The organism is Litorisediminicola beolgyonensis, assembly GCF_042679605.1.
GTDB lineage: Bacteria > Pseudomonadota > Alphaproteobacteria > Rhodobacterales > Rhodobacteraceae > Litorisediminicola > Litorisediminicola beolgyonensis.
Genome location: NZ_JBHTMU010000004.1, coordinates 1 through 52,522 on the forward strand (window position 1 = coordinate 1; position 52,522 = coordinate 52,522).

At 66.1% G+C, this 52,522-nt stretch carries 64 protein-coding genes and 3 tRNA genes (1 of these 67 cut by a window edge); 15 read left to right on the forward strand and 52 right to left on the reverse strand.

Features of this window, described 5'->3' with window-relative positions; genetic code table 11:
* Positions 1–387: 387 nt before the first annotated feature.
* The 9 genes from ACFQ4E_RS03180 to ACFQ4E_RS03220 all read right to left on the reverse strand — a co-directional run bounded on the left by ACFQ4E_RS03180 (position 388) and on the right by ACFQ4E_RS03220 (position 6,598).
* Positions 388–462 (reverse strand) — tRNA-Glu (locus ACFQ4E_RS03180).
* 122 nt (positions 463–584) lie between these two features.
* Positions 585–659, reverse strand: a tRNA-Glu gene (locus ACFQ4E_RS03185).
* 51 nt (positions 660–710) lie between these two features.
* The gene (gene recJ / locus ACFQ4E_RS03190; protein ID WP_386801473.1) at positions 711–2,456 is read right to left on the reverse strand and encodes a single-stranded-DNA-specific exonuclease RecJ; all 1,746 of its coding nucleotides are present in this window, start codon (positions 2,454–2,456) and stop codon (positions 711–713) included.
* Positions 2,453–3,019, reverse strand: coding sequence for a cysteine hydrolase family protein (locus ACFQ4E_RS03195; protein ID WP_386801474.1), 567 nt, complete (start codon positions 3,017–3,019; stop codon positions 2,453–2,455). The genes recJ and ACFQ4E_RS03195 overlap by 4 nt, the downstream gene beginning before the upstream one ends.
* A 4-nt stretch (positions 3,020–3,023) precedes the next feature.
* Complete coding sequence (glpX, locus tag ACFQ4E_RS03200) at positions 3,024–3,986, reverse strand: class II fructose-bisphosphatase (protein ID WP_386801475.1); 963 nt, start codon at positions 3,984–3,986, stop codon at positions 3,024–3,026.
* Positions 3,987–4,099: 113 nt separating this feature from the next.
* Positions 4,100–4,504 carry an NUDIX domain-containing protein gene (locus tag ACFQ4E_RS03205; protein ID WP_386801476.1) on the reverse strand — a complete coding sequence of 135 codons (405 nt, stop codon included), beginning with the start codon at positions 4,502–4,504 and terminating at the stop codon, positions 4,100–4,102.
* Positions 4,497–5,783 carry a homoserine dehydrogenase gene (locus ACFQ4E_RS03210; RefSeq protein WP_386801477.1) on the reverse strand — a complete coding sequence of 429 codons (1,287 nt, stop codon included), beginning with the start codon at positions 5,781–5,783 and terminating at the stop codon, positions 4,497–4,499. Before ACFQ4E_RS03210 ends, ACFQ4E_RS03205 begins: the two co-directional genes overlap by 8 nt.
* 39 nt (positions 5,784–5,822) lie before the next feature.
* Positions 5,823–6,152, reverse strand: a complete 330-nt coding sequence (locus ACFQ4E_RS03215) for a hypothetical protein (RefSeq protein ID WP_386801478.1) — start codon at positions 6,150–6,152, stop codon at positions 5,823–5,825.
* Positions 6,152–6,598 (reverse strand): c-type cytochrome, encoded by a 447-nt coding sequence (locus ACFQ4E_RS03220; RefSeq protein WP_386801479.1) that lies wholly within the window; start codon positions 6,596–6,598, stop codon positions 6,152–6,154. Before ACFQ4E_RS03220 ends, ACFQ4E_RS03215 begins: the two co-directional genes overlap by 1 nt.
* 142 nt (positions 6,599–6,740) lie before the next feature.
* On the opposite strand from ACFQ4E_RS03220, the gene ACFQ4E_RS03225 reads away from it, so the two are divergent.
* Positions 6,741–7,178, forward strand: a complete 438-nt coding sequence (locus ACFQ4E_RS03225; protein ID WP_386801480.1) for a DMT family transporter — start codon at positions 6,741–6,743, stop codon at positions 7,176–7,178.
* A gap of 3 nt (positions 7,179–7,181) precedes the next feature.
* Here the strand turns inward: ACFQ4E_RS03225 and ACFQ4E_RS03230 are convergent, their stop codons facing one another.
* From ACFQ4E_RS03230 to ACFQ4E_RS03245, 4 genes are all read right to left on the reverse strand, one after another.
* Positions 7,182–7,829 carry a DUF3047 domain-containing protein gene (locus ACFQ4E_RS03230; protein WP_386801481.1) on the reverse strand — a complete coding sequence of 216 codons (648 nt, stop codon included), beginning with the start codon at positions 7,827–7,829 and terminating at the stop codon, positions 7,182–7,184.
* A gap of 104 nt (positions 7,830–7,933) precedes the next feature.
* Positions 7,934–8,635, reverse strand: coding sequence for a calcium-binding protein (locus ACFQ4E_RS03235; protein ID WP_386801482.1), 702 nt, complete (start codon positions 8,633–8,635; stop codon positions 7,934–7,936).
* Positions 8,636–8,722: 87 nt separating this feature from the next.
* Positions 8,723–9,403 (reverse strand): ABC transporter ATP-binding protein, encoded by a 681-nt coding sequence (locus ACFQ4E_RS03240; protein WP_386801483.1) that lies wholly within the window; start codon positions 9,401–9,403, stop codon positions 8,723–8,725.
* The gene (locus tag ACFQ4E_RS03245) at positions 9,396–10,682 is read right to left on the reverse strand and encodes a lipoprotein-releasing ABC transporter permease subunit (protein WP_386801484.1); all 1,287 of its coding nucleotides are present in this window, start codon (positions 10,680–10,682) and stop codon (positions 9,396–9,398) included. The genes ACFQ4E_RS03240 and ACFQ4E_RS03245 overlap by 8 nt, the downstream gene beginning before the upstream one ends.
* Before the next feature lie 141 nt (positions 10,683–10,823).
* Between ACFQ4E_RS03245 and ACFQ4E_RS03250 the strand changes: the two genes are divergently transcribed.
* The 4 genes from ACFQ4E_RS03250 (at position 10,824) to ACFQ4E_RS03265 (ending at position 13,294) form a co-directional block, all read left to right on the forward strand.
* Positions 10,824–11,465, forward strand: coding sequence for an NAD(P)-dependent oxidoreductase (locus ACFQ4E_RS03250; protein ID WP_386801485.1), 642 nt, complete (start codon positions 10,824–10,826; stop codon positions 11,463–11,465).
* A 71-nt stretch (positions 11,466–11,536) separates the two neighbouring features.
* Complete coding sequence (locus ACFQ4E_RS03255; protein ID WP_386801486.1) at positions 11,537–11,866, forward strand: DnaJ family domain-containing protein; 330 nt, start codon at positions 11,537–11,539, stop codon at positions 11,864–11,866.
* Between the two features lie 54 nt (positions 11,867–11,920).
* Positions 11,921–13,039, forward strand: a complete 1,119-nt coding sequence (locus tag ACFQ4E_RS03260) for a pyridoxal phosphate-dependent aminotransferase (protein WP_386801487.1) — start codon at positions 11,921–11,923, stop codon at positions 13,037–13,039.
* A gap of 75 nt (positions 13,040–13,114) precedes the next feature.
* Positions 13,115–13,294: a hypothetical protein gene (locus ACFQ4E_RS03265; RefSeq protein WP_386801488.1), complete on the forward strand. Its 180-nt coding sequence runs from the start codon at positions 13,115–13,117 to the stop codon at positions 13,292–13,294.
* A gap of 5 nt (positions 13,295–13,299) precedes the next feature.
* Here ACFQ4E_RS03265 and ACFQ4E_RS03270 read toward each other — a convergent pair whose 3' ends face one another.
* Positions 13,300–14,496: a pyridoxal-phosphate-dependent aminotransferase family protein gene (locus ACFQ4E_RS03270; RefSeq protein WP_386801489.1), complete on the reverse strand. Its 1,197-nt coding sequence runs from the start codon at positions 14,494–14,496 to the stop codon at positions 13,300–13,302.
* A gap of 158 nt (positions 14,497–14,654) precedes the next feature.
* Here ACFQ4E_RS03270 and ACFQ4E_RS03275 point away from each other — a divergent pair, with 158 nt between their 5' ends.
* The 4 genes from ACFQ4E_RS03275 to ACFQ4E_RS03290 are packed head-to-tail and all read left to right on the forward strand — an operon-like array spanning position 14,655 to position 18,781.
* Positions 14,655–15,389 (forward strand): phosphatase domain-containing protein, encoded by a 735-nt coding sequence (locus ACFQ4E_RS03275; RefSeq protein WP_386801490.1) that lies wholly within the window; start codon positions 14,655–14,657, stop codon positions 15,387–15,389.
* Entirely contained in the window at positions 15,386–17,170 is a 1,785-nt protein-coding gene (locus ACFQ4E_RS03280) for an ABC transporter ATP-binding protein (protein WP_386801491.1), read from the forward strand. The genes ACFQ4E_RS03275 and ACFQ4E_RS03280 overlap by 4 nt, the downstream gene beginning before the upstream one ends.
* Positions 17,171–17,189: 19 nt before the next feature.
* Positions 17,190–17,981, forward strand: a complete 792-nt coding sequence (gene ygfZ, locus ACFQ4E_RS03285) for a CAF17-like 4Fe-4S cluster assembly/insertion protein YgfZ (RefSeq protein WP_386801492.1) — start codon at positions 17,190–17,192, stop codon at positions 17,979–17,981.
* Positions 17,978–18,781, forward strand: a complete 804-nt coding sequence (locus ACFQ4E_RS03290; protein WP_386801493.1) for a fructosamine kinase family protein — start codon at positions 17,978–17,980, stop codon at positions 18,779–18,781. Before ygfZ ends, ACFQ4E_RS03290 begins: the two co-directional genes overlap by 4 nt.
* A 57-nt stretch (positions 18,782–18,838) precedes the next feature.
* Here ACFQ4E_RS03290 and efp read toward each other — a convergent pair whose 3' ends face one another.
* Complete coding sequence (efp, locus tag ACFQ4E_RS03295) at positions 18,839–19,402, reverse strand: elongation factor P (protein ID WP_386801494.1); 564 nt, start codon at positions 19,400–19,402, stop codon at positions 18,839–18,841.
* A gap of 217 nt (positions 19,403–19,619) precedes the next feature.
* On the opposite strand from efp, the gene ACFQ4E_RS03300 reads away from it, so the two are divergent.
* Positions 19,620–19,943, forward strand: a complete 324-nt coding sequence (locus tag ACFQ4E_RS03300) for a DUF6280 family protein (RefSeq protein ID WP_386801495.1) — start codon at positions 19,620–19,622, stop codon at positions 19,941–19,943.
* Between the two features lie 98 nt (positions 19,944–20,041).
* On the opposite strand, the gene ACFQ4E_RS03305 is transcribed toward ACFQ4E_RS03300, so the two are convergent.
* The 6 genes from ACFQ4E_RS03305 to ACFQ4E_RS03330 form a co-directional block, all read right to left on the reverse strand.
* Positions 20,042–21,481: a hypothetical protein gene (locus tag ACFQ4E_RS03305; RefSeq protein WP_386801496.1), complete on the reverse strand. Its 1,440-nt coding sequence runs from the start codon at positions 21,479–21,481 to the stop codon at positions 20,042–20,044.
* 69 nt (positions 21,482–21,550) lie between these two features.
* Positions 21,551–22,960, reverse strand: coding sequence for a TolC family outer membrane protein (locus ACFQ4E_RS03310; protein WP_386801497.1), 1,410 nt, complete (start codon positions 22,958–22,960; stop codon positions 21,551–21,553).
* A 78-nt stretch (positions 22,961–23,038) separates the two neighbouring features.
* On the reverse strand, positions 23,039–23,692 hold the full coding sequence (locus ACFQ4E_RS03315) for a protein-L-isoaspartate O-methyltransferase family protein (protein ID WP_386801498.1): 654 nt from the start codon (positions 23,690–23,692) through the stop codon (positions 23,039–23,041).
* Positions 23,693–23,811: 119 nt separating this feature from the next.
* Positions 23,812–24,885 carry an AI-2E family transporter gene (locus ACFQ4E_RS03320; RefSeq protein WP_386801499.1) on the reverse strand — a complete coding sequence of 358 codons (1,074 nt, stop codon included), beginning with the start codon at positions 24,883–24,885 and terminating at the stop codon, positions 23,812–23,814.
* A gap of 72 nt (positions 24,886–24,957) precedes the next feature.
* On the reverse strand, positions 24,958–25,329 hold the full coding sequence (locus tag ACFQ4E_RS03325) for a hypothetical protein (protein ID WP_386801500.1): 372 nt from the start codon (positions 25,327–25,329) through the stop codon (positions 24,958–24,960).
* A gap of 2 nt (positions 25,330–25,331) precedes the next feature.
* Positions 25,332–25,679, reverse strand: a complete 348-nt coding sequence (locus tag ACFQ4E_RS03330) for a hypothetical protein (protein ID WP_386801501.1) — start codon at positions 25,677–25,679, stop codon at positions 25,332–25,334.
* Between the two features lie 141 nt (positions 25,680–25,820).
* Here ACFQ4E_RS03330 and ACFQ4E_RS03335 point away from each other — a divergent pair.
* A tRNA-Cys gene (locus ACFQ4E_RS03335) sits at positions 25,821–25,894 on the forward strand.
* A 68-nt stretch (positions 25,895–25,962) separates the two neighbouring features.
* Here the strand turns inward: ACFQ4E_RS03335 and ACFQ4E_RS03340 are convergent.
* The 31 genes from ACFQ4E_RS03340 to ACFQ4E_RS03490 form a co-directional block, all read right to left on the reverse strand.
* The gene (locus ACFQ4E_RS03340) at positions 25,963–26,991 is read right to left on the reverse strand and encodes a site-specific integrase (protein ID WP_386801502.1); all 1,029 of its coding nucleotides are present in this window, start codon (positions 26,989–26,991) and stop codon (positions 25,963–25,965) included.
* 9 nt (positions 26,992–27,000) lie between these two features.
* On the reverse strand, positions 27,001–27,186 hold the full coding sequence (locus ACFQ4E_RS03345) for a hypothetical protein (protein ID WP_386801503.1): 186 nt from the start codon (positions 27,184–27,186) through the stop codon (positions 27,001–27,003).
* Positions 27,179–27,934 (reverse strand): hypothetical protein, encoded by a 756-nt coding sequence (locus ACFQ4E_RS03350; protein WP_386801504.1) that lies wholly within the window; start codon positions 27,932–27,934, stop codon positions 27,179–27,181. The genes ACFQ4E_RS03345 and ACFQ4E_RS03350 overlap by 8 nt, the downstream gene beginning before the upstream one ends.
* On the reverse strand, positions 27,931–28,395 hold the full coding sequence (locus tag ACFQ4E_RS03355; RefSeq protein ID WP_386801505.1) for a hypothetical protein: 465 nt from the start codon (positions 28,393–28,395) through the stop codon (positions 27,931–27,933). Before ACFQ4E_RS03355 ends, ACFQ4E_RS03350 begins: the two co-directional genes overlap by 4 nt.
* Before the next feature lie 281 nt (positions 28,396–28,676).
* Positions 28,677–28,877, reverse strand: a complete 201-nt coding sequence (locus ACFQ4E_RS03360; RefSeq protein ID WP_386801506.1) for a helix-turn-helix domain-containing protein — start codon at positions 28,875–28,877, stop codon at positions 28,677–28,679.
* Positions 28,878–28,910: 33 nt separating this feature from the next.
* A complete protein-coding gene (locus ACFQ4E_RS03365) occupies positions 28,911–29,162 on the reverse strand; it encodes a hypothetical protein (RefSeq protein ID WP_386801507.1) in 252 nt (83 codons plus the stop codon).
* A 153-nt stretch (positions 29,163–29,315) separates the two neighbouring features.
* On the reverse strand, positions 29,316–29,621 hold the full coding sequence (locus ACFQ4E_RS03370) for a phage tail assembly chaperone (protein ID WP_386801508.1): 306 nt from the start codon (positions 29,619–29,621) through the stop codon (positions 29,316–29,318).
* Between the two features lie 69 nt (positions 29,622–29,690).
* Positions 29,691–32,006, reverse strand: coding sequence for a hypothetical protein (locus ACFQ4E_RS03375; RefSeq protein WP_386801509.1), 2,316 nt, complete (start codon positions 32,004–32,006; stop codon positions 29,691–29,693).
* A 168-nt stretch (positions 32,007–32,174) separates the two neighbouring features.
* Positions 32,175–33,782, reverse strand: coding sequence for a terminase large subunit (locus ACFQ4E_RS03380; protein WP_386801510.1), 1,608 nt, complete (start codon positions 33,780–33,782; stop codon positions 32,175–32,177).
* On the reverse strand, positions 33,751–34,155 hold the full coding sequence (locus ACFQ4E_RS03385; protein ID WP_386801511.1) for a phage terminase small subunit P27 family: 405 nt from the start codon (positions 34,153–34,155) through the stop codon (positions 33,751–33,753). The genes ACFQ4E_RS03380 and ACFQ4E_RS03385 overlap by 32 nt, the downstream gene beginning before the upstream one ends.
* The gene (locus tag ACFQ4E_RS03390; protein ID WP_386801512.1) at positions 34,152–34,469 is read right to left on the reverse strand and encodes a phage head closure protein; all 318 of its coding nucleotides are present in this window, start codon (positions 34,467–34,469) and stop codon (positions 34,152–34,154) included. The genes ACFQ4E_RS03385 and ACFQ4E_RS03390 overlap by 4 nt, the downstream gene beginning before the upstream one ends.
* Entirely contained in the window at positions 34,466–34,879 is a 414-nt protein-coding gene (locus ACFQ4E_RS03395) for a DUF3168 domain-containing protein (protein WP_386801513.1), read from the reverse strand. Before ACFQ4E_RS03395 ends, ACFQ4E_RS03390 begins: the two co-directional genes overlap by 4 nt.
* A complete protein-coding gene (locus ACFQ4E_RS03400; protein ID WP_386801514.1) occupies positions 34,879–35,286 on the reverse strand; it encodes an HK97-gp10 family putative phage morphogenesis protein in 408 nt (135 codons plus the stop codon). The genes ACFQ4E_RS03395 and ACFQ4E_RS03400 overlap by 1 nt, the downstream gene beginning before the upstream one ends.
* A complete protein-coding gene (locus ACFQ4E_RS03405; protein ID WP_386801515.1) occupies positions 35,286–35,597 on the reverse strand; it encodes a head-tail connector protein in 312 nt (103 codons plus the stop codon). The genes ACFQ4E_RS03400 and ACFQ4E_RS03405 overlap by 1 nt, the downstream gene beginning before the upstream one ends.
* Before the next feature lie 9 nt (positions 35,598–35,606).
* Positions 35,607–36,086 (reverse strand): hypothetical protein, encoded by a 480-nt coding sequence (locus tag ACFQ4E_RS03410; RefSeq protein WP_386801516.1) that lies wholly within the window; start codon positions 36,084–36,086, stop codon positions 35,607–35,609.
* Entirely contained in the window at positions 36,083–36,595 is a 513-nt protein-coding gene (locus tag ACFQ4E_RS03415) for an HNH endonuclease (RefSeq protein ID WP_386801517.1), read from the reverse strand. Before ACFQ4E_RS03415 ends, ACFQ4E_RS03410 begins: the two co-directional genes overlap by 4 nt.
* Before the next feature lie 2 nt (positions 36,596–36,597).
* On the reverse strand, positions 36,598–36,984 hold the full coding sequence (locus ACFQ4E_RS03420) for a hypothetical protein (RefSeq protein WP_386801518.1): 387 nt from the start codon (positions 36,982–36,984) through the stop codon (positions 36,598–36,600).
* A gap of 10 nt (positions 36,985–36,994) precedes the next feature.
* Positions 36,995–38,158 carry a phage major capsid protein gene (locus ACFQ4E_RS03425; protein ID WP_386801519.1) on the reverse strand — a complete coding sequence of 388 codons (1,164 nt, stop codon included), beginning with the start codon at positions 38,156–38,158 and terminating at the stop codon, positions 36,995–36,997.
* Between the two features lie 4 nt (positions 38,159–38,162).
* On the reverse strand, positions 38,163–38,666 hold the full coding sequence (locus ACFQ4E_RS03430; RefSeq protein WP_386801520.1) for an HK97 family phage prohead protease: 504 nt from the start codon (positions 38,664–38,666) through the stop codon (positions 38,163–38,165).
* Positions 38,666–39,055: a hypothetical protein gene (locus tag ACFQ4E_RS03435; protein ID WP_386801521.1), complete on the reverse strand. Its 390-nt coding sequence runs from the start codon at positions 39,053–39,055 to the stop codon at positions 38,666–38,668. The genes ACFQ4E_RS03430 and ACFQ4E_RS03435 overlap by 1 nt, the downstream gene beginning before the upstream one ends.
* Positions 39,045–40,235: a phage portal protein gene (locus ACFQ4E_RS03440; RefSeq protein ID WP_386801522.1), complete on the reverse strand. Its 1,191-nt coding sequence runs from the start codon at positions 40,233–40,235 to the stop codon at positions 39,045–39,047. Before ACFQ4E_RS03440 ends, ACFQ4E_RS03435 begins: the two co-directional genes overlap by 11 nt.
* Before the next feature lie 166 nt (positions 40,236–40,401).
* Positions 40,402–40,710, reverse strand: coding sequence for a hypothetical protein (locus ACFQ4E_RS03445; RefSeq protein ID WP_386801523.1), 309 nt, complete (start codon positions 40,708–40,710; stop codon positions 40,402–40,404).
* A 49-nt stretch (positions 40,711–40,759) separates the two neighbouring features.
* Positions 40,760–40,975, reverse strand: a complete 216-nt coding sequence (locus tag ACFQ4E_RS03450) for a helix-turn-helix transcriptional regulator (protein WP_386801524.1) — start codon at positions 40,973–40,975, stop codon at positions 40,760–40,762.
* A 194-nt stretch (positions 40,976–41,169) separates the two neighbouring features.
* Entirely contained in the window at positions 41,170–42,315 is a 1,146-nt protein-coding gene (locus ACFQ4E_RS03455) for an AAA family ATPase (RefSeq protein WP_386801525.1), read from the reverse strand.
* On the reverse strand, positions 42,312–42,521 hold the full coding sequence (locus tag ACFQ4E_RS03460) for a hypothetical protein (protein WP_386801526.1): 210 nt from the start codon (positions 42,519–42,521) through the stop codon (positions 42,312–42,314). Before ACFQ4E_RS03460 ends, ACFQ4E_RS03455 begins: the two co-directional genes overlap by 4 nt.
* Positions 42,518–42,898: a hypothetical protein gene (locus ACFQ4E_RS03465; protein WP_386801527.1), complete on the reverse strand. Its 381-nt coding sequence runs from the start codon at positions 42,896–42,898 to the stop codon at positions 42,518–42,520. Before ACFQ4E_RS03465 ends, ACFQ4E_RS03460 begins: the two co-directional genes overlap by 4 nt.
* A 483-nt stretch (positions 42,899–43,381) precedes the next feature.
* Positions 43,382–43,507, reverse strand: a complete 126-nt coding sequence (locus tag ACFQ4E_RS03470) for a hypothetical protein (protein WP_386801528.1) — start codon at positions 43,505–43,507, stop codon at positions 43,382–43,384.
* A gap of 125 nt (positions 43,508–43,632) precedes the next feature.
* Positions 43,633–44,361, reverse strand: coding sequence for a peptidase (locus ACFQ4E_RS03475; RefSeq protein WP_386801529.1), 729 nt, complete (start codon positions 44,359–44,361; stop codon positions 43,633–43,635).
* Between the two features lie 100 nt (positions 44,362–44,461).
* Positions 44,462–45,325, reverse strand: a complete 864-nt coding sequence (locus ACFQ4E_RS03480) for a transglutaminase family protein (RefSeq protein WP_386801530.1) — start codon at positions 45,323–45,325, stop codon at positions 44,462–44,464.
* On the reverse strand, positions 45,322–46,281 hold the full coding sequence (locus ACFQ4E_RS03485) for an alpha-E domain-containing protein (protein ID WP_386801531.1): 960 nt from the start codon (positions 46,279–46,281) through the stop codon (positions 45,322–45,324). The genes ACFQ4E_RS03480 and ACFQ4E_RS03485 overlap by 4 nt, the downstream gene beginning before the upstream one ends.
* A 10-nt stretch (positions 46,282–46,291) precedes the next feature.
* Entirely contained in the window at positions 46,292–47,704 is a 1,413-nt protein-coding gene (locus ACFQ4E_RS03490; RefSeq protein ID WP_386801532.1) for a circularly permuted type 2 ATP-grasp protein, read from the reverse strand.
* Between the two features lie 487 nt (positions 47,705–48,191).
* Here ACFQ4E_RS03490 and urtA point away from each other — a divergent pair, with 487 nt between their 5' ends.
* The 4 genes from urtA to urtC all read left to right on the forward strand — a co-directional run.
* Complete coding sequence (urtA, locus tag ACFQ4E_RS03495; RefSeq protein ID WP_386801533.1) at positions 48,192–49,481, forward strand: urea ABC transporter substrate-binding protein; 1,290 nt, start codon at positions 48,192–48,194, stop codon at positions 49,479–49,481.
* An 84-nt stretch (positions 49,482–49,565) separates the two neighbouring features.
* The gene (gene urtB / locus ACFQ4E_RS03500) at positions 49,566–51,512 is read left to right on the forward strand and encodes an urea ABC transporter permease subunit UrtB (protein ID WP_386801534.1); all 1,947 of its coding nucleotides are present in this window, start codon (positions 49,566–49,568) and stop codon (positions 51,510–51,512) included.
* 4 nt (positions 51,513–51,516) lie between these two features.
* The gene (locus tag ACFQ4E_RS03505; protein ID WP_386801535.1) at positions 51,517–52,002 is read left to right on the forward strand and encodes a GNAT family N-acetyltransferase; all 486 of its coding nucleotides are present in this window, start codon (positions 51,517–51,519) and stop codon (positions 52,000–52,002) included.
* Positions 51,999–52,522, forward strand: partial view of an urea ABC transporter permease subunit UrtC gene (urtC, locus tag ACFQ4E_RS03510; RefSeq protein ID WP_386801536.1) — the beginning only. The gene runs 706 nt beyond the window's last position; the window shows 524 of its 1,230 coding nt (coding positions 1–524); the start codon lies at positions 51,999–52,001; its stop codon lies off the right edge, out of view. Before ACFQ4E_RS03505 ends, urtC begins: the two co-directional genes overlap by 4 nt.

Consider the following 52,522-nt stretch of genomic DNA (forward strand, 5'->3'; position numbering starts at 1 on the left):
TCCCGCCTCGTCACCGCCCCGTCTGGCGTCCCGTCCGCGCCTCAGCGCCGCCGGTGAGGGGCTATCTACGGATACCATCAAACACCCGCAAGAGGGAATTTCGAAAAACTTGCGATTTTTGTGAGGGAACAGGCCAAGCAACTGAAATATATATGTTTTATAGCGCGATTTTCTACCTGCGCCTCGTTTGAGCCTTGGGCGGCGCACGGAATCATGGGAGCTCGAAGGGGCCAGATGCCCCCTCGCAGCGAGTCTTCCCCGGCGTCACCCCGGAGCTCAGCCATGATATGGGTATTCGACGCCAGATCGCGCCGCGACAGCGGCAAGCTAATCGCAACCGCACGCTCCAGCGAAGCGCCTGTCGGTGTCATGATGTCAGGAGAACCGTGGCAGCCCGTAGGGGAATCGAACCCCTCTTTCCAGGTTGAAAACCTGGCGTCCTAACCGATAGACGAACGGGCCACTCTTGGTGCCGCGCTACGTAGTCCAGCCCCGCGGGTCGCGCAAGCCCTCGTCGCATCGGACACGACAGAAATTTCGCTCTTCCTTCGAGCGGCGCATGTCTGTCAGTCTTGGGGGAGGAATGGCAGCCCGTAGGGGAATCGAACCCCTCTTTCCAGGTTGAAAACCTGGCGTCCTAACCGATAGACGAACGGGCCACTCTGGGTGGGACGTTTAGGAAAAGCCGTCGCCGCGTGCAAGAGGGAAAATCACGTCCCCGAAGGCGCGGCGTCCTCAACGCGCAGCTGGACCGAGCGCCTGCCCTGCCATTCATTCAGCTCGAGCCGCCCGGCGACGTGGAAGCGCTTGCCGCCATGCGCCATCAGCGCCTCTCCGAGAGGCCCGTCGAAGGCGCCGAAGGCGATCGCGTCGAGCCGCGCGCCGAGCCCGTCGCCGAGCGACAGCTTCAGATGGCTCTCGCCGACGCGCTTGGCGAATCCGACCTGCGCATCGGCGACGGCGAAGCGCGGCGCGCTTGCGCCCGCGCCGAAGGGACCTGCATTCTCGAGCGCCTCGATCAGGTCGAGACCGGCCGCGCCTGGCATCAGCATCCCGTCGAGCCGCAAATCCGCCGCGCCCCCCTGCCCCGCGCCCTGCCTGGCCAGCCGCTCCGTCAGCGCCGCCATTGCCTCGTCCAGGCAGTCCCGCGCCACGGTCAGGCCCGCGGCCATCTTGTGCCCGCCGCCCTTGAGCAAGAGCCCGTCCGCGGCGAGCCTCTGGATCGCGTGGCCGAGATCGACGCCGGCCACCGACCGCCCGGAGCCCTTACCCTCGTCGCCGTCGAGACCGATCACCACCGCCGGGCGGTTGGTCAGTTCCTTCAGCCGCGACGCCACGATGCCGACCACGCCGGGATGCCAGCCCTCGCCCGCGGCCCAGACGAGCGGCGCATCGAGCCCGCGTGTCTCCGCCTGCGCCAAGGCGGCCGCGCGCACCGCCGCTTCGACCTCGCGGCGTTCGGTGTTGAGCGCATCGAGCCGTTCGGCCATCGCCTGCGCCGCATGCGGATCGGTCTCGGCCAGAAGCCGCGCGCCGAGATCGGCCTTGCCGATCCGGCCCCCCGCATTGACGCGCGGGCCCAGCACATACCCCAGGTGATAGGCATTGGGCGCGCTTTCGAGCCGCGCCACGTCGGAGAGCGCCACGAGCCCCGGACGGGCGCGCCGTCCCATCACCGCCAGCCCCTGCCGAACAAAGGCGCGATTCACGCCGCGCAGGGGCGCGACATCGGCGACGGTGGCCAAGGCGACGAGGTCGAGCATCGACATCAGGTCCGGTCCCGCCCGCCCCGCCTCGCGCAACTGCCGCCCGCATTCGACCAGCATCAGGAAGACGACGGCGGCGGCGCAGAGATGAGCCAGCGCGCCATCCTCGTCCTGCCGGTTCGGATTGACCACGGCCAAGGCCTCGGGCAGCGTCTCGCCGCCAAGATGGTGGTCGAGGATCACCACATCCGCACCTTTGGCCGCCGCGACGGGGCCGTGGCTGAGCGTGCCGCAATCGACGCAGATGATCAGGTCGTGACGGGCGGCGAGCTCGGCCATGGCGGGCTCATTGGGGCCGTAGCCCTCGTCGATCCGGTCGGGCACGTAGAGCGTCACGCCCTGCCCCTGCTGCCGGAACCAGTCGATCAGCAAGGCCGCAGAGCTGCCGCCATCGACATCGTAATCGGCGAAGATCGCCACGCGCTCGCGCTTCGCGACGCTTCGCAGGACGCGGGCGGCCGCGGTCTCCATGTCGCGCAGGCTGCGGGGATCGGGCAGGAGATCGCGGAGTTTCGGCTCGAGATAGAGGCTCGCCTCCTCGCAGGGCACGCCGAGACGGGCCAGAACCCGGCAGAGCGCATCCGAGAGGCCGGTCTGCTGCACGAGCGTTTCCGCCGCGCGCTCGGTCTCGGTGTCGGGCCCGACCCAGCGGCGGCCGGTCAGCGAGGCGGAAATGCCGAGAAAGCTCATGACAACGCCCCGAGGATCTGGTCGACGGACCGGGCGGTGCAGAACTCGCCATGCAGATGCGACACGGCGGCCTCGTGAATGGCCTGCGGCGCTGGCGATACGACCGCGTCGGACCAGCCGGTATCGGCATTGGCCGCGAAGGCTGCACAGGCGTCATGCGCGAGCGTGACCTCGAAGCCCAAGTTGGCCGCCATCCGCGTTGTGGTCGAGACGCAATGCGGGGTTGTCAGACCGCAGATGACGAGCGTCTCGATCCCGGCGGCTCGAAGCTCCGCCTCGAGATCGGTGCCGATGAAGGCGCTGTTCACCGATTTCTCGATCACCGGCTCGCCCTTGGACGGCGCAAGCTCCGGCAGGAATTCCGCCCCCGGTCCCGGCGCCAGCGGGCTGCCCGCGTCGCGGCTCAGGTGCCGGACATGCCAGAGCGGAGCCGCGCGGTCGCGCCAGGCGTCCAGAAGACGCCCGGCCTGCGCCTCGGCCTCGGGATTGTTGCGCGCGCCCCAGACGGGATCGCGGAAGCCGCGCTGGAAATCGATCAGGATCAGGGCTGCGCTGCGCGCCATCCGCTCACCGGGTCGGGTTGCGATAGATCATCCGGCGGACCGATCCGGTCTTCGAGCGCATCAGGATCGTCTCCGTGGTCAGGTACCCGACCTCGCGCTTGATCCCCGAAAGGAGCGACCCGCTGGTCACGCCGGTCGCGGCGAAGATCACGTCCTCGGTCACCATGTCGTCGCGGGAGTAGATCCGGTCGAGATCGGTGATGCCCGCCTTGGCCGCACGATCGCGCTCGTCATCGTTGCGGAACATCAGGCGGCCCCACATCTGGCCCCCCATGCATTTCAGCGCCGAGGCGGCAAGAACGCCCTCGGGCGCGCCGCCCGCCCCCATATACATGTCGATGCCCGTCGTGCCCGGCTCGGCGGCGTGCATCACGCCCGCAACGTCGCCATCGGTGATCAGCCGGATCGCGGCACCGGTGGCGCGCACCTCGGCGATCATGTCCTCGTGCCGGGGACGCTCCAGGATGCAGACGGTGATGTCGGAGGCCGCGCAGTTCTTGGCGCGGGCCAGGGCTTCGACGCGCTCCTTCGGGCTCATGTCGAGGCTGACCACGTCGGTCGCGTAGCCCGGACCAACCGCGAGCTTGTCCATGTAGACATCGGGCGCGTGCAGCATCGAGCCGCGCGGGCCCATCGCGATCACGGTCAGGGCGTTCGGCATGTCCTTTGCGGTCAGGGTCGTGCCTTCGAGCGGATCGAGCGCGATATCGACGCCGGGACCGTCACCGGTGCCGACCTCTTCGCCGATATAGAGCATCGGCGCCTCGTCGCGCTCACCCTCGCCGATCACAACCACGCCGGCGATATCGAGCATGTTGAGCTGGGTCCGCATCGCGTTGACCGCCGCCTGATCGGCGGCCTTCTCGTCACCGCGCCCGATCAGGTTGGCCGAGGCGATGGCCGCCGCCTCCGACACCCGGGCCAGGCCCAGCGACAACATGCGGTCTTTGAATTCCGTGGAACCCATCTGCTCGTCCCTCTCGCGCTTTTCTTCCTCTTGCCGCAGCCGTGCCCGAGGCGCAAGCGCGGGACCACGCGGTTCTGTCGCTAACATCTCCGGGGCATGGGGGCAGGCCCCGCTCAGAGCCCTGCCAGATGCGCCGCCCGCAGGCAGAGCCTATCCACGTCCCGGCTCATCAGCACCGCGCCCGAGATCACCGTCCGCACGGGCACCCACGCGGCCTCTTCGGCATCGTCGGCCGCTCTCGCGATACCGGTCGGATCGGCGCAAAAAAACGCCTCGAGATCGTAATGGAAGCCTTCGCGGATGACCTCGACGGCGCCGATCCGGCGCGGATCGCGGGCCGTGATGCCGGTTTCTTCGTGAAGTTCGCGCAGAGCGCAGGCGCTCCCCGTTTCGCCGGGCTCGCATTTGCCGCCGGGAAAACCCCAGAGCCCCGCATCGGGCCGGTTCGAGCGCCTGACCAGAAGCACCGCGCCGTCGCGGATCACCACCGCGAGCGCCGCGAGCGTCGGTTCAGACACGCTCGATCCGAAGCGCCACCGGCTCGCTCGCCACGACCCCGGTCCGGGCCATCGCCGCCAGCGCCTCGTCGAGCGCGGAGCGCGTCGTGCGATGGGTCACGATCAGGACGGGGGCGGTTTCATCGACATGATCGTATTGCCGCATACGATTGATCGAGATCCCGGCATCGCCGAGGCAGGTCGCCACCTTGGCCAGCGCGCCCGGACGATCGAGCAGCGCCATGCGCAGGTAATAGGGCGCGGGCGTCGCGGTTGCCGCAGCCGCCACGGGTGCCAGCGAGCTTGCCGCCTGACCGAAGGTCGAGACCCGTGTGCCGCGCGCGATGTCGATCACGTCGCCCATCACAGCGCTGGCGGTCGGTCCCTCTCCGGCCCCTGCCCCGCGCATCACGATCTGGCCGACCTGGTCGCCCTCGATCACCACCATGTTGGTGCCGCCGACAAGCTGTCCGAGCGGCGAGGTCTCGGGCACGAGGCACGGCGCCATGCGCTGCTCGAGACCGCGTCCGGTCATCTGGCTGACGCCCAGGAGCTTGATCTTGTAGCCCATGTCGCCCGCCTGGCGGATGTCGTCGATCGAGACCTGGCCGATGCCTTCAAGTGCGACACCGGCGAAGTTCACCTGCGTGCCGAAGGCGATGGAGGCGAGGAGCGACAGCTTGTGGCCCGCATCGATCCCGCCCACGTCCAGCTCCGGATCGGCTTCGAGATAGCCCAGCGCATCGGCCTCGGCGAAGGCCTCCTCGTAGGTGAGACCGGCGCCCTCCATCCGGGTGAGGATGTAGTTGCAGGTGCCGTTCATCACGCCCAGGACGCGCTCGATCTGGTTGCCCGCAAGCCCCTCGGTCAGCGCCTTGATGACCGGGATGCCGCCCGCCACAGCCGCCTCGAAGCGCAGGACCGAGCCTGCCTCTTCGGCAGCGAGCGCCAGCGCCTGGCCGTGATGGGCGAGCATCGCCTTGTTGGCAGTGACGACGTCCTTGCCCGCGGCGATGGCCGCCTCGGTCGCGGCCTTGGCCGGGCCGTCGGAGCCACCCATGAGTTCGACGAAGACGTCGACATCGTCCCGGGTCGCGAGCGCGACCGGATCATCTTCCCAGGCATAATCAGAGAGGCTCACGCCGCGATCCTTGTCGCGATTGCGGGCCGAAACCGCCGTGACCACGACGGGCCGCCCGGCGCGATGCGCCAGAAGCTCGGCCTTCTGCCGCACGATCTTGACGACCCCGGCACCAACGGTGCCAAGTCCCGCGATGCCAAGGCGCAACGGGTCGGACATGGAGGAGCTTCCTTCTTACGGCACGATCTGCCGCGCGCTCTAGCCGGTCTGGGATGGGTCTGCAACGGGGCGGGAGACGCCGCGCCGCATCCGCGCCTTCGTGGCCGCATCGACCACCGGTGCCTGAAGCCGCGCCGCCCGCGCACGAAGCTCAGCGGCCCGTGCCGAGACCGAGGCCGTCTCGGCCTCGGTCGCGCGCGGCGGCGGACCGGCGAGCAGCGTCTCGATCGGCACGAGATCGGGCCAGGGCGCGTTGGCCACGTCTGCGCTTCGCGCCGCGTCGAGCTCGGGGAATTGCGTGCAGGCCGCGAGCGTCAGCGCCAGTGCCGTGGCAAGCGCCCCGCCCCGCCGCGCGGGCCAAAGCCGCATCACCGGTGTTCCTGAATGCTCTCGAGATAGGTCACGAGCGCCACCAGCTTGACCGGGGTCGGCGTGGCCTTTCCGTCACCGCTGTCGAAGGGCACGAGATCGCCCGAGAGCAGCTCGCCAAACTCCGGCATCGCCGGGCCGCCAAGATCGGAGCGCGCATAGCCGTCGACGATCGACATGACCTTGGCGCGCGGGAACCTGTCGCCGTGGCGCAGCGAGATCAGCGTCAGGTCCTTGGGCGGCTTCGCCATCGAGCGCGCCATCCGACCGTCGCCCTTGGCGCTTTCGCCGTGGCAGACCGCGCAATATTGCAAAAAGAGCGCCCGCCCGTCCGATTGCTCCGGCATCGCCGTCACCGGCCCGCCTTCCGGAACGCATCCGGCCAGACCCGTCGCCGCGATCACCGCGAGCGCCCCCGCTTTCAGACCCGCTGTCAGTCGTGCCATGCTTTTTTTCTCCGCTGCCCTTCTGTTGTCCTAGATCTCTGACGCCGCAGACCCGCTTTCGCAACCCCCGTCTCCCACAAGATGGCGGTGACATGCCGCGCGAAGCGGTCTAGAGCGACCCGGCGCTGCGAAAGGATCCGACATGACCCATCCCGCCCTCATCATGCTGGCCGCCGGTTTCGGCATTCCGGTGCTTGCCGCTCTGAACGGCTCTCTCGGGCGGATCATCGGCTCGCCCGCGGCGGCGGCGCTGATCCTCTTCTGCGTCGCGCTGGCGACGACGGCGGTCGTGCTTCTGGTGGTGGGCCCCGGAGCGCTCAAAGATGTCACCGCCGCGCCCAAGCACCTTTTCGCGGGCGGGCTGTTCGTGGCCTTCTACGTGCTCTCGGTCACCTATATCGCGCCGAGCTTCGGCGTCGGGAACGCGGTGTTCTTCGTTCTGATCGGCCAGTTGATCTCGTCGGCGCTGATCGACCATTTCGGTCTTTTCGGGAACCGCGTCACCGCCTTCGACCTGACCCGAGCCACGGGAATCGCGGTCATGGCGATCGGCGTCTGGATCACCCAGCGCGCCGCCTGAGCCCTAGTTCAGAACGAGATTCGACACCGCGCCGCGGATGACGCTCTTGGTGTCGTCGCTGTCGGCGGAGACCGCAAGACCGACCAGCCGCTCCGGCGCGCCGCCGAACGCGCGTTCGTGGTCCGCGGCGAGATCGACGCTTTCGGAGGCCTGCCCCGTCCCGGCGCCATTCAGGACAACCGTCTTGCCGCGATCGCCGAGATAGGGGCTCGGCAGCACCGAGCCGGGCGCCGACTGGCCGCCCCAGACATAGACCAGCACCCGCGCTTCGGCGGCATCGAGCAGCTTGCGGATCGGAGCGCCCGAGAGCTCGCGCGCGACGGTTTCGGGCAGGAAGACGAAATAGAGCGCCAGGTCGCGGTCGTCGCCGCCCTTCTTGGTAAGATCGGTCGCCGGAACGCCCTCGGTCACGCTCCAGTCCCAAGAGGCCGCGCGCGCGCCCCAATCCGCCTCGGGCAGCGCTAGCCAGGTGAGCGACACCGTGCCTTCGGAGACCACGTCGAGCGTCGCGCCCTCGTGGTCGAAATCATTGGCCGAGAAGAGCGAGAAGCGCTGGTGCTCCCAGCGGTCATCGAAGCTGACGGCGCCCGCATAAGCGGATGGCGCGACGGCAAGCGAGAGGGCGACGGCGAGGATGGGGCAAAAGCGCATGGCACGATCTCCGAAAGAACTAACAGCGAGCCTAGCGTTGACGGTCCTTTCGTCACCGCACCTTTTGGTGAGGGTGCGCGATCCGACCTGTGCGGGGTGCGCCCTTAGACGATCTCTTCCTCTTCGAAGCGGAAGGATCCGGCCTCGAGCGGGTTGGTCAGGTTGGAGAGCGTGATCTGCGAGCCGTCGTTGAGCGCGATCACTAGCGTGTTGTTGGCCACCGTCTGGCTTTCGACCTCGAGCGTCTCGCCCGGAGGCGCCGTGAAGACCAGAAGATCGGCGTCGGGATCGAAATCGTCGATCCACACATCGCCGTAGACCTCGAACTCGTCCGCACCCGCGCCGCCGCTGGCCACATCGCTGTCGCCCACGATCAGCGTGTCGTCGCCATCGCTGCCATAGAGCCGGTCATAGTCGCTGTCCGGGCTGCCATCGTCGGTGCCGCCGTTGACGAGATCGTTGCCCGCCCCGCCGGTCAGCAGGTCGGAGCCTGTGCCGCCGATCAGCGTGTCGTTGCCGTCGCGGCCATTCAGAAGATCGTCCCCGGCGTCGCCGTCCAGACGGTCCGCGCCCGCCCCGGCATCAAGGGTGTCATCCCCGCCGAGCCCGTAAAGCTCGTCGTCGCCATCGGTCCCCAGAAGCGACAGCGGCGATTCCGCGTCAGGCTCCACGACCTCGACCGGCTCGTCGATCTCGTCGCCCGTGTCGTCATCGTCACTGGAGTTGAAATCGAAGAAATCCATCGCCGCGCCGAAGGGCAGCATGGCGAAGGCGGCGATCAGAAGTTCCATCGGGATGGTCGGCATGGTTCGGCTCGGATGTGACCTCGGTTCCGCGCACCCTGCCCGCAAAAAGTGAAGAAATTGGGTTCGATTTGAGGAGAATAGAGGCGCTCAGCCGTGAATCGTCCCGGCCTCCAGACGAATCTGCCGGTCCATCCGTGCCGCAAGGTCGAGATTATGCGTCGCGATGAGCGCCGCGAGTCCGGTCTCGCGGACGAGACCCAGGAGCGCCTCGAAGACCGTGTCCGAGGTTGCGGGATCGAGGTTGCCGGTCGGCTCGTCGGCCAAAAGCAGGCGCGGCGCATTTGCCAAAGCCCGGCAGAAGGCAACGCGCTGCTGCTCGCCTCCGGACATCGCTGCCGGGCGGTGATCCGCGCGCGCTGCAAGCCCGACCTGCGCCAGAAGCTGCCCGGCCCGCGCCTCGGCCTCGGGACGCGGCGTGCCGTTGGCGAGCTGCGGCAGCAGCACGTTCTCCGCCGCCGTGAACTCCGGCAGGAGGTGGTGGAACTGGTAGACGAAGCCCACCTGGTTCCGGCGCACCTGCGTGCGGCGACGGTCCGAGAGACCCGTCATGTCCTCGCCGCCGATCTCGACGCCGCCGCTGTCGGGCGTGTCGAGCAGCCCCGCGATATGCAGAAGCGTCGACTTGCCCGCGCCCGAAGGCGCGACAAGCGCCACCAGCTCGCCCGGCGCGAGCGTCAGGTCGACCTCGTGCAGGACCTGAACCTCGTTCGGCAAGCCCTTGTTGTAGCCCTTGGAAATCCCCGACAGCCTGAGCGCCGCATTACTCATAGCGCAAGGCCTCCACCGGGTTCATCCGCGCCGCCCGGCGCGCCGGGAAGATGGTGACGACGAAGGACAGACCCAGCGACAGGCTCACCGCCTTGACGATGTCCCAGAACTGCAGCTTCGCGGGCAGCTGGTAGAGCCCGCGCACCTGGGGGTCCCAGACGCCGCCGCCGGCCACGTAGTTCACGAAAGAGAAGATCGGGTCGATATAGATCGCGAAGAGACAGCCGAGGATCACCCCGCAGATCGTCCCGATCACCCCGGTGAACGCGCCGCAGATGAAAAAGACCCGCAGAACCGCGCCCTCGGTCAGCCCCATCGTGCGCAGGATGCCGATATCGCGTCCCTTGTTCTTCACCAGCATGATCAGGCCCGAGACGATGTTCATCGCCGCGATGAGGACGAGGATCGACAGGATCACGAACATCACGTTGTCCTCGATCTCGAGCGCGCGCAGGAACCCGCCCGAGGCGTCCTTCCAGGTCCAGACAAGCGCCCCCTCGCCCGCCGCCGCGAGGATCGGCGGCACCATCGCGGTCACCGCGTCGGGATCGGAGAGCATGACCTCGATCTCGTCGGCGCGGCCTTCACGGTTGAAATAGAGCTGCGCCTCGGAAAACGGCATGTAGATGCGGGTCCGGTCGATGTCGTAGCGCCCGGCGGTGAAGACCCAGACGACCTCGTAGGATACGACGCGCGGCGAGGTCCCGAAGGCCGTCTTCACGCCGTCGGGCGAGATCAGCTTGACCTGATCGCCGACCCCGACGCCCAGCTCGCGCGCGACACCCGAGCCGATGGCGATGCCCTCGTCGAACCGGTCGAGATCGCCCTGCGAGGTCTCCGGATCGACGATGCGCGGCAGGGTCATCAGGTCGCCATCGGAGATCCCGAAAAGCTCCACCCCCGCGTTGCGCCCCTGCGCGCTTGCCATGACCTGCCCCCGGATCAGGGGAGCCGCCCGCGTCACGCCCTCGACCGCCGCCACGCGGTCGGCGACCTCGCGGAACGGCCCGATCGAGCGGTCGACCCGGCCCTGGGCATCGTAGCTTCCGGCGGAATAGACGGTGACATGGGCGTTCGCGCCGAGGATCGTGTCGACGAACTCGGCCCGGAACCCCGAACGGACGGCCAGCGTGGCGATCAAGGCGAAGACCGCAAGCGTGATGCCGATCAGGCTGATCCACGTCATCACGCTGACGCCGCCCTCGGCGCGGCGCGCCCGGAGGTAGCGCCAGGCGATCATCCACTCGAACGGGGCGAAGGGCGCGGTGCGTCCGGCCATCGGCTCTGCCTCTGCTCACGTGCCCGTCCTGATGCGGGCTCAGGCGGGATAAGTGACCGCTCGGCTGGCCCGGGTCAAGCGCGGGCGACTTGTTCGTGTCCGGCCGCCACCCTAGCTCTGCCTGAGCAAAAGGAGACACTCATGGCCCATATCCTCGTGATCGGCGCCAGCAAAGGCATTGGGCGCGCAGCCGTCGAGCGCGGGCTGGAGCTTGGCCACCAGGTCCGCGCCTTCTCGCGCGGCGCGGCGGAGATGACGCTCGAGCACCCGGCGCTTGAACTCTGCCCGGGCGATGCGACCAGGCCCGAGGATCTGGAGCCCGCGCTTCAGGGCGTGGACGCGGTCATTCTCTGCCTCGGAATAAAGGAGACGCCTGCCATGCTCTGGCAGAAAGTCACCTTGTTTTCAGACGCCACCGCCGCGCTCTTGCCGCTGATGGAGGCCACCGGGTCGAAGCGGCTGATCGCCGTCACCGGCATCGGTGCGGGCGACAGTCGGCAGGCGCTGTCGTCGATCGAGCGCGCGGGCCATTGGGCGCTTCTCGGGCGGCCCTATGCCGACAAGACCCGGCAGGAAGAGATGATCCGCGCCTCCGGACTCGACTGGACGCTCGCGCGCCCGGTGATCCTGACACGCGGGGCCCGGACAGAACGCTACCGCGTTTTGCGCGAGCCGTCGGACTGGCGGATGGGCCTGATTTCGCGCGCCGATGTCGCCGATTTCCTGATGAAGGCGGTCGATGACGCGAGCTTGATCGGACAAGCGCCGGTCCTGAGCCGCTGATCCCTTGCGCCCTCGGCATCCCCGGCTAGGCTGATCTGAAACCTGACATCCCGACGTGCCGACGAGACCCGATGGCCCTCTTTCCCCGCATCACCGAACAGCGCATCCAGGAGGCCATGGACGACGGCGCCTTCGACAATCTTCCGGGCGAGGGCCGTCCCCTGCCCCGGACCTGGGATGGCGAAGGGCTCGACGCGATCACGGCCTTCGGCAACCGGCTGATGAAGGAGGCGGGTGTCCTGCCCGAAGAGGTGCAGCTCCGCCGCGACCTCGCCGCCGCACGCGCCGCCCGGGACGCCGCCAGCGATCCCGATGAGAAAGCGCGGCTCGACGCCCGCATTCTCGAGCTTGGCCTCCGCCACGCGGTCGCCAAAGAGACGAGGCTCCGCCGCCGCTTCTGAGCCGCGACGCTCACGCCTCTTGCCGCGCCGCGCGGCTCGGGCATACTTCGCGCCATGACCGGACCTCGCCTCACCCCGCTTGCCGCCTCGCTGCCCTCGGACGTGCCCTTCGTCGGCCCGGAACTGCAGGAGCGCGAGATGGGCCGCCCCTTCGCCGCGCGCCTCGGCGCCAACGAGAACGTCTTCGGCCCCTCGCCGCGTGCAATCGCCGCGATGCAGGAGGCGCTTCCGGAGATCTGGAAATACGCCGATTCCAGCAATCACGATCTGCGCGCCGCCCTGGCCGACGCGATGGGCGCCGCGCCGGACCAGATCGTGATCGGCAGCGGCATCGACGGCCTTCTCGGCACGCTCGTGCGGCTGCTCGTCGCCGAGGGCGACGCGGTGGTGACCTCGGACGGCGCCTATCCGACCTTCAACTACCATGTCACCGGCTTCGGCGGCACGCTGCACAAGGTGCCGTTCCGCGACGACCGCGAGGATCTCGAGGCGCTCCTGACCCGCGCCGCAGAGACAGACGCCAAGCTCGTCTACCTGTCGAACCCGGACAACCCGATGGGCTCCTGGCACACGGGCGCGGCCATCGAGGCGGCGCTCGACCGGGTCCCCGAAGGCTGCGTCCTCTGCCTCGACGAGGCCTATATCGAGTTCGCGCCCGAGGGCACCGCGCCGCGCATCGACCCCGAGGATCCGCGCGTGATCCGGTTTCGCACCTTCTCCAAGGCCTACGGGCTGGCGGGCGCCCGGGTCGGATACGGCACCGGCGCGCGGGCGCTGATCCGCGCCTTCGACAAGGTGCGCGACCATTTCGGCATGAACCGCCCCGCCCAGGCCGGGGCCTGCGCCGCGCTCGCCGACACCGACTGGATGACCGATGTCCTGTCGCGCGTCGCCGGAGCCAAGGAGCGCATCGCCGAGATCGCCCGGGCCAACGACCTGACGCCGCTGCCGTCCGCCACCAATTTCGTCACCATCGATTGCGGCGCGGATGGCGATTTCGCCCGCCGCGTCCTCACCGAGCTGGTCCAGCGCGGGGTCTTCGTGCGCATGCCGTTCCGCCCGCCGCAGGATCGCTGCATCCGGATTTCCGCCGGTCAGCCGCGCGAGCTCGACGAGTTGGAGCTGCACCTGCCCGATGCATTGGCGGCGGCGCGCCGAGCCTCGCCTCTGTGACGGAAATCACTGGCACGGGAACCGGGCCGGGGTAAGCTGACTTTACGATAGACAACCAGCAGCCCGGAGCCAGCGATGCGCGGACAAGAGCGCCCTGCCGCCCCCGATTACACCAACGCCGCCCTCATCATGGGCCTCGTGAACCTGATCTGGATCCTCGGGGTGATCTGGGTGCTCTTCGGACTGCCGCTGGTGCTTGCCATCGGATGGGGCCTGAACCGCCTGATCGACCGGATCGCCGCGCGCCGTTCCTGACCGGCTCAGCCCTCGGCGACGACCCGGGCCGCGGCGGCCACCCCGCCCTCTCCATGCGGCACGCCGAGTGCCAGAAGCCCCGCCTCGACCGTGCCCAGAAGACCCAGGATCATGTGCGCGTTCACATGACCCATATGACCGAAGCGGAAGAAGCCCTGGCCCAGGGGATCGTCCTCGTCGCTCATCCCGAGCCCGATCCCGAGCGTCACGCCTGCCTGCCGATCCGTCCACTCCCTGAGCTGCGCACCAAAAGGCTTGCCGACGCGGAGCGCGGTCACCGCGTGGCTGCGATAGGCGGGATCGGCCACGTTCAGCCGCAAAGGCCCGTCCGCGCCCCAGGTCTCGACCGCCGCCCAGATCGCGCGCGCGAGCGTCGCGTGGCGCGCCCAGACCGCCTCCATCCCCTCGGCATGGATCATGTCCAGCGCGACGCGCAGGCCGTAGAGATGATGGGTCGGCGCGGTGCCCGCGAAATACTGGTAGAAGAGCTCGGGCTCGGCGCGCGGCGTCCAGTCCCAGTAATAGCTCACCCGCGCCAGGCCCTGCCGCTGCGCCCGGGCGCGGTCGTTGAAGAAGACGAAGCCCATGCCCGGAGGCACCATCAGACCCTTCTGCGAGGCGGCGAGCATGACATCTGCGCCCCAGCCGTCCATCTCGAACATGTCGCAGCCGAGCGAGGCGATGCAATCGACCATGATCAGCGCCGGATGGCCGACCTCGTCGAGAACCGCGCGCAGCGGCGCGACATCCGACCGGATCGAGGTCGCGGTATCCACATGCACGGCGAGAACCGCCCGGATCCGACCGTCGCGATCGGCCTTGAGCGCGTCGCGCAGTCGCTCGGGATCGGCGGGCGTCTGGCGGCCGTGCTCGATCACCTCGACCTCGAGCCCCAGCCGCTCGGCCACCTCGGCCCAGCCATGCCCGAACGCGCCCGTCGCCATGACAAGCACCTTCTCGCCCGGGGCCGCGACATTCGACAGCGCCGCCTCCCACAGCCCGTGGCCGTTGCTGATATAGATCGCGACATGGCCGTCGGTGCGCGCGACCCGCTTGAGATCGGGGACCATGCCCGCGACCATGTCGATCAGCGCGCCCTCGTAGATATTGGGCGAGGCGCGATGCATGGCCTGCAGCACCGCGTCGGGAATGACCGACGGGCCGGGAATCGCGAGATAGGGACGACCATGGGCAAGCGACATCGCAGCACTCCACTCGCGATCAAGGCGCTCCGAACACGGCGCCGCCCGCGGACCCTACAACCCGCCGGGCCAAGGTCAACGTCCTCAGATGCCGCAGGGAATTCCCTTGCTCCGACGCACCCCCGGGGCTAGGTCGAAGCCCAGCGATGGACCCAGCGATGCCCGATCAGCCCCACAGCCCCGCCAAGGGCGCCACACCACGCAGACGCGCATCGGCGCCGTTCCGCATCGACGGCGACGCCACCGACCGCCGCCGGGCCCTCATGCATTACCTCTGGCGCGATCACGCCATCCTGCGACAGGGCTGGAGCAATTTCGGCGAGATCGCCCCGGGCATCTACCGCTCGAACCAGCCCACGCGCCGCCGCTTCGAGGCCTATGCGCGCATGGGCATCCGCACCGTGATCAACCTGCGGGGCCGCGAGGGCTTTCCGCATTTCCTCTTTGCCGAGGAAAGCTGCGCCGATTTCGGACTAACGCTGATCGTCGCCAAGCTGCGCGCCCGGCGCGCCTCGACGACCGAACACATCCTCGGCGTGATCGACGCGCTGCGCCAGGCCGAGCCGCCGATGCTTCTGCATTGCAAATCCGGGGCCGACCGCACCGGTCTCGCCGCCGCGATATACATCCTCGCGATCGCGGGCGGGACCGTGGACGAGGCGCGGCGTCAACTGACCCCGCGCTACCTGCATTTCCGCTCCACCGCGACCGGCATCCAGGATTACATCATCGAGGTCTATGCCGCGGCTGCCGCCCGCTCCGGGATCGGGTTCGAGGACTGGGTCCGCCGGGTCTATGACTGGGAAGAGGTCCAGGCCGGGTTCGACGCGCGCCGGAGCGCCGGGGACACCGCCGCGCGCCTCGACGACACCTCGGGGGCCAAGCCGTCATGAGCATGCTGCGCGATACCGCCGAGGACACGAGCCTGCGCGAACGCGCCGGGCTCTTCGTCTGGCTCTGGCGGCGCTACCTGTCGCGGCATTGGAAGCTCCTGATCGTCGCCGCGATCTTCATGGTGATCGAAGGCAGCATGTTCGGCGCGCTCAGCTACATGATGAAGCCGATGTTCGACCGGATCTTCGTCGGTGGGAACCCCGACCTGATCGTCTGGGTCGCGGCGATCGTCTTCGGCATCTTCCTGACCCGCGCCATCGCCAGCATCTCGCAGAAGGTCATCCTGACCCGCATCTCGCAGCAAAGCGTCGCCGATGTGCGCGCCGATCTCGTCGCGCATCTGATGCGCCTCGACGGGGCGTTCCACCAGACCTACGGACCGGGCTACCTGATGCAGCGGGTCAATGGCGACGTGGACTCGATCTCGAAGGTCTGGCGCGCGCTGATTACCGGCGCGGGCCGTGACGTGATAGCGCTCATTTCTCTGTTCAGCGTGGCCTTCGTCATCGACTGGCGCTGGACGTTGGTGGCGCTTCTGGGCGTGCCGTTCCTGCTCTTTCCGGCGCTCGTCTTGCAGCGCTTCACCCGCGGCGCGTCGCGCAAGGCGCGGGACCAGAACGCGCAGATCTCGAAACGCCTGAACGAGATCCTGCATGGGATCGTGCCGATCAAGCTCAACACGCTTGAGAAATATCACGAGCGCAGCTATCGCCGCGAGACCCGCGACCTGATCGGCATGCAGGTCCGCTCTGCCGCTGGTCAGGCCATGCTGCCCGGGCTGATCGACGTGATGTCCGGGGTGGGCTTCGTGGGCGTGCTGCTCTTCGGCGCCTCCGAGATCCTCGCGGGCGACAAGACCGTCGGCGATTTCATGGCCTTCTTCACCGCCATCGGCCTCGCCTTCGAGCCGCTCCGCCGCCTTGGCGCGATCACGGGCGTGCTGCAGGTCGCGGCGGCCGGGCTCGAGCGCCTGAAGGAGCTTTTCGACCTGCGCCCTGTCCTCAGCGATCCCGACACCCCGGTCGCGCCGCCCGAGGGCGTGCCGGAGATCACCCTGATCGGCGTCAGCGCGCATTACGGCGACAGCACGGTGCTCGACGACGTGACGCTCAAGGCCGAGGCCGGCCGGGTGACCGCCTTTGTCGGACCGTCGGGCGCCGGGAAATCGACGATCTTCAACCTCCTGACCCGGCTGCACGATCCCACCAGCGGCTCGGTCGAGATCGGCGGCGTTCCGGTCGGCGCGATGCGGCTCAAGGATCTCCGCGCGCTCTACTCGGTGGTCAGCCAGGACGCGCTCCTCTTCGACGAGACGCTGCGCGAGAACGTCGTTCTCGACAATCGCGACGTCTCCGAGGATCGCCTGAGCGCCGCGCTCGACGCCGCCCATGTGACCGATTTCCTGCCGCGCCTGTCGCGCGGGCTCGAGGCACCGGTCGGACCGCGCGGCTCGAACCTCTCCGGCGGCCAGCGCCAGCGCGTCGCCATCGCCCGGGCGCTCCTGCGCAACACCCCGATCCTGCTTCTCGACGAGGCGACCTCAGCCCTCGATGCCCAGGCCGAGGCCGAGGTGCAGGCCGCGCTCGACGCCCTGACCGAGGGCCGCACGACGCTTGTCATCGCGCACCGGCTCTCGACGATCCGCAACGCCGACAAGATCATCGTGCTCGACCAGGGCCAAATCGTCGATGAAGGCACCCATGACGAGTTGATCGGCCGCCCGGGGGTCTACGCCAATCTCTGGCGCCTGCAGTCGGACGCCTCCGAGGCGGCCGAATAAGCCATCCGCTTGCACCCGCGTGGCGCTCCTATATGTAAGGCACCCCGTTCTTCGCCACGGAGCTACTGCAATGACGAGCAGCGACCGGACGATCCTGCGCCTCTCCGGCCCCGACCGGATGGCCTTTCTGCAAGGGCTGGTCACCAACGACGTGAACCGCCTCTCGGACGGGCTGGTCTACACCGCGCTTCTGACCCCGCAAGGCAAGCTCCGGTCGGATTTCTTCCTGGTGCCCGCCGGTGATGACATCCTGATCGATCTGCCCGCGCTCGCGGGGACCGATCTTCTCAAGGCGCTGTCGCTCTACAAGCTGCGCGCCAAGGTCGCGCTGGAGGAGACCGCGATCAAGGTCTCCCGCGGGACCGGCCCCGCCCCCGACGGCGCGTTTCCCGATCCGCGCGATCCGCGCCTCGGCTGGCGCGCCTATGATGGGCGCGCCTCGGAGGACGGCGTCGATTGGGACGCGATCCGCGTCGCCGCCGGCATCCCCGAGTTCGGCATCGAGCTGACGCCCGAGAGCTTCATTCTCGAGGCCGGGTTCGAGCGTCTGAACGGCGTGGATTTCCGCAAGGGCTGCTATGTCGGCCAGGAAGTCACCGCGCGGATGAAACACAAGACCGAGCTGCGCAAGGGTTTGGCGATCGTCGCCGTCGATGGCACGGCCCCCGTCGGCACCGAGATCATCGCGGACGGCAAGGCGGCTGGCACGCTCTACACCCAGTCGAACGGGGCGGGCCTCGCCTATCTCCGCTTCGACCGCGCACAAGGCGAGATGCAGGCGGGCGAGGCCCGCGTCAGGAGACAGGCATGAGCACTCTTCCCGATCCCCTCGAAGACGTCCTCGGCAGCCCCGTGGCCACCTCGGAGCCGCTGTCTGGAGGCGATCTGGGGGAGCTGTCGCTGATCACCCTGCGCGACGGTCGCCAACTCGTGGCCAAGCGCGGCCCCGTGGTCGATGCCGAGGCGCGGATGCTCTCGGCGATGGCGCTTTTGAACGCGCCGGTGCCGCGGCTCCTTCATGCCGAGAAGGGGCTGATCTGTCTGGAATACCTCAAACCCGCCGAACCCGGCACCCGCGCCTGGCGCGATCTCGGGCAGGCGCTGTCGCAGATGCACAGCTGGGCCGGTCAGGATTACGGCTGGCGCGAGGATTACGCCTTCGGAACCGTCCGGCTCGACAACACGCCCGGTTCGGACTGGCCCGCCTTCTGGTCCGAGCGGCGGCTCCTGCCGCTGGCCGAAGACCTGCCCGCGCCGATCCGTGCCCGGGTCGAAGCGCTCGCGGCGGACCTGCCGAACCGCCTGCCCGCCGATCCGAAACCCGCGCTCCTGCATGGCGATCTCTGGACCGGGAACGTGATCTTCACCGAGGCGCAGGGCTATCTCATCGACCCGGCCTGCTATTACGGCGATGCCGAGGTCGATCTCGCGATGCTGAGCCTCTTCGGCACGCCCGACCCGACCTTCTGGCGTGGCTACGGGCGGCTCTCGGCCGGATCCGACGAGCGCCGACCGATCTACCAGCTCTTCCCGGCGCTGGTGCATCTGCAGCTCTTCGGAGACAGCTACCAGGGCCTCGTCACCCGTCTTCTCGACGAGGCGGGCGCCTGAGCGCCACGAAAAAGGGGGCCGCGCGGCCCCCTTCCCGTATCCGATCCCGACGGCGTCTCAGGCGCGCTCGGAATAATCCATCGTCTCGGTGTTCACGATGATCTTCTCGTCCTGCGCGATGAAGGGCGGGACCGAGATGCGCACGCCATTGTCGAGAACGGCAGGCTTGAAGGAGTTGGCCGCGGTCTGGCCCTTCACCACCGGCTCGGTCTCGACGACCGTGCAGGTGACCTTCTGCGGCAGCGTCGCGCTCAGCGCCTCGCTGTCGTAGAACTCGACGACGATGGTCATCCCGTCCTGCAGGAACGGCCGCCGCTCGCCGAGGATGTCGGCCGGCAGTTCGACCTGCTCGAAGGTCTCGGTATCCATGAAGGACAGCATGCCGTCGGTCTCGTAGAGGAACTGCATGTCCTTCTGTTCGAGCCGCACGCGCTCGACCTTGTCGGCGCTGCGGAACCGCTCGTTCAGCTTCGAGCCGTTGCGCAGGTTCTTCATCTCGACCTGGGCGAACGCGCCGCCCTTGCCGGGCTTCACGTGGTCGACTTTCACAGCGACCCAGAGCCCGTCATTGTGCTCCAGCACGTTGCCGGGTCGAATCTCGTTTCCGTTGATCTTGGGCATGTGACAAAACCATGGCAAAAGGTTGATCATATTTGGCCGCCACCTATATCTGGCCGGTAGCTGCCCTGCAAGCCAACCATATCTCGTGTCGCACCCGCAGCAAGCCATGCGAATGCCGAATGGGAGCTATGCGTTTGCGGGGTATTCGAATCGGGTGGAATAGGCCATAACGCCCCTCACGCTTGGAACCACAAGACCAATAATCAAAGGACACACCATGCGAGATTTCGTGGATGGAACGGCATTCAATGCGGAGCAAGGCAACCGTGCCCGCAAGCTCTTTGCCGCTGTCGTTCTCGCCGCCTTGGACGATGCCATTGCCGATGACAAGAAATACGGCAACGGCCCCGAACAGATCGCCCGCTGGGCACGCTCGCGCGATGGGCGCGAGGTGCTTTCCTGCGCCGGTATCGACCCCAACGAGCGTGTCGTTTCCGGCCTGATGGAGTTCGTCGCCAAGGGCGTCCGGACCTCGGTCGCCCTGTCGCGCGAAGAGAGCGAGCGCCGCAACGCGGCGGCACAGCAAGCAGAGGCTGCCTGACGGCCGCCCTGTTCCGCTGAACAGACCAAACAGAAAAAGACGCCTCCTTGCGGAGGCGTCTTTTTCATTTTCAGCGCCAAGGGTTGCGGGCCTGGCGCCTACTCGAACTCGGTTCCGCTCAGGGCGCGCTGGATCTCGCGGCGCACCAGCTTGCGGACGTTGCGCGTGATCCGCTCGCCAAGGCTGCCCTGCAGCTCCTGGCGCACAATATCGGACACCATCTCGCGCAGCATGTCCTCGTCGATGAGGGCCGCCCGCTCCTGCCGCATCGCCGCGGCAAGGTCGAGGCGGTGTTCACCGCTGGCCGTGGCAGTGCGGCGCGGCGTCACGGTATCGTGCTCGCCAGGCGCAAACCGGGTGCTCGCATCGATCGTCGGCCGCGCGGGACGCGTCGGGATCACGCGCTCCGGAGCCCGGCCTCGCGGCGCGGGTGGCACCGGCTCGTCTTCGGGCTCGTCGATGGTCTCGGGATAGGTCTCGGTCGCGACCGCCTCTTCGACCGCATCGTCGAGATCGGCATCCTGCCAGGGCTGCGCCTCGCCGAGGATCGCAGCGAAGGCGGCATTTCCACCGGAGCCGTCCTCGCCGTCCCATTCCTCGTCCGAGCGCGCGATCATCGCTTCGAGCTCGGCGATCTTCTGCTCAAGGCTGACCTTGATGCGGTCGCCCGTCTCGCCCTGCTCTCCCGCATCAGAGGTCGGGTCCGCTTCGCGCGCAGCCGTCACCGACGCGCGCTGCGCCTCGTCATCCTGAACCGAGGCCGGACCGTCGGATTCCCAGTCGTCCTCCGAGGCCGCGTCGTTGAATTGATCTTCCGTTGCGTCGACCTCCGCACCGATCTCTGCGGGCTCCCAGTCGTCGTCGCTTTCATCCTCGGTTTCCTCGGATGCCAGGGCCTCGGTCACGGCGGCGATCTCGCTCCGGACCAGACGTTCGAGCATCGCGCGCGCACCGGTTCCGGACGTGCCCGATGTCTCGAGCTCCTCGGCGACGTCCATCGACGTATCAGGTTCGTCGGCCAGAGCGTCGGCGCCGTCCGCTGCGCCCTCGAGCACATCGTCCTCGTCCGCGTCGTCGTCCCAGGCCGCCTCGTCTTCGAGCTCGGCCAGGTCGTCGTCGTCCTCGTGATCGGACCCGTAGAGAGCTGCGTCGAACTCGTCGTCTTCCGCGCCGGTCGCGCGCCGAAATTCGAACTGATCGCGCGTTTCCGTCGCGCTGTCCGGCTGGGACAGGCTGTCCCGCTCGTGCAGGAACTGGCTGTCCTCGGTCTGCGTGTCCGCGACGACCTCATCCAGGTCGATCTGCGCCTCCGTTTCCTCCGCGTCGAAGGCCTCCGGCTCGGGCTCGGACGGCTCTTCATCCGGCACGCGGAGCGCCGGCGACAGGACGAGCTTTTCGGACAGCGCCGGACCGCCGAACGAGGATCTGTCCGGGGAGGGCCGCGCCGGTGGGGCCGAACTGCGACCGCTCTCGGCCACCAGACGGCGGATCGACGAGAGCACGTCCTCGATTTCGCTATTGCTTACGGGTTTCGACATATCTGCACCATTCTGCCTCGACGCGAGCCTACTGAGACGCCCGAGTCGGAGCAACAGATGGAGAAAATTCTACTCTTTTCCCAGCGCCTTCAGGACACGATCCAGCTGATCGCCCTGCTTTGTTCTGAAAGGAGCATCCTTTACCAGCTTGTAGTACTCGGTCGGATCGTAGCGCTGGACGGGGAGCCGCAGATCCTCGGCGGTGAGCTGGCCGATGGCAGCGAGCACGTTATAGGCCGCGAGATACTCGTCGACCGTTGCCGAAATCAGCGTGGTCCGGGCGTCGAGAAGCTCCTGCTCGGCATCGAGCACGTCGAGCGTGGTGCGTGCGCCGAGGGTCGCCTCTTCCCGGACGCCCTCGAAGGCCACGCGCGAGGCGCGGACCTGGTTCTGACCGGCGGCGATATTGGCGCGCGCAACGTTGAGCTGGACATAGGCGTTGGCGACGGTCTGGCGGACCTGCTCGGTGACCTGGAGCAGGAGCGCGCGCTGCTGGTCGCGCTCGGCCATGGCCTGACGCACCAGCGAGGACAACTCGCCGCCGCGATAGATCGGACCCGTGGCGCCGAGGCTGATCTCGCCGGTCTGCGCCCAGGCGTCGCCATCGAGGCTGTCGCTGAACCCGGCGCGGCCCTGAAGGGTCACGGTGGGCTTGCGCTGAAGCTTCGCGATCGCGATGCCCAGCTCGGACAAGGTCACGCGGCGCTGCTGGGCGCGAATCTCGGGATGGGTCCGAAGCGCCACGCCGGTGGCCGCATCGACGCTGCCCGGGAGGCTCGGCAGCGCGGAGGGCGGCTGCAGCGGTCCGGGCCGGCTGCCGACGGCGGCCAGGTATTCCTCTTGCGCGATCACCACGTTGCCCTGCGCCACCGCAAGCGCCGACCGGGTCGCGGCCAGACGCGCTTCGGCGAGAGAGACATCCGTGCGGGTCACTTCGCCCACTTCGAAGCGGTCGCGCGCGGCGCGCAGTTCCTGCTGGATCAGCCGGTTGTTGCTTTGCCGCAGATCGACGTTCAGAAGCGCGCGACGCAGTTCGAAAAACGCCTCGGTCGCGCGCAGGAAGACCTGCTGCTCGGTCGAGATCAGCTCGTCGCGCGCGACGAGCACCGCCTCCTTGGCGACATCGACGCCCATCTTGTTGCGGCCGAAATCATAGACGGTCCATTCGGCCGAGAGGCCCAGGATCGCGCTGTCCTCGACCTGCGACACCGACTGAGAAACGCCCGGCAAGCCGCTGAAGGTCTTGGTGTATTCGCGCTGGATCTCGGCGCTCCAGTTCAGCACCGGGCGCAGCTCGGCCACCGCCTGCGCGACATCTTCGTCGGCGGCGCGCAGCACCGCGCGGTTCTGGTCGATGAGACCCGAGGTCTTGTAGGCGCCGACCAGCGCATCCGCGAGCGTGTCGGACTGGGCGGCTTGCGCCGCGGCCAGTGACAGGAACGCCGCCACCACGGGCCGCAAGAATCTGCGCGGAATCATATCAACCAATCCCTTTTCAACGGCACAAGAGAGCCCTGTTCTCATCCAAAATTGCCGCGGGCAGCGCCCGCCATCGCCTCAGAGTGCGAATTCCGTCTTGCGCTCGAACCCCTTCAGGATAGGCGCGCCGGCGTTGAACGCGAAGCGCCAAGTGAGATGGCCATCGAGCTTGTGGCCGATCCGCACCGTCCCGAGTGCCTTGTCCATGAAAATGCAGGCGATCCGCCCGCCCTCCTTGAGCTGGTCGGCAATCCCCTCCGGCAGCACCTCGATCCCGCCCTCGATGATGATCGCATCATAGGGGCCGTGCTCGGGCGCGCCCTCGGCCATCGGGCCTTCCTTGAGGATCACGGCGTCGGCATGGTGCTCGGCCAGAAGGTCCTGCGCCTCACGGGCAAGGTCCTCCTCTTCCTCGACCGCCACCACGGCCTCGGCGATCTGGGCGATCACCGCGGCCGAGTAGCCGTAGCCAGAGCCGATATCGAGCACGAGCATGCTGTCATCGAGCGCCAGCGCGTCCAGCATCTTGCCGAAGGTGCGCGGCTCGAGAACGACACGCCCCTTGGAGAGGGTGACGTTCTCGCTCGCATAGGCGACCTCGGCCTTTTCGCTCGGCAGGAACGCCTCGCGCGGGACGTCGAGCATCGCCGCGATGATGGGAAACTTGGTTACATCCGACGGGCGCACCTGGGTGTCGACCATCATCCGGCGGCGCGAGGCGAAATCTGTCATCTGCCAAACTCTTCCGTTCAGATCCTTCAAGAGGGTTCTGACACAGAAGGACAATGGCGGCAACGCGCGCCGAACCTCGACCGGCGCCTTTCAGCGCCCGGCGGATCCGGCGCGCCTCGTTATTCCGCTTGGGTGGCGCTCGGGGTCGCCTGAACCGGCGCCGGGCGCGTTTCGTTCGCGAGCGCGAGGACGATCACGAGAACCGGAATGGCCACGATCCCGCCGATCGGCCCCCAGAACCAGAGACCGAAGACCAGAACCGCGAAGACGAGAAGCGGGTTCAGCGAGACATGTTTGCTGACGAGCGACGGGGTGACGAACTGCGCCTCGGCCATGTTCAGGGTCAGGTAACCCACCAGGGGCGCGACCACCATGAAGCCGTCATAGTTGATCAGCCCCGACAGCAGGAGGCCGAGCATCATCACCCCCGGCCCGACATAGAGCACGAAGTTCAGAAGCGCGGCGGCCAGTCCCCAGACGATCGGCAGCGGCAGGCCGATGGCCGTCAGATACGCCATCAGCGCGAAGCCCAAGGCGAAGTTGATGATCGTGATGGTCACAAAGTAGCGCGACACCAAGTATTCGGCGGTGTGAAAGCGCCGACGGATCGAGGTGGTCTCGCCCGCGCTCCCGATGCGCTTGGCGAGCGAGCCGTAGACCTCGAGCCGCGTCACGAGGAAGAAGTAGAACGTCCCCGCGAAGATCAGCGCCTTGCCGAGGATCAGCGGCGCGAGAAACACCGCATCGGTCGCCGAGGGCAGTTTGGCAGCGGGGCTGTCCTCGCCATCGCTGCTGCTGTCCTTGGCCACGTCGCTGGCAGCACCCAGCGCTTCTGTCATCTCTTCGTTCATGTCCTCGATATTGCGGAAAGTCTGCTGCATGTCGAAGATGAGACCGCGCAGTTCCAGCTTGATCGAGGGCACGGCCTCCATGATCCGGCGGAAGATCGGCTCGAGCGCGAAGATCAGGGCCACCAGCGCCAGGACCGTGGCCAGAAGAATCAGGAACGCGCCGTAACCCTCTTTTATTCCGAGCTTTTTGAAGAGGTCCATGATCGGTGCGAAGATGACGCCGGTCACCACCGCGAGCGTCATCGGCGCCGCGATGTCGCGGGCGAGCGACAACACCGCGCCACAGACGACGATGGCGATCAAGAGGATCGGCACACGGATATTGTCGGGAACGTCGCGCATCGAAAGTCCTTTGGATCAGGGCGCGGGACGCGGGTCCCGCAGGAGGTCAGTCAGTTCCGCCGAAATCTTGGATCAGTCGGCGTGCTGATCACCGGTCTTGCGCGGTGCGCGGGTGCGTCGGCCTGCGGTGAACCCGACGATCAACCCCTCGATGATATGCGCGACGGGCAGCGCCATCGCCTCCGAGGTCGTGGCCGGAACGGGACGCGGCGGCAGACGGCCCACCATGCGGGAGATTGCGAAACAGATCAGTCCGAGACCGAAGAAGAGACCGCCCAGAACTTGCGCAGCAAAAAGAGCGCCCTTCCAGGCGCTTAAAATCATGAAAAGGGCCGATCCGAGAAAGGCAATCCCCGTCAGCAGGAAGACGAGGCCGACAATAGAAAAGGCCGCCGCCCGGGCCTTTCGGCGGGCGGCGAACTCTAGGTAAGGAAAGAAGCCCATTCTTACTTCCGAGAGGTCACGAGACCGATCAGGAACCCGACCGCGACCGCGATGCCGACCGCGGTGCCCGGCTGGCGACGGATCGATTCAAGCACTTGATCCTGGGTATCGTGCGCGTAGCGCTGCGCGTCGTCGAAGCGCTCACGGCCTTCGCGGCGCAGCCGCTCGATCCGGTCACGCGCCATCTCGACGGTCTCGTCCTTCCGACGCACGCCGATCTCGGTGATCATGTCGGTCAGCGATGCGAGGTCGGCCTTCAACGCGGCCATCTGGTCCGCGAGTGCGTCCACGTCGTTGCCAGCCGCTTGGTTGGCGCGGGCTTCCGCTTCTTTCAGCTTGGCTTCCGCCATCTCTTGTCCTCCTGGACGAATTCGTTGCGGTAGGAAACGCAGACACAGGTCCCAAGGTTCCCGCTTTTGCTCAACCTTCCGTACCGGGATTGCGCTTGACGCTGACGCGCGCGGCTTCTACACGGAGCATCACTCTGGCGAGGCGAGTTGGCGGAGTGGTGACGCAGCGGATTGCAAATCCGTGTACACCGGTTCGATTCCGGTACTCGCCTCCAATGCTTTCAGACACTTGCGTCACCTTCTTCTTCCTTGTGCTCGATGTTTGAAACAGCCGTTGAAACATTCACGTTTCGGTCTTGTTCTGTTCAAAGCTGTCGCGCAGCTTCTGCGCTCTTGTAGCCAGCTCCCGCTGACGAACCCTGCCTCCGTATTTTTTCAGCATCTCAACCCCGGAGTGGCCGGTTACGGCCTTAACCATCTCGTCGTCACAACCTGACTGATAAAGCTCGATGGTCGCGTTCTTCCGAAGGCCATGTGTCACGTATGACGTCGCATCCGGATGCTTCATGCGCGCCTTCACCTTCCGCATTTCCTCGGCGATTACGCGATACGTCACTGGCCGCCCCTGAGCGTCAGTGACGAGCCGAACGCCCTTCTTTTCAACCGTGGCCAGATACGCCTTCAGACGGTCGGTGAGAGGTATCCAAAGTTTTTTGTCGCCCTTGCCTTGGGTGAAGTCGTACTCACCATCTTTGAAGTGGCCCCAGGTCATTTTGATAACATCGCCGATCCTCTGACCCGTCCCGAGACAAAGTTCATAGACAAGACGAGCGCGGTCTGGAGCGAGCGCCTCGAACTCCTCGCGGACACTGTCAGGCCACGGCTGCCAGCCGTCACTCTCCTGCTTGAAGAGCGGGACGCCTTTGGCCGGGTTGTGCTGTTCGGATTTCAGGTAGCCGATCAGGTGGGCGTGGTTCATCAGGACCACGAGGACCTGGACCAGATAGTTCGCTGCACGCCAACGGTCCGCGTTCGCGCGGTGCAGTTCGTACACGTGGCGGCGCTCCACTTTGGCAGGGTCCTTGTCACCCCAAATCTTGCGGATGTGCCCGATGTACTTCCTGTAGTCAGCTTGCGTCCGGGGTTTCCGGCTCTTGAAGGAATCGCTCTCGTAGTAACTGAGGATCAGTGCCTCGAATGTGCGCTTCGACGGGATCGGCTGTCTGCCCGTGAGGAGGAGTTTATAGTGCGTCCAGAACTCGTCTGAGCCGGGCTCCTCCTTCATCATGACGGACTGCCCACGCGAGCGGCGGATGAAGCGGATGTATCCGCGATCCTCGTACACGTACTTGGGCAGCGCCTTTTTTGTCATCGGAATTTATCAACCCATCTTGAGGTCTTCGGTGAGGAAGTCGTCACCGCCCTCAGGGTCGGCCATAGAGGCGTCAATAGTCACCGACATATCGGGCTTGCACTCAGCTTTTACTCGCGCCCAGCCAGCATCGCGCGCCTCACGTATCAGCGTGACCATCATCTTACGGGCTTGCGTTTGAGGGCTGTCAGCCATCTGCAGCCCCTGCCAAATCAGCCAAGGCGCGCAGCACGTGCGCGCTCAGCTTGGTGACGGTCTCGCGAAGCATCGGGTCATAGTTCAATCCCTCCGCCTCAAAACGCAGCTTCCAGGCGTAAGCCCGATAATCCCCTTCCTCTGTTCCCCATCGGTGGTTTTGCCAATCTGGGTTGAAAAGCTGCAATTCAACCTGCGGTGCACAGGCGATGCGCAGAGAGATTTCATCCCAGTCCATGACGCCCGAGGCGGGGTTTTCTGCGAAGTGTTCCGCCCACATCGCCAGAGCATCTCCAAGCGTGGCGGGGCAGTCAGCCAATTCCGGCGGCAACATGCGATTTCCGTCCGGATCAGTGGCGGGCAATTTGCGGCTCTCCCCCCAAACCGAAAAATCGCGGAAGCCGCCGCCGTCGCCTGGATCAACGGAGACTGAGAATGTGCGCAAAGCCAAAATCCTTCGGACTTCCTCAGCCGCTTTGGTCGGCGCAGCGGTGGTAAGAGCGCAGACGATAGCCGTGGCAAAGTCCTGAGGGGCCATGCGGGTTGCGTTGCGTCCACGACCGCCCGAGGAAAACAGGCCTTCTCGACGCACGAGTTTCACAAGCGAGTTCACCCTGGGCGCGTCTCCGCCCAAGGTTCCCTCAATCCAATCTGATAGATCGCGCAGCGTTGCCATGCTTAATGGAATAGCATTCCGATTTCTGCCGCGCAAGCCCTTTGGAATAAAATTCTGATTGAGCGCATTCACGCTCGGAACGGCTCGTGGCTCGGGCTGAACTGCCGCGCGATCTTGTACGCCTCGCGGTTTGAGCGCTCGATCTCTTTGAAGCCGGTGAGCGCCTCGCTTGTCAGCCAGTAGAGCGCTTGGTGCATGTCCGGATAGTCCAGGTCGATCCGGTGCGTCGCCAGTTCGTTGATGAGTGTCAGCGCGGCGCGGATCGCTTCGGAGGAATCATCCTGGTCCTCGAAGACGACCATCTTCGCCGAGATCGCGCGCAGGGCCTCCAGCGGCTCTTTGGGGAGCGATGCCTCGTAGGCCTCCTGACGCTGGCGGAGCGCTTTGACTTCCTCCACGTGCTTCTCGTGAACGCGCTTGCACGTGCAGGCCTGCCCGCTCACGTTGTTATTCTCCCATTCGGAGACGGGGCGCGGCGCTTCGGCCTTCGTCTCTGCGGGCGCGGCGGCGGTGATTTTGCTGATATCGGTCATTTGGTTTCTCACAGTTGGTGGCTTTCTAGGGCCGTGCCAGCGTCGGGCTGGCGCCGGGGTGCTAGAAACCTCCTGTGAGAGAGGCGCGACGCTTTTCCGCGAACGGTCTTGCATGGCGTCGCCACCCCGACATAAGCTGGTCGGGTGAGCGATGCGCCGCCAAGCGCTCGCGGTTCGACCGGTCTTCCGCGCCAACGGAAGAAACCTCGCCAAAGGTTGTCGGTCTATCACAGTCCGGGTTTCTAGGCCCACGGACACGTTGCCCTCAAATCGTCACGCGATCAAGAGCGCCCTTCGGGGTGCGCGTCGGCATCTGCTGCGCTTCGGGCTTCAAACTCGTCCACGGCTTCAGCCGAGATGCGGATCATGCGCCCGACCCGGAAGTGCTTCAGCTGGCCGCTACGACAGAGCTGACGCACGGTCTCGGAGGAACAGGCCCAACGGTCTGCGAGACTGTCAGGGGTATGCGGTGGCCGCGTCATGGCCTGTGACTTTCGGAAGACCGCTTAGCCGGATCATCTCCGAGAGCCACCGGAGGCAACGGCGACAATCTGCGCTTCCGGAAACTCGGGCCGTCCGACGCTGATCTCTTCGAAGATCCGGACAACTTCATCAGCGTGGCGCTCGATCTCGGCCAACAAAGGGTCTTTCACGCCTCTCCTTGTCAGCAGCCGACATGCTGAGCTGATTATTTGGACGTGGTTCTTGAGGTCGTGTTCTTTTTTTGAACGGCAGTGCAATCTCTGAGCGTCACGGAACGCTTCCATTCTGTTTCCTCCCTTAGCGATTGCCACCCATTTGCCTGAGCCGGGAGTGCATTTTCGGGAGTCACACTAACATGATTCCCCCGCAAATGCGCAACGCTAGTTTTGCATCTTTCGAATCCGCGCCTGGCGAGCGTCGTCGAAGAACTGGACAAATCAAGGAATTGCGTCCCGCGCGACATCCCCGTCAAACATCGCAGCGGTGAGCTTGTGGTCTGACCGCTGCGGCAAGGTCTTCGCACCGGGTGGTGCGGCAGACTTCGAGTAAGCCCGATCCATCCAGACCCGGTCCATCTCCAGAAGTGCCGAAACGTGGTGCGGCTCCAGCGGCACGCGCATCAGACGCGCCCAGGCGTCGATCTCGGTGAAGGCCAGAGCGTTCGGCCCGGCGGGGCCGCAGGAACGTGCGCGGGAGAGCTGCAGAAAAGCGTTCCAGAGCGGCTCCGAGCCTTCGGGCGGCATAGGAGCCCCGCCCTTCAAGTGACGTTCCAACGCGGCGCAGAGAAGGCGTGAGAGACGATCCTGCATGGCTTACCGGAACTGAGCGCCTTCGCGCTGCAGCTCTGCCTTGAGGCGCAGGAGGTTCTTTCGCTTCACGATCTCAGCCCCGACATATCCCTCCGGAATGACCGGCAGCACCTGCAGTTCCGGCGGTGGAACATTGACCACCGGAGCGGCTTGCGCCGGCATGTTGATCGCGGGCGGTGCGTAGCTGGGCGTTTGGGCCGCGCTCGCTATGTTTCCGGCTCCAGGTTTGGTGGTATCCTCCACGTTCTCGCGCGGATGCATGACGGCCAGGAAACCGCCCTTGCCGTCCAGCCCGCCGGTGCGCGGGCCGTTACCGGTCCAGCCGCCGCCATCGAAGCTGAGAAGTGATCCGAGACCCTCGAAGAACCCACCTCCTGCGCCGCTATCGGCGAGACCGAGGATCGCTTTCTGGAACTGGATTTTGGCGATCTCCAGAAGAAGCTGGATCACCGCCTCGCGGGCCGTCATGGCCCCTGTCGCGATGCCGAGAAACAGGTCGGACATGCGCTGAGCGCCCTTTTGGGTGTGATCCTCGATCTCCTGCAGGCGGTCGGCAGCGTCATCGGCTGCGGTGCCTGCCTGGCTCAGAGACAGCGCCAGCTTGTCGATCTCGGCGGTCAGCTCGGGCGTGAGGTCTTTGCCCTCTTGCTGCGCCTCGAAGAGAAGCTTCGCGCGGGTCTTGGCATATTCGATGGCATCGCCGTATTCGCGACCGCTCTCAGCCGCCGCGACCAGAGCTGCCGCTTCCATTTCCAGGAGCCGGACCTCTTCCTGCATGCGCTCGACCTCGCGGGCGTATCCGTCCACGTTGCGCGAACCACCGCCACCGCCTCCCGACGATCCACCACCGCCCGAGCCGCTGCCCTTCTCAGGATCAGGTTGGCCGAAGCTGGCGTTGACCGAGGGCAGTTTCGGGCGAAGAGAAGCGCCGGGAGCTACGGGCGTGTCCCTGCCGTCCATGTAGAGGCGAGGATCGCCACCGCGCCCGGAATAGACCTTGTCACCCTGCGCCTCGGTCGCTGCCGTCGCCGCGATCTCGGCCCGCGTGATCCGCGCCTGGTCGGCTGCAGCAGCCAGCGCCGAGATCAAACCACCGATGCGGGCGATGACATTTCCGAAGCCCACGCCGTCGATCTCGCCCACTGCGTTGACCGTGTCGCCCGCCGCCCGGGTCGTGGTCTCCAGTTCGGTCCGGAAGCTCTCCGCGTCGATCTGGCCGTTCTGGAATGCCGCCGCGCTGTCCCGCATGCCTTGCGCCATATCGAAGAGTGCCATGGCCTCTTCGGCGAAGCCCGCGTTCCCGAGCGCCAGAACGATCCCGTCGATGGCGTTGGCCACCTCGTTGGCTTCCTGCACAAGCGCGCTGTGCTGCGCCTCCAGGTCCTGCAGCGCCAGCGCCTGGTTCTCGGTCACCGCCGAGAGCCGATCCTCGCCAAGAAGCGCCTGCATGCGCTCGATCTGCGAGAGCATGTCGCCGACCTTGTCGCCGTCGAAGGCGTCCTCGATGGACGTGGCCAGTTCCACCACGATGGTCTTGGCCAGCGAAGAGACGCGCGCCTGCACCTCGGCGAACTTGCGGTCGAGTTCCGCCGCCTTGGCGATGGTTTCGGCATCCATGACGATGCCCAGCTCGTTTGCGCGCTCGGCCAGCCGCCGCAGGCCTTCGTCACCCTGGCTCAGAAGCTCGACGAAGCGCTCGCCGCCGGTGCCGCCAAACACCTCGTCGGCCACCCGGATTTGCGCCGCACGGTCGAGACCCTCCATCCTGTCCACGAGTTCGAGAAACAGCTCGGACGGGTCTTCGAGACGGCGCTTCAGGTCGGTTGCGTCGAATCCCAGACGTCGGAAGGCCTCGGAGGCGGGACCGGCCCCGGTGACAATGAACTCGTCGGCGCGGAGCTGAAGCTCTTTCAGCCCGTCCACCATCGCGCCCACATCGATCCGGTTCTGCTCGGCGATGAACTTCAGTTCCTGGAAGGCCTGAACCGAAAGGCCCGCACGCTTGGCCTGTTGCTCGATCTCGGCGAGGCTCCGGACGGCGCTGCTCGCACCCGTCGTCAGGGCCGCAACGCCGGTTGCCACTGTGCCTGCGATGAACGCCTTTCCGAAGGCTCCGATGCGGCTGGAGGTGGTCGCCAGCGCCTGGTTGATCCGGTTGGTGGATCGGACCATGTCGCGTTCCATCGCCGCCGTGGCGCTGCGAGAGCGTCTCTGGAGGCCCTGGTAGGACCGCGTCCCGGTGCGCTCGGCTCTGGCCATGTTGCGCTCGAAGTCCCGGATGCGGGCCTCCAGCGCGACGATCAGGCGTTCTTCATCCATTGCGCGACCTCATTTTCGCAAAAGTGTTGTTGCGGCGGAAAGGAAGAATGGGCCCTGAGATGCCACTTTCGCGCCGTGGTTGCCCGGCTGTTTGGATTGGCACACCGCGACTAAGCGGCGGCGCATCCGACGGCCTTTTTTCGTCTCGCGGATGTGCCGCCGCTCTTTTCATGCGAGGAACATCTCCTCGGTGAACCAGTCGGCGGAGGTGGTCAGCCCGCTTTCATCAGCCGCGCATCGCGCCACGGCCATAGCGGAAGCTACGGCTCCGTCGATCTTGTCGCGGCTCTTGCCCTTGTGGAACGCGCGGTTTCCAGCGGCGTCGGTGCGGACCTCGATATTGGCGAAGTTCCAGCGCAGGATCGGATGACCGCCGTGCCTGAAGCGCCCGCCGATAATAGCGCGCTCCAGTTCCTTGACCGCTGGAGCCATCGTCACCCAGCCCTGGCGCATCTCGACCGCCGGGAAGCCGTCTTCGAGAAGGTTGTTCAGCATGTTCCGCGCGAGGTGCGGGTCGAAGGCAATCTCCTGCACGTTGAACCGGGCGCAGAGTTCGCGCACCTGGTCCTCGACCACGCGGAAGTCCACGACATTCCCCTCGGTGGGGGTAAGTTGGCCCTCTTTGGCCCAGACCGTGTAGGGCACGCCGGAGAGGTCTTCGCGGTCGCGCAGGTTCTCTTCCGGGCAGAAGAACCAGGGATGCACCTGGAAGCCATCCTCGCCGTCCCTCCAGCACGCCACGATGACGGTCAGGTCGGAATTGCTTGAGAGGTCCACGGCCAGGAAGCACGGCGCTTGCTCGGCCTCCAGCGCGTCGAGATCGACCGCACCCGCGCCCTCGTCATAGATCGCCATTTCCACGAAGGGATCGGTGGCGTGGTCGAGCCAGATGTTCAGATTGAGCTGGCGGAACGCCTCCCGGTCACCGATCCGCCGGGAGCCTTCGCGGGCGAGTTGCCGCAGACCCTCGATGTCGGGATAGCCATGCCGCAGGCCGGGATTGATGCGATACCAGAGCGCCTCGTCCTGCCAGTCGCAGTCCGCCGGTGCCTCGAAGAGCACGGGCAGGATAGACGGGTCATCGACCTCGCCACGCGCGACCTTGCGGGCATCGTCCACGATGTCCCAGGCAATGTTTTCCTGACCGCGTCCGGCAGTCGTCGCCACCACCAGAAGCGAGCCGGGTGTCTTCACGAGACCGGAGCGCAGCACGTCCCAGAGATCGCGCTTTTTCCAGGCGTGCAATTCGTCGGCCAGGACAAAGACCGGTGTTCGCCCGTGCTGTGTGCCCGCATCCGCCGAGATGGCTTCGCAGAAGCTGCCGAGCTTCGGGTAACGGATGCGGTTGCGGTAATCGAGCGTCCGGACATGGGGCGCGATCCGAGGATGCGCTGTCATCAACCCGCGCAGCTCGTCATAAGCGATACGGGCCTGCTTGCGATCCGATGCCGCCGTGATCACCTCGCCAACCGGAACAGCCTCAGGCCCGACAGTGTGCAGCGCTTCGAGAGCGGCTGCGAGGCTGGTTTTGCGATTGCCGCGCGGCACCAAGATCACTGCCGTCTTGACGATCCGGCTGCCGTCCTCGTGACGCGGGCCGTAGATGCGCCGCACGATCCGTTCCTGCCACGGGTCTAGCTGGAACGCCTTGCCGCTCTTCGGATGCCGGAGCATGCGCAAAAACCGTACAGCGCGATCTCCGAAGCCCAGCGGATCGGGGATCTCCGAGCCGTCGTAAATCCACTCAGGAAAGGTCGAGCGGGTCGTCGCCGTCATCGTCCGCGTCCTCCCTGATTGCGGGGCGCGAGCGCGAGACCGGTGTCAGGCCCAGCTCTGCGGCGAGAAGCCGTGAGCGCGTCATGGCGTCGGATTGAATGCCCACCGCCGGGTTGCGCTTCATGCGGCCCTCGATGTCCTCGATGATGTGGCCATGGGTCTGCAGATGCTCTTCCATCTGCCGCACCGTGCCGATGGCCATGCAATAATTCTCGACCGAGCCAAGGTCCGCGTCGGTCAGGATGCGGCGCTCGGTCAGGATCGGCATGATCCGCCGCCACTCCTGCGCCGCCTCGGGAGTCATCCATGCAGGCGGAGGCAGACTGTCGATAGCGTCGGGATCGGTTCTCAGCTCGGGCTTTGTCCCTCTCATGGCCGCACCTCCCGACAGCGCAGCTCGAGCCCTTGCCGGTGGCCCAGCTCGACCATCTCCTCGATGTCGAAGCCCAGACCATCGAAGAGGATGCGGTCCTCGTCCTGAAGGTCCGCGAGATAGCGCGTGCGGAAGACCACGGTGGTCTCAGAGGTCTCACCGGGACCGCGCAGGAACTCCTCGGTGCTGCGCTGGACCAGTTCGGCGCGCAGCGTGGCAAAGGTGGTCCAGGCCTCCTCGGGCGTGCCCGCGTCGTTGATCGTCGCGGTGGCGCGCTGCGCCTCTATCACGTGCCGCATCTTTCCCGACTTCATGCGACCTCCAGAACCAGAACCTCGACCACCATGACGCCATGCGAGCTTTCGCCATCGGGATCGGACATTGCGCGGGTGCTGGAGACTTTCCAATCCGCACAGTGAAGACCGACGCCGAGGTCGAGACGCTCGGAGCGGATGGCAGCACGGATTGCCGCCATGATCGCTTTCACGCCTTCCCGCGATGGCTCCGTCTTCCAGACATGGATCGTGTGATAGACGCGCGACCGGTTGCGCTGGAGGCTGGTGCCGGTATCGACCACCTGCGCCTTGCCGATGACGATGCCGGGGCGCGGTGCCGGGCTGGCGTTGCGGTCGAGAATGGAGCTTGCGGGCACGAGATCGGTGACCGCCGTGGTCGCGACCAGGCGCTTGCGAATGGCGATCTGAACCGCGAGATCGACCGACATCAGCGCGCCTCCCGCACGGCCTTGGAGATCGCCCGCTTGATGCGGCGCTCGGCCTTGGGTTTTGCGAGCCGGAAACCCGGCCAGAAGAACGGCTGCGCGGGATGGTGGCTGGTGCCGTATTCCTGGAGGTGCGGATAACGGACATCGGTGCTCCCCGCCGTGATCGCCACCTGGTTCTCCGGAACCGTGAAGCTGCCGCCCGGCTGCGAATAGGGCGGCGTGGTCTGGTTCGGCAGCGTCACGGCGATGGAGCCGATCAGGTCGCCACTATCCTCTGGCGCGAGCGCTTCCATCGCCTCGGCGATCTCGTATCCACCTTGTGCCAGCGCGGGCACCACGGCGCGGCGCACCTCGTGCGGGATCGCCCGCATCCGCCTCTGGAACCTGGAGAGACCGCCATCCGACATCAGAAGGTGAACTCCTGGTATCCGCTGACGAGTTCGCGGACACCGAAGGGCACCTCGCGCGCGCCTTCGGACGCAGCCTCGCGTTGCTCGTACCACCACGCCGCAAGCTGGCTGACCGCTTCGATCAGCGCGGGCGGGATCGGGTCCTGGTCCACACCGCCAAAGGTCTCCTCGATCTTGAAGCCGAGAAGCCGCTCGACATGGTCATGCGCCGCGTCAAGCTTGCGCTGCATGAGCGCGTCGTCTGCCGTCCCGATGTCATCAGTGAAGGCGAGCTGCTCTTTCAGTTCGGCGAGGAGAACGATGGCCACGGCTCAGCCTTACGGTGCCGCCGCGTCCACGCGGACCACGTTCGAATTGACCCAGAGAGCCGCGTTCAGCTTCATCACCGAATTGGCCTCATCATAGGCCTCGTAGGCGCTGGCCACCTTGGCGATGAAATAGCGCTCGGACGGCGTGCCACCGGCGGGTGCGTCATCGAACTCGACCTTGAAGGCGTAGTCGTGGATTTCCTTCTCGGCGGCGATCACGGCCTGCTGGCCCGCGTCGGCATAGTCGATGCCCATGATCACCTGCATCGGCTCGGCAGCGCGCGCGCCCTTTAGCCGCTTGGTGCGCTTGTCCGAGAGCGAGGTGAAGTTGATCTCGGCGGACGTGTCGCCGAGCGTGCCGAGGTTCTCCAGTTCGTTGATCTGAACCCAGGTTTCGCCGGAAAAGTCCGCCAGAACAAAATCGGCGCTTTGCTGTGCTAGCACGCCTCCGATGTAGAGCTTGGAGCCAGCGGTTGCGTAGATGGTCATTGGTATGCACCTCGCGAGTGGCGGCGCTCTTCGCGTTGTTTCGCGCCTGAATGATGGGATTTGCAGAGGCTCTGCAGGTTCGTCGGGTCGAGACGCCGCTCGGGAGCGAGCCGTCTCGGGATGATGTGATCCACGTCTGTCGCGGGCTTTCCGCAGCGGACGCAGGCGGGATAGTTCGCCAGGTGTCGCGCGCGCAGTTTCCGCCAGTCGGTGTCATAGCCACGGGCCGCAGCGCTCGGACGCTTGGCGTCGAACCGGGCTTTCCGCTCTCGGTCCCGTGCCGCCTGACACGTGCAGCGCGAGCCGGGAGCGACGATGTCTCCGCATCCGCAGATGCGCGGCCCTTTCGATGGCATGGCAGTCTCCGGAATGCGGGCGAGGCTTTGCCCCGCCCGCTGGTCTTGCCGTCCTTGACCCACCGTGGCTGACGCCTGCGGAGCGAAGGGAGGACGGCTTGCCGCTTTTGGGCCGACCAGATGGCCCTCAAAGGAGGTCGCTCCGCAAAACATATTCAGGTCACCGGCGCGTCTGCCGGGTGGCCCTTGATGACCAGGACGCCCGCCGCGATGGACGTGCCGCCGTTCTTGGTCAGGACCGTGCGGACATACCGCTTGGTGCCGATGTAGCCGACCTTCACAACGCCATCGGCGGTGAGGCTCGCCGGGAACGTGCCCACGAGCCGATCCGCCGCGACATCGGTGAAGTCGCCGGGCGTGGTCGTGTCGCTTTCCTGAAGCGTCGGAGTGAAGTCTCCGCTCGACACGATGGCCCCGGTATTGATGACCACCGCCGCGCTCTCGAAGCCGAGAAGGTCGATCGCTGCGGAGGTGTTCGTGGCCGACAGGACCGCAGGCGCGACCGCCTGCGTGATGCCGATATTGGGTGCGATGTCACGCATGGGTGTCTCCTCAGCTTGTGGACATCTTGAGCTTGCGGAAGCGCGCCGCCTGGACGACGCGGCCCCCGACGCGGCGGGTGGCGTGAATGCGGGTGAGACCCTTCGTCGCCAGCAGGTACGGGTTCACCAGGATCGACATCGAGAGGCGATCCACGATGCGGTAAGCGGAGAAATCGCCGTAGAGGATCGGGAATGCGCCGGAAGCGATGTCGGGCATATCAACCACCTCGATCACCGGACGCCCGAGGATGGTCTCCGGCTGGCCCGCCTGGAAGCTCGGCTGCCAGAGAAACCGACCATCGCCGTCCTTCAGTGTGCGGAGAACGCCGAGCGTGGTGCCGTTCATCGCCCAGGTGCCAGCGTTCCGGTACATCGCCGGAAGCGCGTACATGAGGGCAATGAGCTGGTCAGGCGAGATCGCCGTGGTGGAGCCGTTTAACGTCTCGGCGATGTCGGGATGGGTCATCAGGCCTTCCGGCTGACCGACTCCCGAGCCGCTCACGAAGGCGAGGCCTTCTTTCTGGCCGAAGTCCTCGGCCAGCGCGAGCCGGACCTCTGCCTCGGAGGTGCCGCCGCTGTCGGCCAGAAGTTCATTCGAAATATCGACATAGGTCATCAGCTTGCGGGCCGTGACCTCAACCTGGCCGAAGGTGACGGTGCTTTCTTCGCTGTCCTCGGCCTCGCCCTCCCACTGCGCGTTGGTGATGCCGGTGCGCTTGGGATACTTGACCGAAGGGGCTGTGATGCCGCGCACGCTCGCCACAGACCGGATCGGGGAATATTCGACCAGGTCGCGGATGAACTCCGAAGACATCTCGGCAGGCGCAAGATAGCCGCCTTGCTCGTCATTGGAGACAGTGAGCGCCTTGACCTCTTCGTCGGTCGCGCCGTTGCCCTTGCGGAGATAGGTGCCGAACGCCTTGCGCTCCGCCACTGCCGTCTCGTCGGGATCGTCGCCGCCTTTGGCGCGGTTTGATTTGGCTTCGAGCTTGTCGAGACGCTCCACGATCTTGGACGTGTCGGACTTCGCCTCGATCTCACCGAGCCGCTTTTCGACGGTCTCGGTCAGGTCGCCGATGGCCTTGGTGACAATGTCATCCGGCTCGTCGCCGCCGCCGTCTTTCAGGGTCAGGGCCGTGCTGCCGCGCAGCTCGGTCGTCTTGATATGCCGCATGGGATTACCTCTTTGCGAGCTGCGCCGCAGCGCGTTGCAGGGAAGCCGCCAGCGTCAGCGCGCGGACGGCAGTCTTGGCCGACACCACGCGAGCGCCGGGATGCATGGGAATGGTCACGAGGGACGCTTCGAGAAGCTCCAGCTCGGAGATCGTCCGGCCACCGCGCGGGCGGTTCGCCGCTTTCTTCGTGCGGAAGCCGATGGAAATACCGCGCACGGCCCCCGAGCGGACCAGTGCGCGGACCTCGCGGGCGCGGGGAAGCTCGCCCACCAGGAGTTGCCCTTTGATGTGCAGCCCGTCCTCGCGCTCCTCGGCCACGCTCCAGGTGCCGACCGGATCGTTCTGGTCGTGACCGAAGAGCATGGGCAGCGGCAGTCGCGCTCCAGAAAATGCACCCTTGGTGATCACGTCGCCAACGCGGTCGGGCTCATCGAACGGCCATGCGAGGCCCTCGATGGAGCCGTCATCCGAGGCGTCGATCTTGGTCTCCAGGAAGACGCGGTCCATCACGCGTCCCCCCTGAACGCTGCGCGGTCGGACGCGAAGGCGTCGATCTGCGCCTGAACCCATGTTGCGGCCTTCAGAAGCCGCAGGACGTTTGCGTGGGTGAACGGAACCGGCTGGCCATCCTCCGTGATCTCCCAGGCCAATACGCAGCGCGCGAGGCTCTCTAGGCGGCAGCGCTCACGCGCCTCTGCCGAGACCAAGCCCTTGGCGTCCGCGACCTCGGAGAGATCGTCGGCGAGCCGCAGGCGCGCACGGTTCTGCACCTCGCTATCAGGTCCGGCCAACTTCACGCGAATGCCAGTCGCCTTGGCTGTCACCGGGTCGAGAAGATCGAACCAGTGGCCACGCTCCTGATCGGCGGAGAAGGCGCGGATATCGTCAAGCTGCATTGCTGGCCTCCGGTGCTGCTGCGGCGGTCGAGATGTTGGGATTGGCGAACTCGTCGCCGCCTGCGTAGGGCGTGAGGCCCAGCCAGGCGCGGCCTTCGTTCGGGTTGATGGTGCGCGAGGCGATCAGCGAATTGATCACCGTGGCACGGGTCGAGAGATCGGCTCGGGTCAGGTCGTCGCGGTCGAAGCGAATGGCATGGCGAAGCCGGTCCTCGTCGGAGAAGAGCGCCCGCCGGAGCGCGCCTTCGGTGGCGCGCAGCCACGGCTCCAGCGTATAGCTCAGGAACTCGCGGCCCATCTGCTCGGTGTTCGACCAGGTCGCGCGGTCGTGGTCGTAGAGCATGCTCGGCGGCACGCGGAAGGCGCGCGCGACTTCAAGGATTTGAAACTTGCGGTTTTCAAGGAACTGAGCGTCGGTCGAGTTCAGCGTGAACGGTTTGAACTCTGCGCCATCGTAGAGGATCGCGGTCTGCCCGGAATTGCCGTCACCCTCATGGGTCGCACGCCATGCCTCGCGGGCCTTCTTGACCATCTCCTGGCCCATGCCTTTCGGGAAGGTCAGCGCACCGGAGGGACGCGCACCGCGCCCGAAGAGCTTGGCCGCGTGCTTGTCGAGTGCCTGCGCCACGCCGATGGCTTCGCAGGCCAGCGTGAGAGGCGACTTCCCGAACGGGCTGCGCAGGTGGATCACGTTCGACGCGGGCACCGGGCGGGCGTCGATCTTGTAGCTCGGCTCGCCCGTGGTCTGGTCGAACTGCACGTCGATCACACCGCGCCGATAGCGGATGATCTCGGCCACGCGACCGTCGCCGAGGCGGTTGACGTAAGCCACGCCGCCCTTGTCGTCGGAGAGCGCGTCGATCACGAGATCGCGGATCAGCGAGAATCCGTCCGTCCAATCGTTCGCCTGGTCGCGGAGAAAGGGAAGAACCGGGTGGTTAGGGAGCGCGGTCTCGGTGCCATCCTCGCCGATGGCCTTGACCGAGATGTCGAGCGTGGCGACAGCCTCGGAGATCACGCGGATCGCGGAGCCGACAGCCGGGACACGAAGCGCGCTCTCAGGGGTGACAGGCGTTCCGGTGGCAGCGGTCGGCATCAACCCAAAGAGCGCATAGAGATCGCCGCCCGGTTCGGCGAGCCCCTTCTCTTCGGTCTGAACTTTGCGCGTGAATGGCCACATGCTGCAATGATCGCAGCGACTTAGCCTCTTGTGCAGCTAGCAAGACCTGCCAAATCCTACCAAATGCGCCCACTGGAAAATCCAGTTTCGGGCAAATCGTGCGCGAGCTTCCCCGCGCCGGTCCCCTCGGGTGATCGAAAGTCAGAGACCACCCCCGCCTCGACTATCAGCCGGATTTCTTAGCCCTTTTAGGTTTGGGCCGAGGCAACTTGAAATCAATAATGATCAGCGTGTTTGGCTCGCTGCCCGGATTAAGAACCGCCTCGTCCAAGGGGGTCATCTCATCCATCAGAAGCTTCTTGATCCGCTTCTCCGATACGGTCGAAACAACGCCGAGGTCTCGCCTTACCTGAGCGCTTGAGACGGCAACGCGATCCGGGCCTTTCTTGCCTGAATTCGAACGGAACAGCTCGCGAAGATAAGCGGAGAGCTGTCCTTCAAGCTCGCTCTCGTTGAACTCGCTTTCATTTGTCATGGGGTTGGTCAGGACCAATGCTTGGGAGATAACGCGAAGCTATCAAAGGTCACCGGGACAACCAAGCGTTGAGCTCGGATCGAATAGCCAGGTAACCAGCGCCCTCGACCTTGCGGATCGGGATGCGCGGGTTCTTTGCCCAGCGGCGAGCGGTCGAGACCGAGATGCCCAGAGCACGGGCGATGGTCTCCAAACCCCAGAGCTTCTCGGGGCCGGTGGTGATGGCGTCGAAGCGCCAGCGGTCCAAGGGAGGATGATCGGTCACTGCTAACCTCATTTCTTGTTTTTGCTGCGACGAAGGCTCTCCGTTGGGGCGCGCCCCGCCTCTCAGGGCGGGCGCACAGCCCTTAGGGGTATGGGGATATATGGCGCTAGGGGGATGAAGGGGGGGATGAAGGGGGGATGAACCCACTACAGAAGCCACTTTGCTAGGGGGGATGAAGGGGGTTTGCATGGTCGTCACTGGCCCGCCTCCACGATGAACGTGCGGGGTCTCGACGCTGGCCCTTCCTTCTCAATCCTGATCTTGCCCGACGCCAACAGGCCATCCATCGCCGCCTTGAAGGCCCGTTTGGTCATGCCCTCGTTTTCCGGGTGTTCAGCGAATTGCTTGGGGGCATAGTTCGGCCCGCCCGCATGGTTTACCTGCCGTCCCTGGGCCGTGAAGGCGGACAGAAGCTTCATGAACACCCGCTGCGCCTTGGCCCCTGCTGCCAGCTTGTCCAAGCCCTGTTCCGACACCTCGGGCACGAACACCCCGGCCTGCCACTTCATGTGCGTCTCTTCCCCGATGCGCCCGTAGTTGGCTTTCATCGTGGTCATGACGCGGCGGTCAGGATCGGCCTCGAAACCGCCATCGGTGATCCGGGACAAGTACAGTCGCGAGCGCACCGAGTTGTTCCAAGCGGTGGAGCCGGAAGAACCGCTGCCGCTCGACAGGCCAGTCAGAGAGGGATGTCCGAGGAGAAGCACCGCGCAACCGCGCCGAAGCGCCAGCCCGCGAAGGATGCCAATGAACTGGCGCACTTTGGCTCGGTCATTCTCGTTCGCAGGGTAGACGTCCGCGAGCGTGTCGATCACGACCAGAGACGGGGCCTCATCCTCCGCCCTGCGGTCGAGTTCTTTGAACAACTCGGATTTCATCATAGTCACCTGACTTTCGACGGCGAGAAGCGCGTCTTCGCCAGCGAGAGACCGCAGCGTCAAACCTTCGAGATCGTCGTAAGACAAACGCTCAGCGCGGACGATGTCTTCCAGTCGCCTGTGCAGCTCGTCGTCATCGTCCTCGGCGCTCATATAGATCACACGACCAGGAGAGACGCCCTTGCCGATCCATCCGGTGCCGGTGGCTACGGCCACAGCGAGCTGCAGCGAGAGCAGGCTCTTGCCCGTGCCGCCATCGCCGCTGAACAGCGTTACCGTTTTTTGCGGGATAAGCCCGTGCACCAGCCATTCACGGGGTTTGACGCTCTTACCCTTGAGCGACGATGCCGGATAAAAGCAAGAGGCGCGGGAAGGCTCTGCAGCCTCCTCCTCGCGACCAATATGCGGATAGCCGCGTGCAGCTTCCAGTTCGGCTGCGATCTGGTCGAAACTTCGCATCATGCGGCACCCCCATGCAGAGGAACCACATCGGCGGTACAGAGCGTCAGGTTAGACGCTTCGACCATGCCCTCGGCGAAGTCGATGGCGCGCTGCCGATCAGGGAAGGTGCGGGCGAGATAGCCGCTGTCCCGGTGGCGGTCCCAGACCATCACCCCGAAGCGGTTCTCATCATCCCAGCCGTCGATAATTTCGATCTCGCCCCTCATGCCGCTGCCCTCCCGTTCGCATAGGCCAAGAAGGCCTTACGGCGCTCCTCGGTCATGGCCTCGAAGGCGGCAGTGCAATAGGCGTCGAGTTCCGTCTCGCTGGCGAAGGTCACCCACGTCGCGGCCTCGCCCAACTCATCGAAGAGAGGCGCAATCGGCATCCCAGCTCCGCCTAGAACGGTATTCGCGACGATCTCGGCTTGCTCCGGCTCCAAGGCTTTCAGAGCCGCCCAGGCCAGCTTGGCCCGCTCGACATCGGTCAGGCGCAGCGCGGAGATGGTCGAGAAATCTCGCCATGCCTCGTAGGTGTCGAGCGTCAGTGCGCAGCCAAGAGATCGCGCCGCGCGCTTGTGGGGCTTGGCCGCGTATTTCGACATTGCCGAAGCACGGCGAGGCCGGTTATTCTGACCGCGAGGAGCTTCCTGAGCCTCAAGATTTCCAGCGCCGTTGCGGGGTCCAGCCGCAGCGGCGTTTTCTTTTGCTTGGCTCAAATCGGCGTTTGAAACTTTCGCGGTCTGTTCCCGTTTTGTCGGGGCACTTTTTGAAACAGAACCATGTTGACTTTCTTGGATTTCAGGCCGGATTGCAAATCCGTGTACACCGGTTCGATTCCGGTACTCGCCTCCACTAATCCCCTGGAATCACCAGACCTTGTCCAGCCGAGCCCCGGATGTGGCCGACCGGCATGACCTGTTCGTGCGCGCGCCCCCGCGGGTCGGGCGCTCTCCTGCATCGACCTTTCGGCAGAAACCCGGTCGTCACCACCCCCGTCACGTCCACGATCGCATACAATCGCGGCGCTTAAACGACCGCGGGCGGGCCCTGAGGCCCGCCCGCGGTCGATCCGAACTGTGCCCGGCTCAGTGCGCGGGCGATTGCGCCGTGCGGCCGATGGCGCAGGCGGCTTTCCAGCGTTCTGCGAGGTCCTGCCAGCTCAGCGAAGGGGCGCTTGCGCTGGTGCGCGCGGTCTGTTGTGTCTCGGACATATGTCTCTCCGTCGAAAGATCAGATGACAGTCGGAGCCGATGGGCAGCCCGTCGGTTTCCAATAGGAAACTTAGGGCACCACCTCCGTCGCGACCAGCGCACAGGATGTCGCAGGCGCAGCTTTGTCAGAGGCTCTCGATCTTCTGATACGCGTCGCGGAGCGCGTCCGACCAGGCGCGGCTGAGCTGGGCGAAGCGCTCGTCCTCGGCCTCGATGCGGCGCTGGCGGGAGATGCGGAAGCTGTCCTTCTCGATCACCACGAGATCGAGCGGCATGCCCACCGAGAGGTTCGAGCGCAGGGTCGAATCCATCGACAAGAGCACGGCCTTCTCCGCATCCTCGAGCGAGGTCTCGGGCGTGATGACCCGGTCGAGGATCGGCTTGCCGTATTTGTGCTCGCCGATCTGGAGGAACGGCGTGTCGCGCGTGGCCTCGATGAAATTGCCCTCGGGATAGATCAGGAACATCCGCATCGGACCGCCCCGGCGCTGCCCCGCCACGATCAGCGAGGCGGTCGCGGACTGGTTCATCCGGCTGAGCTTGATCGACACGTCGGTGGTCACGTCGGCAAGTGTCGCGCCGATGATCTGCGCCACCTTCAGCATCGAAGGCGCGTGCAGGATCGAGCGGGTCTCGTCGGGATCGTCCTCTTCCGTCGCCTCGGTGAGTCGCGCGAGCGTGGTCTGGGTCACCGACAGGCTGCCCGCGGTCATGATCGCGATCACCCGCTCGCCGTCATTGGAGAAGGTGAACATCTTGCGATAGATCGAGATATTGTCGAGCCCGGCATTGGTGCGGGTGTCCGACAGGAGCACGATGCCCTGATCGAGCAGAAGTCCCACGCAGTAGGTCATGTCAGTCCCCGAACCCCGGTTGCAGCGCTCGCAGAGCTAGGTCCGCCGCGGGAAAAGCGCAATCTCCCGGCGGAAAGATTTCCGCGCAGCGTCCGCCACGTCACTGCTGCTGGGTCTGCGCATCCCCCGACTGGCTCTGGCTCTGGCTCTGGCCGCTCGGCTGCACCGACACCGCGACCTCCAGCGCCTCGTCGGACTGGCCCGAGACGACGCCGCGGATCGGGGCGGCGTCCTGCGCGTCGTAGCCCGAACCGAGACGGACATAACGGTCGTCGGGGCAGCAGCTGTTGGCCGCGTCGAAGCCGACCCAGCCCAGAACCGGAACGAAGAGCTCGGCCCAGGCATGGCTGGCCTCGGTGCCGTTGCTCTGGTCGCCAGCCATCAGGTAGCCGGTCACGTAGCGCGCGGGGATGTCGCTGGCCTGAGCGGCGGCGATCAGGACATGGGTGTGGTCCTGGCAGACGCCCTTGCCGCCCGCCAGCGCCTCGGCGGCGGTGGTGGCAGGCTCGGTCTCTCCGGGCACGTATTCGACCGCCTCCGCCACGGCGCGCGCGAGCGCGTGCGCGCGGTCGAGCCCGGCCTCCGCCGAGACGCCGTCGAGCGCGTCGCGCGCCAGCGTCCGGATATCGGCATCCGCGAAGGTCTGCTTGGTCGCGGTCAAGTAGGCCGAGGGCGGCACCAGTTCGCGATGGCCTTTGAGCACGCCCGCGAGATCGCGGGTCTCGACCTCGCCCGCAACCTCTATCACCAGCTCCTCGACCGGGCCGGTGACCGAGATGGTCTCGGTCCAGTCCCCTGCCCCGTCGCGGAAGCTCGCACCGCGCAGCGCGCCGGGCACGGTGACCGACCATTCGATCACGTCCTGCCCCGAGAAGCGCGAGGGCCAGAGACGGTGCGACTGCACCAGCCGCCGCACCGGGGTCTCGAAGCGGTAGGTCGTGGTGTGGCGGACCGAGAGCCTCATGCCGGTATCCCCTGCAGATAGGTGTCCTGAACGGTGGCCGCGATCTCGGCGTTGAGACCCATGTAGCGGATCAGGAACTCGTGCAGCCCTTCGTCGAAGACGTCCTCGACCGTCGCCTCGGCCAGTTCCGACAGCAAGGTCCGGGCCGCGGTCTGTGCCCGTGTGGCACCGTGCTGCGCGTAGCCGCGGGCGAGAGCGTCGAGGTGATCGTTGGTCTTCTGGACCGTGGTCAAAAGCGAGCGCGGGAACTCGCGGTTGAGGATCAGGAAATGCGCGATCCGCGCCGCCGTGATCTCGCCCTTGTAAGTCCAGGTATAGGCTCCGTGGGCCGACATCGACCGCAGCAGCGTCACCCATTGCGACTTGTCGAGCCCCGAGCCGACATAGGAGAGCGACGGCAGCAGCACGTAATATTTCACGTCGAGCAGCCGCGCGGTGTTGTCGCCGCGCTCGAGCGCGACGCCGAGCCCCATGAAGTGATAGCCGTCATTGCGCAGCTGCGTCGCGGCAATGGCGCCGCGGATCGTCGCGCAGGAGCGCTGAGTCCACTCCGCCAGTTCCGCGAGCGACAGCTTCGAGCGCTCGGTGCGCCGCATCTCGCGCATTTCCTGGTAGGCGATATTGATCGCGTCCCAGACCTGGCTCGTGAGCGCGGTGCGGACGACGCGGGCATTCTCGCGCGCCATCGCGATGCAGGAGCTGACCGAGGACGGGTTCTCTTCGTCGAAAAAGAGGAACGTCTCGATATTGCGCTGGACGGTGTCGCGATACTTGGTCTCGAACGCGTCGAGCGATCCAGTGGCCTGCAGGATGGCCTTCCAGTCGTTGCGGTATCCGCCGCCGATATCGGGCATCAGCGCGTTGCGGGCGCCCACTTCCAGAAGGCGCGCCATGGTTTCGGCCCGCTCGATATAGCGGCCCAGCCAGAACAGATGTGTCGCGGTGCGGCTCAGCATGTCGTCACCCTCATTCCGCCAGAACCCAGGTGTCTTTCACCCCGCCGCCCTGGCTGGAGTTCACCACCAGCGAGCCCTCCTTAAGCGCGACGCGGGTGAGGCCCCCGGGCACAAGCTCGATGGTCTCGCCGACAAGGCAATAGGGCCGCAAGTCGACATGGCGCGGCGCGACGCCCTCGTCCACGAAGGTCGGACAGGTCGAAAGCGCCAGGGTCGGCTGGGCGATGTAGTTCCACGGCTTGGCCATGATCTTCTCGCGGAAGGTCTCGATCATGCTCTTGTCGCTCTTGGGACCGACCAGCATGCCGTAGCCGCCCGAGCCGTGCACTTCCTTGACCACGAGCTCCGGCAGGTGCTCGAGCACGTATTTGCAATCGTCGTCCTTGGCGCATTGCCAGGTCGGCACGTTCTCGAGGATCGGCTCCTCGCCCAGGTAGAAGCGCACCATCTCGGGCACGTAGGTGTAGATCGCCTTGTCGTCGGCGACGCCCGCCCCCGGGGCCGAGCAGATCGAGACGCCGCCCGAGCGGTAGACATTCATCAGCCCCGGCACGCCCAGCATCGAGTCGGGGCGGAAGCACAGCGGATCGAGGAAGGCGTCGTCGATCCGGCGATAGATCACGTCGACCTTCTGCGGACCTTCGGTGGTCTTCATCCAGCAGAAATCGCCCTCGACAAAGAGGTCCTGCCCCTCGACCAGTTCGACCCCCATAAGATCCGCCAGGAAGGAATGCTCGTAATAGGCCGAGTTGAACTGGCCGGGCGTCAGGATCACCACCGTCGGCTCGCCGTCGCATTTCGGCGGCGCGACAGAGGCCAGCGTGCGTTTCAGCGCCGCGGCGTAGCCGTCCACCGGCGCGATGCGGTTCTCGACGAAAAGCTGCGGGAACATGCGCATCATGATCTCGCGGTTCTGCAGCATGTAGGAGACGCCCGAGGGCGTCCGGCAATTGTCCTCGAGCACGTAGAACTGGTCCGGGCCGGTGCGGACGAGGTCGATGCCGACGATATGCGACCAGACATTGCGCGGCGGGCGCATGCCGACCACCGCGCGCTCGAACGCCTCGTTATGGGTGACGAGATGCTCGGGGATGCGACCCGCCCGGATCATCTCGCGCCGGTCATAGACATCGGCGAGGAAGGCGTTCAGCGCCGCAGCCCGCTGGCGGATGCCACGGTCGAGCTTGCGCCACTCGTCCGCGGTGAAGACCCGCGGGAACATGTCGAAGGGAATCAGGCGCTCGGGATCGCCGCCTTCGCCGTAGACGGCGAAGGTGATGCCGACCCGCCGGAAGAGTGCCTCGGCCTCGGATTGCTTCAGGCTTCTGAGGTCCAGCGGCATGTCGCGGTGCCAGCGTTCCAGCTCGGCATAGGCCTGCCGAACCTCGCCCCCCGCTCCCATCTCGTCAAAAGTTCTGGTCATAACGCCCTTGTATTTCAGGAAGATGCAGCAATCACTGCATGTCCTCGCTAGCCTGTGCAATCCGGACCCGCCGCCGTTCCCATCCTGCCGCGGCGCGGCCAGTGCGTGCGGATAGAATTAGGCCATGCCGCCCGAAAATCAGGCAAAATCGACATTCCGGCCCGGCAATCGGGGCGAACCGCCGCGTCCGCTGAGGCAATCGCCCACGAAACAGGCAGCCCCCGGCAAAAGCGCCCAAAAAACGACCACGCGCCCCGGTTCGGAGAGGGCCGGACCAGCGCCGCGTGGCGTCAGGCTGCGCAATCGCTACGCAAATGTTGCGCCGATTGACGGCGTATCCGGAGCTCACGCGGAGACCTTACGACCCGGCGGGTCGCACCCTCTGCGCGATCGCAACGCAACCGCTGCGGCGACAGACATTGCAGGCCATCCGGCGGGGGCTGCCCCCAAGGCCTAAGCTGTCCCGCGCCCGCAACAGGGTAGGACAATGAAGAAGAAACTGCATTTCACCGGTGTCGCTCTGGCCGCGCTCGTCGCCGCCGCGCCCGCTCTCGCCCAGGACGCCGAATGCCCGATCAAGGTCGGTGTGCTGCACTCGCTCTCCGGCACGATGGCGATCTCGGAGACCACGCTGAAAGACACCATGCTGATGCTCGTCGAGCAGCAGAACGAAAAAGGCGGTCTTCTGGGCTGCGAGCTCGAGGCGGTCGTGGTCGACCCGGCCTCGGACTGGCCGCTCTTCGCCGAAAAGGCGCGTGAACTGCTGACCGTGCACGAGGTCGACGTGATCTTCGGCAACTGGACCTCGGTGTCGCGGAAATCCGTGCTGCCCGTCATCGAAGAGCTGAACGGCCTGCTCTTCTACCCCGTCCAGTACGAGGGCGAGGAAAGCTCGAAGAACGTCTTCTACACCGGCGCGGCGCCGAACCAGCAGGCGATCCCGGCGGTGGATTATTTCCTCGAAGAGCTCGGCGTCGAGAAATTCGCGCTCCTGGGCACCGACTACGTCTATCCGCGGACGACCAACAACATCCTCGAGAGCTACCTCAAGGATGCCGGCATCCCCGAGGAGGACATCTTCGTCAACTACACCCCCTTCGGTCATTCCGACTGGGCGACGATCGTCTCGGACGTCGTGGCGCTCGGCGCGGACGGCAAGCAGGTCGGCGTGATCTCGACGATCAACGGCGACGCCAATATCGGCTTCTACAAGGAGCTTGCCGCAGCGGGCGTCTCGGCTGACGACATCCCCGTCGTGGCCTTCTCGGTCGGCGAGGAAGAGCTCTCCGGCCTCGATACCTCGAACCTCGTCGGCCACCTCGCCGCGTGGAACTACTTCATGTCCGCCGACACGCCCGCGAATGCCGAGTTCATCGAGACCTGGCACGCCTTCATCGGCGACGAGGCGCGCGTGACCAACGACCCGATGGAAGCCCACTATATCGGCTTCAACATGTGGGTGAATGCGACTGAGGCGGCCGGCACCACCGATGTCGACGCCGTGCGCGAGGCGATGTGGGGCCAGGAGTTCCCGAACCTGACCGGCGGCACCGCCGTGATGGGCGTGAACCACCACCTCTCGAAGCCGGTGCTGATCGGCGAGATCCGCGCCGACGGCCAGTTCGACATCATCAGCCAGACCGAGCCGGTGCCGGGCGATGCCTGGACCGACTTCCTGCCGGAATCGGCTGTGCTCAAGTCGGATTGGAAGGACCTCCAGTGCGGCATGTACAACACCGAGACCGAGAGCTGCGTCCAGATCGAGTCGAACTACTGATCTGACCTCCCGAATACCGCCCGGGCGCGGCGCGACGTCGTCGCGCCCGGGTCCCCTCACGCTCCCGGAAAGCTTCAAAATCCCATGCTGCGCGCCCTCACACTCGTTCTCGCGCTCGTCCTTGCCGCGCCCGCCTCATGGGCGCAGGGAAGCGCGCTGCAGGAGCTGCTCCAGACCCATGCCGACGAGGTCGCCGATCCCGGCCGCCGCAGCGTCGGCGTCGTCATCGAGGACCTGATCGCGACGCAGCCGCCGGGCACGGCCACCTTCCTGAACCGCTGGCAGGAGCGCGAGGTCGTCCGGAGATCCTCGGACGGGCTGTTCTATTACGGAGACCGCTCCGACGGTTCCTACACGCTCTTCGACATCGAGACCGGCGACGAGACCGGGACCGCCCCGGCCGATGAGATCACCGAGATCCGTCCCAATGGCGGCGTGCGCCGGGTGATCGGCAGCGCGCTGGTGCAATTCCAGCTCTCCGACCCCGATCCCGCGGCGCGGACGGATGCGCTCGACTCGATCCTCCGCCGCCCGGATGCCGACCAGCTCGAGCCGCTCCGCGCCTCGATCCCCGACGAGCCCGACGCGACGATCCGCGCCCGCAAGGAGCGGCTCGCCAATATCCTCGCCGCCCGGTTCGGACGCGCCACCGAGACCCGCGTCGAGGCGATCGGGAACCTGTCCTCGGCGCTCGATCTCGACACCCGCGCGGCGCTGAACCAAATCCTGACCACCACCGAGGGCGTGGCCGAAGCGCTCCCCGAAGACGCCAATATCGCGGCGATCCTCGAGCCGGGCACGGACCTGACCCGCGATGCCGCCTATGCGGCGCTGGTCGAGGCCGGGCTCGCGCCGCCGCGCCAGAGCGCCGATGCGATCAAGCAGACCCTGACCCAGAACATCGTCGATGGCCGCGTCGGCGGCATCCCCGTCGGCCAGCTCAACACGGAGGCCGCGCGTGCCCGGGCCTATGCCGCGCTGGCCGAGGCCGGATCGGCCCCGCCGATCGTGACCGACGCGGACCGCGACGCCGCGCTCGACGCGCATGTCTTCTACCGCGCCTATGACGAGAGCGACCCCGCGATCACCGACGCCGCCCGCACCGCGCTTGACGAGGTCGAGGCCCGCGTGGCGCGCAACCAGGTGCTCGATATCGGGCTCGACGCGATCTCGCTCGCCTCGATCTACTTCCTTGCCGCCATCGGCCTTGCAATCACCTTCGGCGTGATGGGCGTGATCAACATGGCCCATGGCGAGTTCATCATGATGGGCGCCTATACCGGCTATGTCGTCCAGCAGATCGTGCCCGATTACACGCTGTCGCTGATCGTCGCCCTGCCGCTGGCCTTCGCGGTCACTTTTGCGGCGGGCGTTGCGATGGAGCGGCTGGTGATCCGGCATCTCTATCACCGACCGCTCGAGACGCTGCTCGCCACTTTCGGCATCTCCATCGCGCTTCAGCAGCTTGCCAAGAACATCTTCGGCACGCAGGCGCGCCCGCTGACCTCGCCCGGCTGGCTCGACGGCGCGTGGCTCATCAACGACGTGGTCCAGATCGCCAATATCCGCATCGCCATCTTTATCTTAGCGCTGATCTTCCTGGCGCTGATCCTCGTGGTGCTGAACCGCACCCGGCTCGGACTCGAGGTCCGCGCTGTGACGCAGAACCCAGGGATGGCGGCCTCGATGGGGATCGATCCCGACCGGATCAACATGCTGACCTTCGGCCTCGGCTCGGGCATCGCCGGGATCGCGGGGGTGGCGATCGGGCTTTACGCCAAGGTGACCTCGGAGATGGGCGCCGATTACATCGTCCAGAGCTTCATGACCGTGGTCGTGGGCGGCGTCGGCAATGTCTGGGGCACGCTCGCGGGCGCCACGCTGATCGGCGGGCTGCAGAAGGGCATCGAGTGGTTCAACCCGTCGAACACGCTGGCGGCGCAGACCTACATGATCCTCTTCATCATCCTCTTCATCCAGTTCCGCCCCAAGGGCATCGTCGCCCTCAAGGGCCGCGCGGCGGGAGACTGAGGCCATGGCCGAACTGCACATCGACATCCTCCCAGAACCGACGCCCGCCTTCGCGGAGCTTGTGGAAGCGCATGTCGCCTTCTGCGACGGCACCGCGCCCGCCGAGAGCTGCCACCGGCTTCCCGTCTCGGCGCTCTTCACGCCCGACATCACCATCTGGGTGGCGCGCGAAGGCGACCAACTGATCGCCATGGGCGCGCTCAAGGCGCTGTCCGAGCGCGACGGCGAGATCAAGTCCATGCACACCCGCGCCGCCTGCCGCGGCCGCGGTGCGGGCCGCGCGATCCTCGCGACCATCATCCGTGAGGCCCGCTCGCGCGGGCTGACGGCGCTTTGGCTCGAGACCGGCACGCATCCGGACTTCGCCGGGGCGCGGGCGCTCTACGCCGCGTATGGCTTCACCGAATGCCCGCCCTTCGGAGCCTATGTGACGGACCCGCACAGCCTCTTTCTGACCCTCGAGCTGACCACGACAAAGGAGCCGGCATGAACCGCAGCTTCATCGCCCGGAACCCGTCCATCCTGGTGTTCCTCGCGCTTCTTGCCGCCTTCACGCTCGGCGTGACCGTCCTGGCCGAGGCGACCGGCATCGGCCTCATCTCGACCTCCTTCGTCAAGACGCTCGGCAAGACGCTCTGCCTCTGCCTCGTTGCCATCGCGATGGATGTGGTCTGGGGCTATTGCGGGATCCTGTCGCTTGGGCACATGGCCTTCTTCGGCCTCGGCGGCTACGCCATCGGGCAATGGCTGATGTATGCGCGGACCGAGCTGATCGTGACGGAGAGCCTCTCGGCCGCCGCGATCCCGCCCACCCCGGACGAGATCCATTCCGCCATCGGCACGCAGATCTTCAGCGTCGTGGGCTCGTCGGAATTTCCGCTCATCTGGTCCTTCGCCGACAGCCTGTTCCTGCAGCTTCTGATGGTCATCCTGGTGCCCGGGCTGCTCGCGCTGGTCTTCGGCTGGCTCGCCTTTCGGAGCCGCGTGACCGGCGTCTACCTGTCGATCCT

Excerpts from the sequence above, each read along its gene's own strand:
- ACFQ4E_RS03330 (WP_386801501.1), bottom strand. The coding sequence starts at position 25,679 with ATGGCGGAAGCCAAGCTGAAAGAAGCGGAAGCCCGCGCCAACCAAGCG.
- ACFQ4E_RS03475 (WP_386801529.1), bottom strand. The coding sequence starts at position 44,361 with ATGACCTACTGCGTGGGACTTCTGCTCGATCAGGGCATCGTGCTCCTG.
- ACFQ4E_RS03340 (WP_386801502.1), bottom strand. The coding sequence starts at position 26,991 with ATGACAAAAAAGGCGCTGCCCAAGTACGTGTACGAGGATCGCGGATAC.
- ACFQ4E_RS03400 (WP_386801514.1), bottom strand. The coding sequence starts at position 35,286 with ATGTCGGATGGCGGTCTCTCCAGGTTCCAGAGGCGGATGCGGGCGATC.
- ACFQ4E_RS03245 (WP_386801484.1), bottom strand. The coding sequence starts at position 10,682 with ATGGCCGGACGCACCGCGCCCTTCGCCCCGTTCGAGTGGATGATCGCC.
- ACFQ4E_RS03240 (WP_386801483.1), bottom strand. The coding sequence starts at position 9,403 with ATGAGTAATGCGGCGCTCAGGCTGTCGGGGATTTCCAAGGGCTACAAC.
- ACFQ4E_RS03270 (WP_386801489.1), bottom strand. The coding sequence starts at position 14,496 with ATGTCGCTTGCCCATGGTCGTCCCTATCTCGCGATTCCCGGCCCGTCG.
- ACFQ4E_RS03375 (WP_386801509.1), bottom strand. The coding sequence starts at position 32,006 with ATGGATGAAGAACGCCTGATCGTCGCGCTGGAGGCCCGCATCCGGGAC.
- ACFQ4E_RS03420 (WP_386801518.1), bottom strand. The coding sequence starts at position 36,984 with ATGCGTGACATCGCACCCAATATCGGCATCACGCAGGCGGTCGCGCCT.
- urtB (WP_386801534.1), top strand. The coding sequence starts at position 49,566 with ATGCTGCGCGCCCTCACACTCGTTCTCGCGCTCGTCCTTGCCGCGCCC.
- ACFQ4E_RS03385 (WP_386801511.1), bottom strand. The coding sequence starts at position 34,155 with ATGAGAGGGACAAAGCCCGAGCTGAGAACCGATCCCGACGCTATCGAC.
- ACFQ4E_RS03425 (WP_386801519.1), bottom strand. The coding sequence starts at position 38,158 with ATGCGGCATATCAAGACGACCGAGCTGCGCGGCAGCACGGCCCTGACC.
- urtA (WP_386801533.1), top strand. The coding sequence starts at position 48,192 with ATGAAGAAGAAACTGCATTTCACCGGTGTCGCTCTGGCCGCGCTCGTC.
- ACFQ4E_RS03305 (WP_386801496.1), bottom strand. The coding sequence starts at position 21,481 with ATGTCGAAACCCGTAAGCAATAGCGAAATCGAGGACGTGCTCTCGTCG.
- ACFQ4E_RS03460 (WP_386801526.1), bottom strand. The coding sequence starts at position 42,521 with ATGAGGGGCGAGATCGAAATTATCGACGGCTGGGATGATGAGAACCGC.
- ACFQ4E_RS03470 (WP_386801528.1), bottom strand. The coding sequence starts at position 43,507 with ATGTCCGAGACACAACAGACCGCGCGCACCAGCGCAAGCGCCCCTTCG.
- ACFQ4E_RS03275 (WP_386801490.1), top strand. The coding sequence starts at position 14,655 with ATGCCCGATCAGCCCCACAGCCCCGCCAAGGGCGCCACACCACGCAGA.
- ACFQ4E_RS03370 (WP_386801508.1), bottom strand. The coding sequence starts at position 29,621 with ATGCCGCCCGAAGGCTCGGAGCCGCTCTGGAACGCTTTTCTGCAGCTC.
- ACFQ4E_RS03265 (WP_386801488.1), top strand. The coding sequence starts at position 13,115 with ATGCGCGGACAAGAGCGCCCTGCCGCCCCCGATTACACCAACGCCGCC.
- ACFQ4E_RS03210 (WP_386801477.1), bottom strand. The coding sequence starts at position 5,783 with ATGTCCGACCCGTTGCGCCTTGGCATCGCGGGACTTGGCACCGTTGGT.
- ACFQ4E_RS03215 (WP_386801478.1), bottom strand. The coding sequence starts at position 6,152 with ATGCGGCTTTGGCCCGCGCGGCGGGGCGGGGCGCTTGCCACGGCACTG.
- ACFQ4E_RS03390 (WP_386801512.1), bottom strand. The coding sequence starts at position 34,469 with ATGAAGTCGGGAAAGATGCGGCACGTGATAGAGGCGCAGCGCGCCACC.
- ACFQ4E_RS03435 (WP_386801521.1), bottom strand. The coding sequence starts at position 39,055 with ATGCAGCTTGACGATATCCGCGCCTTCTCCGCCGATCAGGAGCGTGGC.
- ACFQ4E_RS03300 (WP_386801495.1), top strand. The coding sequence starts at position 19,620 with ATGCGAGATTTCGTGGATGGAACGGCATTCAATGCGGAGCAAGGCAAC.
- ACFQ4E_RS03280 (WP_386801491.1), top strand. The coding sequence starts at position 15,386 with ATGAGCATGCTGCGCGATACCGCCGAGGACACGAGCCTGCGCGAACGC.
- ACFQ4E_RS03250 (WP_386801485.1), top strand. The coding sequence starts at position 10,824 with ATGGCCCATATCCTCGTGATCGGCGCCAGCAAAGGCATTGGGCGCGCA.
- glpX (WP_386801475.1), bottom strand. The coding sequence starts at position 3,986 with ATGGGTTCCACGGAATTCAAAGACCGCATGTTGTCGCTGGGCCTGGCC.
- ACFQ4E_RS03255 (WP_386801486.1), top strand. The coding sequence starts at position 11,537 with ATGGCCCTCTTTCCCCGCATCACCGAACAGCGCATCCAGGAGGCCATG.
- ACFQ4E_RS03430 (WP_386801520.1), bottom strand. The coding sequence starts at position 38,666 with ATGGACCGCGTCTTCCTGGAGACCAAGATCGACGCCTCGGATGACGGC.
- ACFQ4E_RS03395 (WP_386801513.1), bottom strand. The coding sequence starts at position 34,879 with ATGTCGGTCGATCTCGCGGTTCAGATCGCCATTCGCAAGCGCCTGGTC.
- ACFQ4E_RS03345 (WP_386801503.1), bottom strand. The coding sequence starts at position 27,186 with ATGGCTGACAGCCCTCAAACGCAAGCCCGTAAGATGATGGTCACGCTG.
- ACFQ4E_RS03320 (WP_386801499.1), bottom strand. The coding sequence starts at position 24,885 with ATGCGCGACGTTCCCGACAATATCCGTGTGCCGATCCTCTTGATCGCC.
- ACFQ4E_RS03455 (WP_386801525.1), bottom strand. The coding sequence starts at position 42,315 with ATGATGCGAAGTTTCGACCAGATCGCAGCCGAACTGGAAGCTGCACGC.
- ACFQ4E_RS03290 (WP_386801493.1), top strand. The coding sequence starts at position 17,978 with ATGAGCACTCTTCCCGATCCCCTCGAAGACGTCCTCGGCAGCCCCGTG.
- ACFQ4E_RS03365 (WP_386801507.1), bottom strand. The coding sequence starts at position 29,162 with ATGGAAGCGTTCCGTGACGCTCAGAGATTGCACTGCCGTTCAAAAAAA.
- ACFQ4E_RS03195 (WP_386801474.1), bottom strand. The coding sequence starts at position 3,019 with ATGGCGCGCAGCGCAGCCCTGATCCTGATCGATTTCCAGCGCGGCTTC.
- ACFQ4E_RS03325 (WP_386801500.1), bottom strand. The coding sequence starts at position 25,329 with ATGGGCTTCTTTCCTTACCTAGAGTTCGCCGCCCGCCGAAAGGCCCGG.
- ACFQ4E_RS03490 (WP_386801532.1), bottom strand. The coding sequence starts at position 47,704 with ATGACCAGAACTTTTGACGAGATGGGAGCGGGGGGCGAGGTTCGGCAG.
- ACFQ4E_RS03445 (WP_386801523.1), bottom strand. The coding sequence starts at position 40,710 with ATGACAAATGAAAGCGAGTTCAACGAGAGCGAGCTTGAAGGACAGCTC.
- recJ (WP_386801473.1), bottom strand. The coding sequence starts at position 2,456 with ATGAGCTTTCTCGGCATTTCCGCCTCGCTGACCGGCCGCCGCTGGGTC.
- ACFQ4E_RS03410 (WP_386801516.1), bottom strand. The coding sequence starts at position 36,086 with ATGACCATCTACGCAACCGCTGGCTCCAAGCTCTACATCGGAGGCGTG.
- ACFQ4E_RS03220 (WP_386801479.1), bottom strand. The coding sequence starts at position 6,598 with ATGGCACGACTGACAGCGGGTCTGAAAGCGGGGGCGCTCGCGGTGATC.
- ACFQ4E_RS03440 (WP_386801522.1), bottom strand. The coding sequence starts at position 40,235 with ATGTGGCCATTCACGCGCAAAGTTCAGACCGAAGAGAAGGGGCTCGCC.
- ACFQ4E_RS03360 (WP_386801506.1), bottom strand. The coding sequence starts at position 28,877 with ATGACGCGGCCACCGCATACCCCTGACAGTCTCGCAGACCGTTGGGCC.
- ACFQ4E_RS03235 (WP_386801482.1), bottom strand. The coding sequence starts at position 8,635 with ATGCCGACCATCCCGATGGAACTTCTGATCGCCGCCTTCGCCATGCTG.
- efp (WP_386801494.1), bottom strand. The coding sequence starts at position 19,402 with ATGCCCAAGATCAACGGAAACGAGATTCGACCCGGCAACGTGCTGGAG.
- ACFQ4E_RS03260 (WP_386801487.1), top strand. The coding sequence starts at position 11,921 with ATGACCGGACCTCGCCTCACCCCGCTTGCCGCCTCGCTGCCCTCGGAC.
- ACFQ4E_RS03230 (WP_386801481.1), bottom strand. The coding sequence starts at position 7,829 with ATGCGCTTTTGCCCCATCCTCGCCGTCGCCCTCTCGCTTGCCGTCGCG.
- ACFQ4E_RS03225 (WP_386801480.1), top strand. The coding sequence starts at position 6,741 with ATGACCCATCCCGCCCTCATCATGCTGGCCGCCGGTTTCGGCATTCCG.
- ACFQ4E_RS03485 (WP_386801531.1), bottom strand. The coding sequence starts at position 46,281 with ATGCTGAGCCGCACCGCGACACATCTGTTCTGGCTGGGCCGCTATATC.
- ACFQ4E_RS03315 (WP_386801498.1), bottom strand. The coding sequence starts at position 23,692 with ATGACAGATTTCGCCTCGCGCCGCCGGATGATGGTCGACACCCAGGTG.
- ACFQ4E_RS03415 (WP_386801517.1), bottom strand. The coding sequence starts at position 36,595 with ATGTTTTGCGGAGCGACCTCCTTTGAGGGCCATCTGGTCGGCCCAAAA.
- ACFQ4E_RS03465 (WP_386801527.1), bottom strand. The coding sequence starts at position 42,898 with ATGTCGAAATACGCGGCCAAGCCCCACAAGCGCGCGGCGCGATCTCTT.
- ACFQ4E_RS03380 (WP_386801510.1), bottom strand. The coding sequence starts at position 33,782 with ATGACGGCGACGACCCGCTCGACCTTTCCTGAGTGGATTTACGACGGC.
- ACFQ4E_RS03355 (WP_386801505.1), bottom strand. The coding sequence starts at position 28,395 with ATGACCGATATCAGCAAAATCACCGCCGCCGCGCCCGCAGAGACGAAG.
- ACFQ4E_RS03480 (WP_386801530.1), bottom strand. The coding sequence starts at position 45,325 with ATGAGGCTCTCGGTCCGCCACACCACGACCTACCGCTTCGAGACCCCG.
- ACFQ4E_RS03505 (WP_386801535.1), top strand. The coding sequence starts at position 51,517 with ATGGCCGAACTGCACATCGACATCCTCCCAGAACCGACGCCCGCCTTC.
- ACFQ4E_RS03310 (WP_386801497.1), bottom strand. The coding sequence starts at position 22,960 with ATGATTCCGCGCAGATTCTTGCGGCCCGTGGTGGCGGCGTTCCTGTCA.